Raw genomic sequence first — 57,671 nt, 5'->3', positions numbered from 1 at the left:
CGCTGGATCCACGTGGCAACCGCCTTCGCGGCGCTTCTCCTCAGCACGACCGCCGTCGCCGTACGCACCGCCCCCGACCACTACGAGCCGCCGGTGGCCCCGGGTGCTCCGATCCGGGGAATCCCGCCGGAGGGCGCCATGGGCCCGCTCTCCCAGGACCAGCTGGATCTCCGGGCCAAACTGAGATCGGCCACCACGGGAGGCGGCCCGCAGAGGCTGGCTCCGGAGAGCAGGTGACACCCCGGAGCAGATGGCACCCCGGTTCCCGGCGCCTTGGGTAACGCCGGTGGGCCCGCACCCCCGAGGGGTACGGGCCCACCTGACCGGGCTTCGGACCGAGGCGTCAGCCGGCCAGGATCTCCCGCGCGAGCTTCGCCGTCTCGGTCGGGGTCTTGCCGACCTTGACGCCCGCGGCCTCCAGGGCCTCCTTCTTCGCCTGGGCGGTGCCCGACGAACCGGAGACGATGGCGCCCGCGTGACCCATGGTCTTGCCCTCGGGAGCGGTGAAGCCGGCGACGTAGCCGACGACCGGCTTGGTCACGTTGGCCTTGATGAAGTCGGCCGCGCGCTCCTCGGCGTCGCCGCCGATCTCACCGATCATCACGATCAGGTCGGTGTCGGGGTCGTCCTGGAACGCGGCGAGGGCGTCGATGTGGGTGGTGCCGATGATCGGGTCACCGCCGATGCCGACGCAGGAGCTGAAGCCGATGTCGCGCAGCTCGTACATCATCTGGTACGTCAGCGTGCCGGACTTCGAGACCAGGCCGATGCGGCCCGGCTTGGTGATGTCGGCCGGGATGATGCCGGCGTTCGACTGACCCGGGGTGATCAGGCCGGGGCAGTTCGGGCCGATGATGCGGGTCTTGTTGCCCTTGGCCTGGGCGTGCGCCCAGAAGCTCGCCGTGTCGTGGACCGCGATGCCCTCGGTGATGACGACCGCGAGCGGGATCTCGGCGTCGATGGCCTCGACGACGGCGTCCTTGGTGAACTTCTCCGGGACGAAGATGACCGTGACGTCGGCGCCGGTCTTCTCGATCGCGTCGGCGACCGAGCCGAATACCGGGATCTCCGTGCCGTCGAAGTCGACGACCTGACCCGCCTTGCGCGGGTTCACGCCACCGACGATGTTCGTGCCGGAGGCCAGCATGCGCTTGGTGTGCTTCTGGCCCTCGGAGCCGGTCATGCCCTGGACGATGACCTTGGATTCCTTGGTGAGGAAGATAGCCATGGTGTTCTGTGACCTCGTCCCTTACTTCGCGGCAGCAGCCAGCTCGGCGGCCTTGTCGGCCGCGCCGTCCATGGTGTCCACCTGCTGCACGAGCGGGTGGTTGGCGTCGTTGAGGATCTTGCGACCCAACTCGGCGTTGTTGCCGTCGAGGCGCACGACCAGCGGCTTGGTGACCTCTTCGCCCTTGCTCGCGAGGAGCTCCAGGGCCTGCACGATGCCGTTGGCGACGGCGTCGCAGGCGGTGATGCCACCGAAGACGTTCACGAAGACGGACCTGACGTCCGGGTCGCCCAGGATGATCTCCAGGCCGTTCGCCATGACCTCGGCGGAGGCGCCACCGCCGATGTCGAGGAAGTTGGCGGGCTTGACGTTCTTGTGGGCCTCACCGGCGTACGCGACCACGTCGAGGGTGGACATGACCAGACCGGCACCGTTGCCGATGATGCCGACCTCGCCGTCGAGCTTCACGTAGTTCAGGCCCTTGGCCTTGGCCGCGGCCTCCAGCGGGTTGGCCGCCGCCTTGTCCTCGAACTCCTCGAACTCCGGGTGACGGAACTCGGCGTTCGCGTCCAGGGAGACCTTGCCGTCGAGGGCGAGGACGTCACCGGAGGCGACCTTGGCGAGCGGGTTGACCTCGACCAGGAGGGCGTCCTCCTTGACGAAGACGTCCCACAGGGTGACCAGGACATCGGCGACCTTGTCGGCGACCTCGGCCGGGAACTGGCCCGCGGCCACGATCTCCTGGGCCTTCTCCTTGGAGACGCCGGCGTTGGAGTCGACCGGGATCTTGGCGAGCTTCTCGGGGGTCGTCGCGGCGACCTCCTCGATGTCCATGCCGCCGGCGACGGAGGCCATGGCCAGGAAGGTACGGTTCGTGCGGTCGAGGAGGTAGGAGACGTAGTACTCCTCGACGATCTCCGGAGCCGTCTCGGCGATCATGACCTTGTGGACCGTGTGGCCCTTGATGTCCATGCCGAGGATGTCCGTCGCGCGCGCGACGGCCTCGTCCGGGGTGGCGGCCAGCTTGACGCCGCCGGCCTTGCCACGACCACCGACCTTCACCTGCGCCTTGACGACCGACTTGCCGCCCAGCCGCTCGGTGATCTCGCGCGCCCCTTCAGGCGTGTCGATGACTTCACCGGCCAGCACCGGTACACCGTGCTTGGCGAAGAGGTCCCTCGCCTGGTACTCGAACAGGTCCACGCGCTTCCGTCCCTATCAGTGATCTAGCGGTTCGTTGGATGCGTGGGCGTGCCGCGAAGGGCAACGTGACGTCCGCATGAGTCACAGGGGAAGCGCACACGGTGTCCGAGCGCGCGGCATGTCCGTCTCGCAGGTTATCGCTGCTTCCGGGGGGCCTCTAAATTCCGGGTCACACATGAGCGGTGATACCTGTCACATGATGCCTCCCTCACTGGCACGGCGTGCCGCATGTGCGGGGCCTCACCGGGCTGGGGTTGACCCGGTGAGGCCCCTGGACGGCCCTCCAGTGGCTGTGAAGGACCCAGGGCGGGTGGCCCCCACCCCAATGGGGACCGCTCACCGCCCTCCGCCGGAATTCGCTCGGACACGGCCGACGGCTTCGACCGCCCGCGACACGACCGATGGCTTCGGCCGCCCGGATGCCTCCCGGCGGAGCTGGTTCTGATTCATGGGCTAGCCCTCCGCGCCCCCGCACTCAGGTCCGTACTGCTTTCGTCTGTATGTACGGACCTGGTCTCGGTCAGGGCGGGGGGTCGGTACAGCTCTGTCGGGCGCTGTACTCCGCGTTCGGCACGTAGCACCGCATGTGCGGGATTGGCCGAAGGGTCCGGGAAGCGGGGACCAACGGCTGTGTGTCCGAGTGCGGGTCAGGGCTCCGGTGCGGGTCGGGGCTCCGGTGCGGGTTCGCGGGTTCCGGCTACTGCACCGTCGCGGTGCGGTGCCGGCGCTGAACGACGCGTTCCGGCTCCGGTGGCGTCCGTCCGGGGATCGGAGGGATGCCCGAACGGCGGGCAGACCTGCTCCGCTCCCCGCGCTACAGGCCTCGCGGGGAAGGGCCGCGCTAGCCGGGGAACTCGGCTATGTCCCGGTGTCTGTCCCGGGTGCCGTCCGCGGCGACGACCGCGGTGATGCCGAGCACGCGGCTCAGCGGCGCCCGGTGATCGAGGGTGACGGCGTGCGGCTCACAGTGCCGCGACCCGCCGTTGTCGACGGCCGAGTGCCGGCCGAGCGCACCGGCCTCGTCGCCCGGCGCCTGGTGCACGGGCGTCCGTACGGTGTCCATGCCCTGGGGGACGAGGGCCCCGGACACGTCGGCCTCGGCGCCGTGGGCGAACCGCGGTCCGTACCCGGCCTCCGCCCGTGCGGCCGGCCGCGCCTCGGAACCGTCACCGCGCTCGGCGGCGCCGGGCTGCTCGGACGCCGCCCCGCCGGGCTTCTGGGGTGCCGCACCGATCGGCAGAATGTTCGCCGGGATGCCGGGCAGCCCTGGCAGGCCCGGCAGTCCGGGCAGCTCGGGCAGTGACGGCACCTCGGGGAGACCGGGCAGCGACGTGCCCGGCAGCGGCGGGAACTGCGAGGGTTCGCCCGCCAGCCCCCCGGTCACCGTCTCAACGAGATCACCGACGGGTCGCACGACCTGTTCGGTGACCGGCCGCACGACACGCTCCCCGACGGGCTGCACAACCTGCTCCCCGACCGGTCGCACGACACGACCAACGGTGCCGGTGACGGCCGCGCCCGTGTCGGTGGCGGTGGTGGTGGTTGTTGTGGGGGCGGTCCGAGGGTTGGTGGCGGCGCCGGTCGCCTGAGCTGTCGGGTGGGTGGGAGCGGAGATTCCCACCGTTGGTTCGGCGCTGTCCTCCACGCCCTGTGCCGTGCTCTTCGCGGTGCTCTCCCCGGGAACAGCATGCGCATGAATCACGGACCGAAGGGACTCGGTCGACGTGGTCACCGCGACCGTCACCGCCTCCGGCGATGTCTCCGGCGATGTCCCGTCCGCCGCGTGTGCCTGCTCGCCGCAGAGGAACCCCAGCACGAACAACCCGCCCACCAGCAGCAGAACCTGCAGCACACGCCGCCCGGCCGCCCCGCGCGTCACGCGCAGAACGGCACCGGCACCGGGCAGTGCGGCTGACGGAGTCACAACGGGGAGAGCCCTCCCAGGGAGCGGAACGACGGCGTACGACGCGGTGGACGCGGGGGACTTGAGGCCCAGCGGTACGAGGCGGTGCGCGCGCCGGACATCCGGCGAACTGTTCGAAGCGTGCGAAGAGGTGCTGCCGATCCTCGCACGGGACTCCCGAGGTTGCGCAAGCCCCTCGTTACCGATGGCCAGTCATGTCCCCTTTCTCGGTTCTCTCAGTCACCCTTGCTTCACCTCCCGCCTCCTCCGCTCTCATCTCTCATCACACTCCACCGCCTGTCCCGTCACGTCACGTCACGTCACGCGGTGTCAGGGACCGGCAGGGGCCGCTTCTCGATGGCCGCCGCCATGACCTCGGGGAAGAGGTCCGGCGTGCAGGCGAACGCCGGTGCCCCGAGGGCCGCGAGCGCCGCCGCGTGCTCACGGTCGTACGCGGGCGCCCCTTCGTCGGAGAGCGCGAGCAGCGTCACGAACTGCACGCCCGACGCCTTCATCGCCGACACCCGCTTCAGCATCTCGTTCCGTATCCCGCCCTCGTACAAGTCGCTGATCAGCACGACCACCGTCTCCGCGGGCCGGGAGATCTGCGACTGGCAGTACGCCAGCGCCCTGTTGATGTCCGTGCCGCCGCCGAGCTGCGTGCCGAACAGGACGTCGACCGGGTCGTCCAACTGGTCCGTGAGGTCGACGACGGCCGTGTCGAAGACGACGAGCCGGGTGCTGATGGACCGCATGGACGCCAGCACGGCCCCGAACACCGACGCGTAGACGACGGATGCCGCCATCGAGCCCGACTGGTCGATGCAGAGGATGACCTCCTTCTTCACCGACTGCGAGGCCCTCCCGTACCCGATGAGCCGCTCGGGCACCACCGTCCGGTAATCCGGCAGGTAGTTCTTCAGGTTGGCCGCGATCGTGCGGTTCCAGTCGATGTCGTGGTGGCGGGGGCGGCTGACGCGGGCGCTGCGGTCGAGGGCACCGGTGAGGGTGGCCCGCGTGCGGGTGGCGAGCCGCTTCTCCAGGTCCTCGACGACCTTGCGCACCACGGCCCGCGCGGTCTCCTTGGTCGTCTCGGGCATCGCCTTGTTGAGCGAGAGCAACGTGCCGACGAGGTGCACGTCGGCCTCCACCGCCTGAAGCATCTCCGGCTCCAGCAGCAGCGTGGACAGCCCGAGCCGGTCGATGGCGTCCCGCTGCATGACCTGCACGACGGACGAGGGGAAGTACGTCCGGATGTCCCCGAGCCAGCGCGCCACGGACGGCGCCGACGCCCCGAGCCCGGCGGAACGCTCGCGTCCCGACTGCGGTTTGTCGCCCTTCCCGTAGAGAGCGGTGAGCGCACCGTCCATGGCCGCGTCCCGCCCGGAGAGCGCGCACCCGGTCCCGTCCGCCGCGTCACCGCCCAGCACGAGCCGCCACCGCCGCAGCCGCTCCTGACCGTCGGCCGACTGGTCCGTCACCGCTGGCCCGCTCGTCGTATCGGTACTCATCGGCTCACCCCCGCGAGGTCGTTGATGCCTGTCGTGATGCCGGTGCCGTCGGTCGTGTCCGCCTCGTCCAGCCCCAGCAGCAGACGCAGCACCGGCAGCACGGCGTCCGCCCGGTCGGTGTCGAGCTCGGTGGCGAAGCCCGGTATCCCGGAACCGGCGGCCGCGGCACCCGTCCGTGCTCCCGGCCCGCGTCGGACCAGCTCGCCGAGGGTTCGCCGCACCCCGGGCTCGTACGCCGAGAACGTCCGCCGCAGCAAGGGCAGTACGTCGGTGAACGCCTCCTGTGGCACCCCGGTCAGCCATGCGTCCACCAGCCCGAGGAGCCGCTCGTCGTGCACCAGCAGCATGCCGCCGCCGGCCCCGCCCCCGACGAACCCCTCGATCCAGGCGGCAGCGTCCCCCGGCGCCGTCCCCGGCGACAGCACCAGCGCCATGAGCCGTGCGGCGTCGTCCTGCGCCAGCTCCCCGTCGTCCAGGAGGAGCCGTACGGCCCGGCCCCGGATGACACCGGGAACGGTGTCGCGTCCGCAGAGGACGTGCAGCACGGAGTGCCAACGGGCCCGTAGGTCGCCGTGCGCCTCCGAAGCGGTCTCGCCCAGCAGCGCCACCGCGCCGTGCACCGCGTCCACATGGCGGCGAATCTCCTCCGCCGCCTCCGCGTCGAGCGCGGCACAGGCGGGCGGGAGGCCCACGAACACACGCTCGGCGAGGCCGGCCGCGACCTCGGCGAGAGCGTGCGTGTCCGTGGCGCGGACGTCGCCGTAGCGAAGGGAACGGACCAGGGCGGGGAGCGCCTGGGCGAGGTGGCCGACGTCCGCGTCGAGCGCGGCGCGGTCGGCGAGGGCCCGCATCACCACGGGGAGGGCGTCCGGGAGTTCGGCGAGGAGGCAGCGCTCGGCGAGCCCTGTGACGTCGGCGAGCGACTGCGCGGCCACGGCGTCCGCTTCGGCCTTGGCGGTCGCGGCCGAGAGCACCGTCGTGCCCCACACCCCGGCCTCGGCCACCCGCACCCACAACTCCGGCTCCCAGCACAGCCGCCAGGTCTCCCGGAACGTGCCCGTGCTGCCGCGCGAGGCCGTGGGCTCGCCCCACTCGATGCGGAGCAGCCTCAGCCGGTGGAGGAGGAGGCTGCGCCCGGCGTCGTTCTCCTTGCGCAGGTCGAGCTCCAACTCCCGCTCCAGCGCCTCCGGCTTGAGCCGCAGCTTCCGCTGGATCCGCACGAGGTCCCGCTGCAACGGCACCGCCGGCGCCGCCTCGGGCACCTCCCCCAGTACGTCCCCGACGACGAGCCGGTCGTGCACGAGGCCCAGCGGCACGTCCGAGCCCTCGCACATCACCGCCCGCACGGCGTCGGTGGTCTCGGTGAGGCCCGGCAGCGGGCGCCCTCGCATGGCCGCCAGCGTCTCGGAGAGCCGTACCGCCTCGATGACGTGCGCCGACGAGACGATCCGGTCCTCCTCGCGCAGCAGCCCGGCCACCTTGGTCATCCACCGCTCGACGGGGCGGTCGGGTGCGCCGAACAGATGCCCGTACCAGCCCGGCGAGTCGATGCCCGCGCCGTACCCGCTGACCCGGGACAGCCTCCGGTGCGTCCACGGCACCCACGTCATGTCGGCCCTGACCTTGGGCAGCCCCTTCAACAGCGCCCGGTCGGCGGCGACGGTGTGCTTCTCCCGCAGCGCGGGCACGTGCCACGCACCGCACACCACGGCGACCCCGTCCCCGGCCTCCTTCTGCGCGGCTCTCATCTGGAGCCGCATGTACGCCTCCCGCACCAGGTCCCGGTCATGACCACCGGTCCCGTACGCCTCCCGCAGCGCCCCCATGGCTTCCCCGAGCACCGCGAACGGTGCGAACACGTCCCCACCCGTGCCCCTGTGCTCGACGACGTCCTCCCACCACCGCTCGGGGTCGTCGTACCCGGCGGCCTCGGCGAGGGCCGCGAGGGGATCCACGCGGAGGGCTTCCGCAGGCGTGACGGTCTCGGTGGCCTCGGTGGCCTCGGTGGGCTCGGTCGGCTCCGACGGCTCGTCCTTGCCCCACGCCAGCGTGTGGGTCGCCGGGAGGTCGATGAAGCGGGCCGGGACCAGGTGCTCCAGGGCCCAGCGGATGGCCACCCACTCCGGGGAGAACTCGGCCAGCGGCCAGAAGGCCGAGCGGCCGGGCTCGTCCACCGCGTGGGCGAGGAGGGCGACCGGAGGTCGCATGTCCTCGTCGGCGGCGAGAGGGATCAGGGCGTCCGCCTCCGGTGGCCCCTCGATGAGGACGACCTGCGGGCGCGCCGCGTCCAGCGCGGCCCGCACCGCCCGTGCCGACCCCGGACCGTGGTGCCGGACACCGAGCAGCAGCGGCCCGTCGCCGTACTCCCGCTCTCGCGGCGGTACCCCCTCGACGCCGGTCACTTGGTCCTCCAGAATCCCCAGCCGGAACCATCCGGACACAATCCCCGGCCGGCGTCGCCCGAACCGGTCCCATCGGCTCCGGAGCCGGACCCGCGGCGCGCGCTCACCTTCTGGAACCTGCTCACGCGCTCACCTCCCGGCAGGCCCGGTAGAAGTCCGCCCAGCCGTCGCGCTCGCGCACGACTGCCTCCAGGTACTCCTGCCAGATGACGCGGTCGGCCGCCGGGTCGCGGACGACGGCGCCGAGGATGCCGGCGGCGACGTCCGAGGCGCGCAGGACGCCGTCGCCGAAGTGGGCCGCCAGGGCGAGTCCGCTGGTGACGACGGAGATGGCCTCCGCTGTCGACAGCGTGCCGCTGGGCGACTTCAGCTTCGTGCGGCCGTCGGTCGTCGTGCCGTCGCGCAGTTCACGGAAGACCGTGACGACCCTGCGGATCTCGTCGATGCCGTCGGGGGCGGCCGGCAGGTCGAGGGAGCGGCCGATCTGGTCGACACGGCGCGAGACGATGTCCACCTCGGCGTCGGCGCTCTCCGGCAGCGGCAGCACCACCGTGTTGAAGCGGCGGCGCAGGGCGCTGGACAGCTCGTTGACCCCGCGGTCGCGGTCGTTGGCCGTGGCGATCAGGTTGAAGCCGCGGACGGCCTGCACCTCCTGCCCCAACTCCGGTATGGGCAGCGTCTTCTCGGACAGGATGGTGATCAATGAGTCCTGGACGTCGGCGGGAATGCGGGTCAGCTCCTCGACGCGGGCGGTCATGCCCTCGGCCATGGCGCGCATGACCGGGCTCGGCACGAGCGCGTCGCGGCTGGGGCCGTGGGCGAGCAGCCGCGCGTAGTTCCAGCCGTAGCGGATCGCCTCCTCCGGCGTGCCCGCGGTGCCCTGCACCAGCAGCGTCGAGTCGCCGCTGACGGCTGCGGCGAGGTGCTCGGACACCCACGTCTTCGCCGTGCCGGGCACGCCGAGGAGGAGCAGGGCGCGGTCGGTGGCGAGCGTGGTGACGGCGACCTCGACGATGCGGCGCGGGCCCACGTACTTCGGTGTGATCACCGTGCCGTCCGGCAGCGTGCCGCCGAGCAGGTACGTCGACACTGCCCACGGCGACAGCTTCCAGCGGGTCGGGCGCGGCCGGTCGTCCTGCGCGGCCAGCGCGGCGAGCTCCGCGGCGAAGGCGTGCTCGGCGTGCGGGCGCAGCGCCTCGGCATCGGTCTGTTCCGTGGGCGTGTGCCCGCTCGTGCGGGCGCCCGAGTCCACGTGCGTGTTCGCGGGCGCGGACGGGTTCTGGTGCTCGTCGACGGACGTCGGGTCAACGGAAACAGGCATGACTGAGTCCCCCTCCAGCTCGGCCGCCTCCGGCCGCTTCGGATCTGGTGTCCACCGTGCACCACGCCACTGACAATGCGTTCTGACCTGCGGAAACGTGCCGCAGAGGTCGATTGTCAGTGGTGGGTCCTACCTTCGATGACATGACTCAGCAGGGGGTGCGCTGGACGGCTGAGCAGGTGCTGGCATTGGCGCCTGACGCCGCGTCGCGCAAAGCGGGAAGCAAACTCGGCGCGGCCGGGCCGTGGTCGGAGGCGGGCAGTTCTGACGAGGGGACGGTGTGGGGACTGTGCAAGGGCAGTGGCAGCAAGCCGTATCAGACGGTCATCGACGTCGCGGACTCCAGTGGGCCCGCGTACAAGTGCAGTTGTCCGAGCCGCAAGTTCCCGTGCAAGCACGCGCTGGGGCTGCTGTTGCTCTGGGCGGGCGACGACGGATCGGTGGCGCGTGCCCAGCCGCCGGACTGGGCGGAGCAGTGGATCACCGGGCGCCGACGGCGCGCGGAGGAGAAGAGGACGACGACGGGCGCGGAATCTGGGGGCACGTCAGGTGATCCGGAGGCGGCGCGCCGCAGGGCGGAGCGGCGCGCCGAGCGGATCACCGCAGGGGCGACGGAGCTGGAGCAGCGGTTGTCGGACCTGCTGCGGGGCGGTCTGGCGGCGGCCGAGCAGGCGGGGTACGGGCTGTGGGAGGAGACCGCGGCCCGCATGGTCGACGCCCAGGCGCCCGGACTGGCCGCGCGGGTACGGGAGTTGGGGGCGATACCGGGCTCGGGGCCGGGCTGGCCTGTGCGGTTGCTGGAGGAGTGCGCGCTGCTCCACCTCCTCGACCAGGGCTGGTTGCGGCGTGAGCGCCTGCCGGACGGCCTCGCGGCGACGGTCCGTTCCCGGGTCGGCCTGCCCGGCTCGGCGGACAGCCCCCCGGTGCGCGACCACTGGCTGGTCCTCGCCCAGTACGACACGGTGGACGCCCGCCTGACCACGCGCCGGATCTGGCTGTACGGCGCCGAGTCCGGGCGTACGCCGCTGCTCCTCTCCTACGGGGCGGCCGGCCGCGCGCCGGAGTTGACGCTGCCCATGGGGCTCGCCTTCGAAGCGGAGGTGTCGTCGTATCCGGGTGCGGGGCAGTTGCGGGCCTCTCTCGGCCACCGGTTCACGGCGCCGGAGCCCGCGGCGATACGACCGCCGGGGGTGACCCCGGCTCAGGCCGCTGCCCGCTACGGCGAGGCGCTGCGCGACGACCCGTGGCTGGACTCGGTCCCGGTCACCCTGTCCAGGGTCGTCCCGGCCCCGGACGGCGACTCCTGGCAACTGTCCGACGCGGACGGCGACATGGCCCTCCCCTTGTCTCCCTCCGCCCGCTCCCGGCCGGGCCTGTGGCGCCTCGTCGCCCTCTCGGGCGGCGCACCCGTCACGGTCTTCGGCGAGTGCGGTCACCACGGCTTCACACCACTGACGGCTTGGCCGGAGGGGGCGGGAGACGCGGTGGGGCTGCGCTGAGGGAGATGAGTGGCCGCGTGAGGGGACCCGGCGCGTGAGGTGAGCCGGCGCGTGACGAGCCGGGTGTGACCCGCACCCGGCTCGTCCGCTCCAGCGTCTCCAGGACCTGGCCGGCCTCCTGCCGAACCAGCGGAACCAGCCGAACGGGCGGAACCAGCGGAACCAGCCACACAAAGAAACATGGACGGAAGGAACCCTCATGAACAGCACCTCGGCTCCTCCGCGGAACGCATGGGAAGAGCTCGTGACCGTCGCCCTGCTCGGGACCGATCGGCGCCCGGCTCCCGGCCCGGCCGCCGGGCGGGAGGCGCCGGTGGCGTTGTTGGACGCGGCGGCGATGGAGACCGTACGGCGGAGGGCGGGGGTACGGCCCGCGCGGGCGGCGGTGCGGCCGGAGCCCACCGCACCGGATCCACGTCCACCGCTGCCGCCGGCCGCGGCGCGCAGGCTCACGCAGTTGCTGGCCGATCGGCCCGGCGCGGGAGGCGGGGGACGCAGGGGGACGGCGCCCGACCTCATGGAGTTGCTGCCGCAGTGGCTGGCGCTGGCGAACGCGCGCGGGTTGGCGGCACCCCCCGAGGCGCTGCCCGCCCTTCTGGACACGGCACGGGGCCGTACCGACCTGCGCCCGGCGGCCCTGGCCTTCGCGGGCCCGCGCGCGCTGTGGCTGGCCCGGCTGAACCCGGACTGGCGTTTCGCTCTGCGGGCCGCACCGGGTGGCGGCGCCGATCTGCCGGGCCCCCAGGACGCCGACCGCATCCGACGGCTGTGGCAGGAGGGGCTGTTCGCGGAGCGGGTGGCGCTCCTGACGGGGATACGGGCACAGGAGTCCGCGGCCGCCCGCGAGTTGCTGGAGACGACGTGGGCGACGGAGCGGGCCGAGGACAGGCTCATGTTCCTCGATTCCCTGCGGACGGGGCTGGGCGCGGACGACGAGCCGTTCCTGGAGCGGGCGTTGACGGACCGCAGCCGGAACGTGCGGGCGACGGCTGCGGAGCTGCTGTCCGCGCTGCCGGGTTCGGCGCTCGCCGCGCGGATGGCGGACCGTGCGGCGGCGTGCGTGGCCGTCGACCGTACGCGGGACATACCCACGATCGTGGTGGAGGCGCCGCACGAGTGCGACGCGGGCATGGAGCGCGACGGGGTGGTGCCCAAGGCTCCGGCGGGACGGGGTGAACGGTCCTGGTGGCTGGGCCAGTTGGTGGAGGCGACACCACTGGCGGCGTGGTCGGCGCGGCTCGGGGGGCGTTCACCGGAGGAGATCGTGGCCTTGCCGGTGGCGGACGACTGGCAGGGCGAGCTGAATGCCGCGTGGTGCCGGGCGGCGGTGCGGCAGCGGGACGCCGGCTGGTCCAGGGCGCTCCTGGGTTCGCCGTCCGCTACCGAGGCCGCCGGCCCCGGGGCGGTGTCGCTGGCCGAGCGGGCCAAGCTCCTGGGGACGCTGGATGCCGGCGAGCGGGCGGAGTGGGTGGCGGGGTTCATCGCGACGCACGGACTGTCGGAGGCGTTCCAGTTGCTCGGGGTCTGTGCGGTGCCGTGGGCGCCGGCTCTGGGCGGCGCGGTGGTGGACGCGCTGAACATCGCGCGGGACGCCGGTAGTTATCCCTGGAGCTTCAGCGGCGTGATGGGACTCGCCGAGCGCTGTCTGTCCCCTGCGGAGGCGGCACGTCTGGATGCCCTGACGGCCACCCCCGAGGAGCAGGAGGACGCGTCTCCGGGTGCCGGCGGGTACTGGTCCGAGGCCTTCCAGCGCCTCGTCACGACGTTGCGTCTGCGCGCTGCGATGGAGGAGGAGTTGAGGAGCTGACCCCGCCGTGGCGCCGGACTTCTCCGCCGCCGCGGCGGGGGCGGCCATGCCGACACGGCGGGCGGCCACCCTCTGCGGGGGCCGCTCGCCGGGAGGCCGGGGACCTAAGCCTCCGCCGGCTGCCGTACGTTCGCGCGGACCCAGTCCACGATCGAGGCGGTGGTGGCGCCGGGGGTGAAGATCTCGGCGACGCCCATCTCCTTCAGGGGCGGGATGTCGGCCTCGGGGATGATGCCTCCGCCGAAGACCTTGATGTCCTCCGCGTCCCGCTCCTTGAGGAGCCGGATGACGGCTGCGAAAAGCGTGTTGTGGGCGCCGGAGAGGATGGAGAGGCCGATCGCGTCGGCGTCCTCCTGGATCGCGGTGTCGACGATCTGCTCCGGTGTCTGGTGGAGGCCGGTGTAGATGACCTCCATACCGGCGTCGCGCAGCGCCCGCGCAATCACCTTGGCCCCTCGATCGTGGCCGTCGAGCCCCGGCTTGGCCACCACCACACGGATTGGACCGGCTGCCACACCCATCACTGCCTCCATCAAACGACTGCACCGAACCCGTACCGAACGTCACGACACACACGGCAGACGAACCATCACAGTACGTACTGTCACAAACCGTACCGACCACCCGTACAGCATGCACACCGTACATATCGCTACATACCGCCACCTACCGCGACTGACGCCGCTGCGGGCACAGGCCCCGCACCGCACCGGCCGGGAAAGTGAACGAACGTTATCGCCAGCATCCCGCAACCGGCAGTTTCGCGGTGCGGACCGAGGGGGAAATCACACAGTGGGACACGTTCACAGCGCAAGGTTCCGGGTTCCGCGGCACACGCGTCACCGAGACGGGCGGCCACCAGGCCGCACGGCCCCGGGAAACGGGCGTCACGGGCGGATCGTGCGCAAGGAGAGCCGCCACGAGGTGGCCGCACCACCGCCGTACCGGCGGGAGACGGCAGCGGTGGTGAGGCGCTTCGGCGATGGCACGAGCACGAAAGCGAGGAATCGAGGTCGTACGGAGTCCGGGACAGCCTGTGCCGTGAGCACGGCAGGGCGTCGCGTCGCCGACACGGCAAAAGCCCTCGTCGCGACACCGGCGCCTCAGCGTCGCCCACGCCGCACTCGCACCGTCACCCACCTCCACGGCGGCTCACCATGAGGGCACATGGGGGACAGGGACGTCCTCCCGAGTGCCGACGGGAGGTCGGCCATGAAGGTCACCTGGGGAGCACTGCCCTTTCTACCGTTCTGCCAGCGCCTGTGGCCCGTCAAACTGGCAGGGCTGTCAGTGGCCCTCCTGAAGGCGACCGCCCTGGAGTTCGCGGTCCTCGCGGGGCATCTGCTCCTCTACCCGTCCGGGATCGCACAGGAGCGCCGTTCCGTTCCCGCCCCTTCGCCCCCCGGCGACACCACCACCGCTCCCCTGCCGACCGAGGTCAAACCCCCGGTCGTCCTGTTGCACGGGTTCATCGACAACCGGTCCGTGTTCGTCCTGTTGCGCCGCTCCCTCACCCAGCACGGTCGGCGGCAGATCGAGTCGCTCAACTACTCGCCCCTCACCTGCGACATCCGCACCGCCGCCGCGGCGCTCGGCCGCCGCGTGGAGGAGATCTGCGAGCGCACGGACTGTGAGCGGGTGGACATCGTCGGGCACAGCCTCGGCGGACTCATAGCGCGGTACTACGTACAGCGACTCGGCGGCGATGCGCGCGTGCGCACGGTCGTCACACTCGGCACCCCGCACGGGGGCACGCGTGTAGCGCCGCTGGCCGACGCACACCCCGTCGTGCGCCAGATGCGCCCCGGCTCACCGGTGCTGGAGGAGTTGCGCGAGCCGGCGCCGGGCTGCCGTACGCGGTTCGTGGCCTTCTGGAGCGATCTCGACCACCTGATGGACCCGCTGGACACCGCCTGCGTCGACCATCCGGACCTGCTCGCTCAGAACGTGCGGGTGAGCGGCATCGGGCACCTCGCCATGCTGGTACACCCCGCCGTCGCCGCAGGGATTCGGCAGGCACTCGACCTCGACGAGACGACACCCGAGACGGTCCACGGGCCCACCGGAGAGCCGGGAGCCCCCACAGAAGGCCTGACCGTGGCGTAATCGCTCAAAGTCAGCTGAAAATCCGGCAGAACCAGTCGAGTCGAGCGGCGACCAGCCACCCGAACGACCACCGGCGCAGTCATTCGACAGCCTCGATCCCGTCCCGCACTTTCGAACACTCATCGAACACAAAGCCAAGGCTCAGTCCACGGTCCACCGAAAGGCGCTCGAATGCCCGTTTCCTGCGAGCGCGAAACCCGTTGAAGATTGTCGCGCCCGCGCACCGCCGGGTACAGTCGCCGCACTGCTCTGCCAGCCCCTGTTGTCGAGGCGAAAGAGAAGTTGGTGAACGATCGTCACCCGTCGGGGACTGTGACTCCCCCGGCTCCGGCTTCCGATGCCGCCTCGGCGCATTACGCGTCGTACGGCCACCAGGAAGCCTCGTACGGCGACTTCACCACGTATGACAGTTACGGTGCCACCGGTTTTGACGCCGGTCACCACACCACCGTCACCGCCGACCCGGGCTTCGCGACCGCGACCTTCGAGACCGACCCTCTCTTCGGCAATTTGCCGGGCGACGGCGCGACGGGCTCGTACGACTCCTCGCAGTGGTCCACGGGCAGTCGGCAGACGCTGAACCACGACCCGTACGCGGCCCAGCACCAGGAGCACCAGACCGCCTACGACACGGGCGGCTACGACGCCACCGGCTGGACGGCGGGTTACCAGAACCTCGGCGAGATCCCCGCGCAGCCCCAGAGCCCCGAAGCATCCGGGCAGTGGGACGCGAACGGGTGGATGCAGGCCGAACAGCTCGGCCAGGCAAGCGAGTTGGGACAGCCCGACCAGACCCAGCAGTGGACGGACGGGCAGTACTTCGACACGGGCGCCTACGACGCCACGCAGTGGAACAGCGGCGGAACCCCCGGCGATCACGACGCGAACGGCCATGAGTCGTACGAGGGGTACGAGCAGCAGACACCGGCCGACGGGTACGAGCACCCCTCCCCCGACACCTTCGGCCAGCAGGCGACCGCGACCTTCGAGCAGGTCAACCCCTACGACGACGGGCAACCCGCCGCCATGGAGGGTGAGTTCGAGGGGGCCGACGACATCGATGCGCACGGAACAGGCCGTTCCACGCTGCTGGAGGACGAGGAAGAGGCCGCGTCCGGGACTGCTGTCGCCTCAGCGGCGGCCGGCGCCTCCGTCGGCTCCGGCCGGGCGGCGGCCCGCGCGGCCGCACGCTCGCGGCGTCGCGCTCCGGCGAAGCGTTCCGCCGTGCTGACCATCGCCGTTCCGTCCGCGTGCGTCATGGGCGTCGCGGGGATCGCCGCCGCCTCCGTGGGCGGTGCGGACGACGACGTCAACAAGACGACGGCCAGTACGTCGGAAGCGGTCGCGGTCAAGCCGTCCACCGCCAACAACAAGCTCGACACACAGCTCGAAAGCCTCTCCGCCGGGGCTGACGACTTCGCCGACCGGGCGAGCCGGACCCAGGAGCGCATCGACCTCAAGGCCCAGCAGGAGGCCGAACAGAGGCGGGCGGCGGCGGAAGCGGCGCGCAAGGAGCGCCTGCGGCCGAAGTTCGCGCTCCCGGTCGCGCAGAGCGGGCTCAGCGCGTACTACGGGCAGTCCGGCATCAACTGGATGTCCACGCACACCGGCATCGACTTCCCGGTGTCGTACGGCACGCCGGTGATGGCGGCGGCCGATGGCGTCATGCAGACCAAGTGGAACAGCGCCTACGGCAACATGGTCATCCTGACCGCCAAGGACGGTACGGAGGTGTGGTACTGCCACCTCTCCACGTACAAGATCCCCTCGGGTACGGCGGTGAAGGCGGGTGACGTGATCGCGTTCTCCGGCAATTCGGGCAACTCGACGGGCCCGCACCTGCACCTGGAGGTACGGCCCGGGGGCGGCTCGGCGATAGACCCGCTGGCGTGGTTTCGCAGCCACGGGCTCGACCCGACGTAGTTCGACGCGCCGCGAGCCCCGACCCTCCGCAAGCGCACAATCGGGCCCCTGCTCTGCAGGGGCCCGATTCGTGTCCGCGACCTCGTCCTCCGCCTAAAGCTTCTCCACCGGTGCGTACCGCAGGAGCAGCCGCTTCGGCTTGGTGTCGCCGAAGTCGATCGTCGCCTCGGTGTTGGCACCCGTGCCCTTCACGGCGACGACCGTGCCCAGGCCGAACTGGTCGTGGGTGACGCGGTCTCCGACGGCCAGGGAGACGACCGGCTTCTCGGTGGCACGTCGCGTCGCGAAGCCGGAGGCGCCCGCGGCGGACGAACGGGAACGGGAGGACGACAGGGAGGCAGCGATCCCCGAGGTCGGGCCGGTGGAACCCGGGGCCGCTGAGGCGCCCGTGCGCTTCCAGTCCAGGTGCGCCGCCGGGATCTCCTCCAGGAAGCGGGACGGCGGGTTGTACGAGGGCTGGCCCCAGGCACTGCGCAGGGTCGAGCGGGTCAGATAGAGCCGTTCCCGCGCGCGCGTGATGCCCACGTACGCCAGGCGCCGCTCCTCCTCCAGTTCCTTGGTCTGGCCGAGGGCGCGCATGTGCGGGAAGACACCGTCCTCCATGCCGGTGAGGAAGACGACCGGGAACTCCAGGCCCTTGGCGGTGTGGAGGGTCATCAGCGTGATGACGCCGGAGCCGTCCTCCTCCTCGTCCGGGATCTGGTCCGAGTCGGCGACCAGGGCGACCTGTTCCAGGAAGTCGGACAGGGCCACCGACTCGCCCTCGGCGCGCTCCTGCTCGAACTCCAGGGCCACGGCGGCGAGTTCCTGGAGGTTCTCGATGCGGGTCTCGTCCTGGGGGTCGGTCGAGGCCTGCAACTCGGCCAGGTAGCCGGTGCGTTCGAGGATCGCTTCCAGGACCGTCGCCGGGCCCGCACCCGAGTCCACGATCGTGCGCAGGTCCTCCATGAGCGTGTTGAAGCGTTTGACGGCGTTCGTGGAGCGCGCGGCCATGCCGTACGCCTCGTCCACACGCCGCAGCGCCTGCGGGAAGCTGATCTTCTCGCGCTGGGCGAGGGCGTCGATCATCGCTTCGGCGCGCTCGCCGATGCCGCGCTTGGGCACGTTCAGGATGCGGCGCAGCGGGACCGAGTCCTCCGGGTTGGCCAGCACCCTGAGGTAGGCGAGGACGTCCCGGACCTCCTTGCGCTCGTAGAAGCGGACGCCGCCGACGACCTTGTAGGGCAGGCCGACGCGGATGAAGACCTCTTCGAAGACACGGGACTGGGCGTTCGTGCGGTAGAAGACCGCGACATCCCCGGCCTTGGCCTCGCCCACGTCCGTCAGGCGGTCTATCTCGTCGGCGATGAACTGCGCCTCGTCGTGCTCCGTGTCCGCGACATAGCCGGTGATCTGGGCACCGGCTCCGGCATGCGTCCACAGGTTCTTGGGGCGGCGGGACTCGTTGCGCTCGATGACCGCGTTGGCGGCGGAGAGGATCGTCTGCGTGGAGCGGTAGTTCTGCTCCAGCAGGATCGTCGTCGCGTCCGGGTAGTCCTCCTCGAACTGGAGGATGTTGCGGATGGTCGCGCCGCGGAAGGCGTAGATGGACTGGTCGGCGTCACCCACGACGCACAGCTCGGCGGGCGGGACGTCGTACTCACCGGGCGGTACGTCGACGGGGTGCTCGGAGGTCCCGACGAGTTCCCGTACGAGTGCGTACTGGGCGTGGTTGGTGTCCTGGTACTCGTCGACGAGGACGTGCCGGAAGCGGCGGCGGTAGTGCTCGGCGACGTCCGGGAAGGCGCGGAGCAGATTGACCGTCGTCATGATCAGGTCGTCGAAGTCGAGTGCGTTGGCCTCGCGCAGCCGCGACTGGTACAGCGCGTACGCCTGGGCGAGGGTCTTCTCGAAGCCGTCGGCGGCCTGGGCGGCGAAGTCCTCCTCGTCGATCAGCTCGTTCTTCAGGTTCGAGATCTTGGCGCTGAACGACTTGGGCGGGAAACGCTTCGGGTCGAGGTCCAGGTCACGGCAGACGAGCGCCATCAGCCGCTTGCTGTCGGCAGCGTCGTAGATCGAGAAGGACGACGTGAAGCCGAGCTTCTTGCTCTCCCGCCGCAGAATCCGTACGCACGCGCTGTGGAAGGTCATCACCCACATCGCGTTCGCGCGCGGGCCGACGAGCTGCTCGACGCGCTCCTTCATCTCGCCCGCGGCCTTGTTGGTGAAGGTGATCGCGAGGATCTGGCCGGGGTGGACGTTCCGCTCGCCGAGCAGGTGCGCGATGCGGTGGGTGAGCACGCGGGTCTTGCCGGAGCCGGCGCCGGCCACGATGAGCAGGGGGGAGCCGGAGTGGACGACCGCCGCGCGCTGGTTCTCGTTCAGCCCCTCCAGGAGCGCGGCCGGGTCCACCGCGGGGCGTGGCTCGCCGTCGCGGTAGTAGGCGTCCCGGTCCGGCGGCGCGTCGAACCTGCCGCCGAACAGATCGTCCGGAATCGGCTCCGGTACGTGCTCGTCCTCGGGCGGCGGCGGAGGCTCTTCCTCATGGGCCCGCGGGGCCTTGAGGTCCGCCAGGAAGCTGTCATCGAAAAGGCTGCTCATCGCTCTCCGAGTCTAGGCCGCCCCACCGACACCGAGGGGCCACCCCGCAAACTCGGTCCGAGCGCGCGCTGCCGACGATCTTCAAGGGCTGGCCTCTCCCGGAATTATGACCGTCCGGGTTCACGCCGTATGACCGTCCGGGTCCACGCTGTCACCATCCGGGTTCACGCTGCCACCGTCCGCGGTCGCCAGGTGAAGACCCGACCCCTCCACCGCAACGGATCACCGCGGCCCCACCCCGGAACCGGCAGCACGGAATCACGACCGACCGCACCTTAAACCCCATAACAGGCGTATCGCATATGAGAGATCATGCATCCACAGATCACTCCGAATTCGTCACACGCGGCAGCCATGTTGACTAAGGTCACGAAAACGTATCGGGCATATCGCGCATCAACCTTCACAGGCGCCACACGAATTGGCTAGCGTTCTTGGTAGGCCGCTCGACCCAACCGGCGAACCTCGCCGGGCCGGGCGGCCTCCGCCGAGTCCGGCGCCCCTCGCGGAGCCGGAGCCGGGGACCCACCGACCTTGGGGTGAATCGGCCCACCTGCCGCACACGGCAAGGGCCGTAGGGCACACCTTCCAATGCACGCGCCCGAACCCGACAGCTAACTCGGTAGGCGGACAACGGAAGGAGCCGCCTTTCATGGCGCCGCACCGAAAGTCGCGTCCCGCCCGGACGCGCACAGGCATACGGACACCCGCCCTCGCGACGGCGGCGCTGACCTCGATGGCCCTGTTCTCCCAGACAGCGACCGCCGCACCCTCGACCGACGACAAGCCGAGCCTCGAAGAAGTCGAGAAGAAGGTCGGCGACCTCTACCGCCAGGCCGAGTCGGCGACCGACAAGTACAACGCGGCCGAGGAGAAGACGGCCAAGCAGAAGAAGCGCGTCGCCACGCTCCTCGACGATGTCGCCAAGCGCACGGAGAAGCTCAACGAGGCCCGGCAGCAGCTGGGCTCGTTCGCCGCCGCCCAGTACAGGACAGGCGCCGCGGCCCCGGGCACAGCAACGATGCTGCTGGCGGACAACCCGCAGGACTACTTCGACCAGACCCAGCTGATGGACCGCTTGACGGAACGTCAGAAGGAAGTGGTCGACGACTACGTCACCCAGCGGACCGAGACGGCTCAGAAGCGCCAGGAGGCCACCGAGGGCCTGGAGTCGCTCACCCAGTCGCAGTCCACGCTGAAGGCGAGCAAGGCGCAGGTCCAGGCGAAGCTCACCGAGGCCCGTCAACTGCTGGACAAGCTGACCGCCGAGGAGAAGGCCCGCCTCGCGGCGATCGAGAAGAAGAAGCAGGAGGAGGCCGAGCGCCGGGCTGAGGAGCTGGCGCGGCAGCAGGCGGCCGAGGCGGAGAAGAAGCGGCTGGCGGCCGAGGCGGAGAAACGGAAGCAGGAGGCGGCCCAGGAGCAGAGCGCCGGCAGCAGCTCCACCGTCGAGGCCCCGGCAGAGGACTCCACCTACGCCACGAAGGCCGCCAAGGTCATCGCGTTCGCCCGCGCGCAGATCGGCAAACCGTACGTCTGGGGCGCGACCGGCCCCGACTCGTACGACTGCTCCGGGCTCACCCAGGACGCCTGGAAGGCCGCCGGCGTCGACCTGCCGCGCACCACGTACGACCAGGTCAACGCAGGCAAGACCGTCTCAGTCGCCGACGCCAGGCCCGGCGACCTCGTCTTCTTCTACGACGACATCACCCACGTCGGGATCTACATCGGCAACGGCATGATGATCCACGCGCCCAAGCCGGGGACGTACGTCCGCGAGGAGTCGATCTTCTACGACGGCGAGTCGTCGATCCACAGCGTGGTGCGGCCGGCGTAACGGTCGCACCCTCCCGGCCCTGGCCGGCGCCCGACTCCTCGGTCGCCGGTCGGGGCCGGCGCGGTTCCCGGTCAGGTCCAGAGCACCGCGATGAAGATGTTCGCCGTGGTCAGGGCGCCCACCAGGCCGAACAGCCCCTTCTCCACCTGTTCCTCGTCGCGCTTCACGTAGACGAGCCCGAGGATCACGACCAGCAGGGCCAGCTTCACGCCGATCTTGACGTTGTTGACCGTCTGGTCGTCGGCCTGGTTGAGGCCGACCAGAACGGCACCGGTGATGAGCATCGTCAGCGCACCGTGCAGCATGGCGGGCACGAAACGGGCCGTCCCCTGCCCCATCGCCTTCATCTGGGTGAGAAAGCCGCCCAGAAGGGAGGCGATACCGATGATGTGCAGGGCGACGAAGAGATGGATGAGTATGTCCATGGAGCCGGAGCCTAGCCAGGGCCTCTTTCGCGGCTTGGCACCGGCCCCGGAAAGCCGCCGGTACTGGCTGCGGAAAGTCTCCGGTACTTGGTACGCCGCGCCGCCACCCCTGAAAACCCGGACCTTCACCGCATAGCAGGCCCTGCCACACACCAGACAACCCGCCGCATATATGCGCCCCATAGCACCGCCTCGCCGCCGGTTGCCCCCAAACCACCGCATTGATCATCGCTCTGCGTGAAGGCGGTGCCGCCAGGCAGGGATCACGGTCACATATGGTCACCATTGGTCCACTGGGGCCAGTTCCGTACATGGCGTCACCGAGCGGACACAGCCACATTTAGCGTCCTCCAGCAGGTGCCCGCTCCCCACCGCCGCCCGGGCCAGGGGCGGCAGTCGGGCACCTCCGCCGAGAGGTCCGGCGGCGGCCCGCTGCCCCTGTGCGGGCCGCCGCCGGACGCGCGACCGCCGACCCCCCACGGCGGCCGCGGCCGAAGAGGCCGTCTCGGTCGTAACGCGTCGTACGAAAGGACGTGACGTCCACTTGCCAGTGCACCGCAGGCCCAGACAGCGCCCCCTCAGCGGCACCACGGCCCGTACCGCCGTCACGATCGCCCTGGCGGGCGCGGCGAGCGCGACCGGCTTCGACGGCACCGGGCACGCCGAACCGCAGCCCACAGCGGCGCAGGCCAGGGCGAAGGTGAACAAGCTGTACGAGCAGGCGGAGGTCGCCACCGAGCAGTACAACGGCGCGAAGGAGGAGGCCGACAAGGCGCGGGAGCGGCTGGAGGACCTGCGGGACGAGGCGGCCCGCCGCGCTGAGGGGCTGAACTCCGCACGCGAGAAGCTGGGTTCGGTGGCGGCGGCGCAGTACCGCGGTGACGGCATCGACCCCGCGGTGCAACTCGCGCTGAGCGACGACCCGGACGCGTACCTGGACGGTGCGGCCTTCGCCGAACGGATCGGCAGCCGGCAGGCGTCGGACGTGGCGAACGTACGGAAGCAGTTGCGGGAGATCGAGCGACTGCGGGGTGCCGCGCGCATCGAACTGTCGCGGCTCTCGTCCCGGCAGGCAGACCTGAAGCGGCACAGGGGGACGATCACGGGAAGGCTGGGCGAGGCGAGACGTCTGCTGGCGCGGTTGCCGGAAGGCGCCCGGGCCGAGCTGGACGCGGCGGCGGGCGCGGGGCGCGCATCGCGGTCCGGTGCCTCGGCGCACGGCCTCGGACCGGTCCTGGCAGCCTCCTCCAGCGCCCAGGCACCCAGTTCACGGGCGGCCGCGGCCCTGTCGTACGCCTACGGCAAGCTCGGCAGCCCGTACGTGTGGGGCGCGACCGGTCCCGACGCCTTCGACTGCTCCGGGCTCACCCAGGCGGCCTACCGCGCGGCGGGGGTCTCACTGCCCCGGACGACGTACGCGCAGATCGGCGCCGGACAGCGCATCGCGCGCTCCCAGCTCCTGCCCGGTGACCTGGTGTTCTTCTACTCCGGGATCAGCCACGTGGGCATCTACGTGGGGAACGGGCAGATGATCCACGCACCCCGTCCGGGGACCCAGGTCCGGGTGGCGCCACTCGACGAGATGCCGTTCGCGGGCGCTACGCGGGTGGCGTGAGCCTCAGGGCGCTGCGGCGGAGGCCGCGTAGCCGAGGAAGAGGACCCGGCCGCCGCCTTGAGCTCGAACCCCGACCCGGACTCGAAGCCGGGCTCGGACTCACCCCTGGCTCCGCCATCGGCCCCGGGCTCGGGCTCGGGCTGGGGCTGGGGACTGGTGGCCGAGGGCTGGGGCTGGGGCTGGGGCTGGGGATCTCAGAACTGCCTCACACCAATCGTCGTGCCGTCGCCCACCTTGTCAGTTCGTGCCGGTTGGAGAGCTGCAACTTCCGCAGCACCGCCGAGACATGGGACTCCACCGTCTTGACGGAGATGTACAGCTGCTTGGCGATCTCCTTGTACGCATAGCCACGGGCGATGAGGCGGAGGACCTCACGCTCGCGCTGGGTGAGACGGTCCAGGTCCTCGTCGACGGGCGGGGCGTCCGTGGAGGCGAAGGCGTCGAGGACGAAGCCGGCCAGCCTCGGGGAGAACACCGCGTCGCCCTCCTGGACGCGGAAGATGGAGTCGACCAGATCCGTGCCGGTGATCGTCTTGGTGACGTACCCCCGGGCGCCACCCCGGATGACACCGATGACGTCCTCCGCCGCGTCCGAGACGGAGAGGGCCAGGAAGCGGACGGGCTGCTCGGCGTCCGACATCAACGCGGCGCACCGGCGCAGCACTTCGACCCCGCCCCCGCCCGGGAGGTGCACATCCAGGAGCACCACCTCGGGCCGTGTGGCCGAGATGACACTCACCGCCTGGTCGACGTCCGCCGCCTCCCCGACGACCTCGACACCGGTGCGCTCCGTCTCCCCGATCTCCGCCTGCACGCCCGTACGGAACATGCGGTGATCGTCGACCAGCACGACCCGGACCCGGCGTCCGGACGCCGAACCGCTCGCCACCGCCGAGGCGCTCGCCGCGTCCGAGTCCGTTGGGGCACCCGCCGTACCAGTAGGACCGGTGGGACCGGTGGGACCGGTGGGACCGGGACCGTTGGGACCGTTGGGACCGATGGGACCGATGGGACTGGTGGGACTGGTGAGACCCATGGGGCCGGTGACACCCGTGGGGCCGGTGGGGCCAGTGCCGGGAGCCGAACCGTCCTGCCCAATCGGACCGCTGGCCCCGTTCGCATCGCTCATGACGTCGTCTCCGCCCTCTCCATCTCCAGCTCGACCTCCGTGCCGCCGTCCGGTACGGCGCGTAGCCGCGCCGTACCGCCGTTGCGCTCCATGCGACCGATGATCGATTCTCTAACGCCCATGCGGTCGGCGGGTATCGAGTCGAGGTCGAAGCCTGGGCCCCGGTCACGCACGGACACGAAGACCGTCCCGCCCTCGACTTCGGCGAAGACCTGTACGGCGCCGCCCTCGCCACCGTACTTGGCGGCGTTCACCATCGCCTCGCGCGCAGCCTGCATCTGCGCGCCCAGGCGTTCGTCGAGCGGGCAGTCGCCGACGACCACGACCTCGATGGGGACGCCGTGCTTGTCCTCCACCTCGGCGGCGCTGCGCTTCACGGCCTCCGCGAGTGTGTCGGGCTCGTCGTCCTCGTCCTTGCCGGTGCCTTCCGGCTTGTAGAGCCAGTTGCGCAGGTCGCGCTCCTGGGCACGGGCGAGGCGGCGTACCTCGTTCGCGTTCTCCGCGTTGCGTTGTATCAGGGTCAGGGTGTGCAGCACCGAGTCATGGACGTGGGCCGCGACCTCCGCCCGCTCCTGGGCGCGGATGCGCATCAGCCGCTCCTCGGAGAGGTCCTGGGTCATGCGGACGAGGTACGGGCCGGCCAGCAGCGCTATCCCCACGAGGACCGCTAGCGCGGCCTGCAGGACCGACCCGAGGTGGGCGGCGGAGCCCTGCAGAACGAATATCCCGGAGACGCCCGCGGTGACGAGCAGCACACCGCCCACGGAACGGAGCAGCGTGAGCGTGCGCCGACGGCGGCCGACCTCGACCCAGCGGGCCCGCCGCGCGTTGTCCGCCTGGCGCCAGACCAGGGCGACACCGGCGGCAACCAGCACGGTCGGCCACAGATACGCCTTGGCCCCGTCGCCGAGGTTCACATTGCCGACGAAGACCATGGCCACGACGACCATGAGGAGCAAGGCGACGATCTGGCCCTTGTCCGGTCTGCGCGCCACGAGTTTTCGCCGGCCGTCCGGCGACGTCTCCGTGGAAACGGCGGGGGGCCGCTGGTTGTCGACACCGCCCACGCCGAGCGGGACGAAGAACCAGAACGCCGCGTACAGCAGCGCGCCGAGACCGTCGGCGAGGAACAGGCCGACGAACACGAGCCTCAGCCATGTCACGGGCAGCCCAAGATGCCCTGCGAGCCCCCGCGCCACGCCTCCGAGCCAGCGACCGTCGCTGCTGCGGTAGAGCTTGCGCGGGGGCCGCGGGACGTCGACTGGCACTGTTGCGGCTTCCGGCATGCCATTGATGTTCACACGCATGGCGGACCATGGCATCAGGGTCTACCCCGGAGACGCCCCTGATCTCCGACCGGCTCATGATCGAACAGTTCCCGGGGCCAATATCAGGGTTGGGCCAGGGTCATCCCGACTGCCGCGGGGCGGTCTCGGCAGCCACGATGGACACATGACAGATCAGCAGCACGCGGCACCGGAGCCGGGCCCCGGCTCGGACGCCCGGCGGACGGCCACCGAGCCGCAGGACGCCGTGCCCGCCCAGGACAAGGGCGGCACCGCGCCCGGACCGGGCCAGGGCAAGGAGCCGCGCGCGCACGGGGGCGCTCACACGCATGCGGGCGCAGTCGCGGGTGCGCACGCGGACGCAGGCACGCCCACGGATCAAGCAGGCCCATCTTGCGAACCACGTAACGAGCCAACGAGCGAACCGGCGGACGGGCCCCCCGACCGGAACGCGGTCGGGCCTGCGGGGCAGGCGAGGAACACGGATCAGTCATCCGGGGGCACCCCACCCACCCGGCCCACGGCTCAGGTCACCGCCGACGGCTCCATCACGCCCCCGGCTCCCACCGGGTTCCGCCGTGACCGACGGCACAAGATGCTGGCCGGGGTGTGCGCGGGGCTGGGGCGGCAGTGCGACATGGATCCGGTGATCTTCCGGATCGTGCTCACCGTCCTGTCGGTGAGCGGCGGCGCAGGCCTCATCTTCTACGGCTTCGTCTGGCTGTTCGTCCCGTACGACGACGAGGAGGAGAACGAGGTACGCAAGCTGCTGACCGGCCGTGTCGACGGCCAGGCCCTCGCGGCCGTGCTCTTCGCCCTGGTCGGCTGTGGCGTCTTCCTCACCATGCTGGGCAATGGCGGGGTGCTGACCTTCGCGGTGGTCCTCGCCCTGCTCCTCGCGGGCGCGGGCTACTGGTCGCAGCAGCGCAGCGCCCCGGACCCCGACCCGCTTGCCGCGCAGGCCGTCGCCGACGCCCCACCGGAGGCGCAGGCCCCGCCCGTCCCCATTTCCTACCCGTCCTGGTGGCGTGACCCGATCGTCAAGGACGGCAGGCACGTGGGCAGGACGGGCTATCTGTGGGGACCCTGGGATGCCCGGGACCGCGACGTCGCGGCGGCCATCAACATCGCCCGGGGGACGCCGTCCCGCCAGGACATACGTGCCGCCCAGACGCCCAAGCCGCGGGGGCCGCGCTGGATAGGCGCCTGGGTGTTCCTGCTCGCGCTGCTCGCCGGCGGTCTCGCTACCAGCCTGACGTGGGACGACCGCGCACTGGGGACGAGCCTGCAGGCAGGCCTGGCCTGCGCCCTCGCCGTGTACGGCCTGGGCATCGGGGTCAGCGCGTTCCTGGGACGTACGGGTGCGGGGTCGATCTTCCTCGCGGTGGTGACGGCAGGTCTGATGGTGTGCTCGGCGGCACTTCCGGCGGACATCAGCACCCATTGGATACGCACGACCTGGGCGCCGACCGCCGTGGCGGGCGTGCAGCCGACGTACACGCTGGGCAGCGGTGTGGGCACCTTGGACCTGACGCGCATGGACGTGCCGAAGGGCAGGACCGTGACGACCCGTGCGGAAGTGGGCGTGGGCAAGCTGGAGGTGGTGGTCCCCTCGGACGTCACGGCGCGTCTGACGATCGAAGTGGGCGTGGGAGACATCCAGTTGCCCGGGGAAAAGAAGGAGGACGTGGACGTGGCACCGGGCAAGGCGAAGCAGCTGACCCTCTCCGCCGAGAAGGGGGACACCGATGACGGGAAGTCCGGCGGCACGATCCGTGTCCACCTCCAGGTCGGCATGGGCCAGGCGGAGGTGACCCGTGCTGCGGCATGACGTTCAGCCCGGCAAGCTCGTCGCGGGCTTCTTCCTCACCCTCACCGCCGTCATCTACGCCGGAGACGCGGGCGGCGCCTGGGAAGCCCCTTGGTTCGTGGCCCTACCCCTGGTCACCGCAGGCCTCTGCCTGGCGGGCGCCACGGCGCTCCTGACGCACGCGATACGACGACGCCGATCGTCCCCGCGTACGGGGCACGCTCCCGGGAACAGGCAGCCGTCAGACGCCGGGGCGTCGGGCAGGACCGAGTAACGGCCCTTTCAGGCCCTGCCTCGCGGAGCAGCAGGGGCGCGCGGTGTCCACGCGGTCGAGGGCGAGATGCTCCCGGAGCGGAGCGGGAGAACCGCCCGGGCACACGTGCCGACCCGGCACAGGGTCGTCCCGGATCACGGGGCGCCCGGAGCACCCAGGCACCGCGCGCCGGCCGTGGGCGGTCAGTGACATGCGGCAGTGCGGCACGCAGCGGCACGGCTGTGCGCCAGTTCAGCAGCACGGCTGTGCGGCAGCTCAGCGATAGGCGCCCATACGTTGCCGTCGGCGGTTGCGGATGGCTGCGTCGATGGAGAGGACCGAGGCGCCGGCGAGAACGAGGGGGAGCCAGGCCATGAGGTAGGCGAGGTCGTTGCCGTAGTAGTAGGGGTCGGATGCCCAGCTGACGGTCAGCCACAGGCTGAGGGAGATCAGGGCGCCGCCGAAGGCCGCGAGGCGGGCGAGGAGGCCGACGAGGGTGCCGATACCGACGGCGAGTTCACCGAAGGCGATGGCGTAGCCGAAGCCCACGGGGTTCTTGAGGGCGAGATCGATGAGGGCGGGGATCGCCGAGGTGTCGCGGACCGCGCGCATCATGTCCCCGACCGAGCCGGAGCCGGCATCGGACAGGAAGGCACTGTCGGTGAGTTTGTCCAGGCCGGCGTAGATGAAGGTGACGCCGAGAAAAACCCTGAGGGGGAGCAGGGCGTAACGGGTGGCGGTGTCACGCCAGTCCCGGCCGCCATCGAAGTAGGGGGTCCGCGTGTCCGTACGAATACTGTGAGTCATGACTCTCCGCCGCCTCTCGCCGCCGTGCCGTTGACCCCTCAACAGACCATACGTACGAAAGGGGGGAGCCGCTCAATGAGCGCGCATCAGATTTCTGTGAAGATTCCCTTTGGGCTCGTTGCCTTTGGGCTCGTTGCCTTTGGGCTCGTTGCCCGGTTTCTCTCAGCGGGTTTCCGCACGGCTCGGTCGGCTCTGGCCCCGTACCGGCCAAACGACCCGAACCAGGCCCACGTGGCCCACGCCCAACACCTTGTCTGTCGACGGTCGGTCAACGGACCAGTCGGCCACTCGGGCAGTCGGTCACTCCATCGGTCGGCCAGTCAGCCGGCCAGCCAGTCGGTCAGCCAGTCAGTCGGTCACCTCGATCACGCACCGGTTCGTCTCCACCCCGGCGGCGGTCACCACCTGGACCTCCACTCGGCCGGGCTCCACGTCGGCGGGGACCGGCACGGTGAGGACGGCGTCCGTGGGGTTGCTGAAGCCCCCGACGACGGGTACGAGCGGGACGTGGACGTGGACGGCACCGATACGGACGACCATCCGGGAGAGGCGGTCGGCGGCCTGGGCGCCCGGCGGTACGAAGCCGGCACCGCGGATCTCGATGTCGTCGCCGGTGCGGATGGGCGCGTCGAGGTCCCCTGCCTCACGGGCTCGGACCACGGAGAGGATCACGGGGCGGCCGCCCTCCGCGTACTTGCCGGCGACGTACGTGGCCGCGGAGACCAGCACCAGCAGCGCCAGCCCCCAGGGGAGGTCGGGGAGTTGGTCGGGGCGGCGGGCCAGACGTACGAGCGCGAAGGCGAGGGCGACGGCGTTCACGACGACGTACTGGATGTCGGTGAAGCTGCCGCGGCCGGAGTCGTCGGTGAGAAGGTCGGAGGCGCGTGGGCGGTCGGCGCGGACCTTCTGCAGGCGCTGGCCGAGGACGCGCAGGCCCACCACCCGCCGGACCAGCACGGCGATACCGCACACCACGGCAAGAACAGTCACTACGCCCGCGCCCCGGGCGAGATCGAGCCCGGTGATCAGCGCGTCCCGCTTGCCGTGGTCCGAGGCGGCGGCGAGTTGTCCGACGAGCACCAGGACGGCGTACCCGGCGAGGAGCACCCAGCTCGCGGCCACGGCGCGGGAGGTGGACAGCCGGTTGTCCTCACCGATCACGGGGGCCAGAGCGCCGCCCTTCGTACGGTGCAGGTATCCGGCGCCCGTCACCGCCAAGCCCACCACCAGTGCGGCCAGCAGACCGGCCGTGCGCGCCGCCGTCCAGCCCGCTCCGATCGCGGTGAGTGCCTGGACCAGGAGCAGGAACAGGAAGGCGCCCCACACGACGTAGGCCGTGCGCAGCCACAGGCGGCTCAGCCATGCCTCGCCCTCCACTCGACCGCGTTCGGCGACGAGGGCGGCGGACTGGGTGAGTTCGTCGGAGACCCACTGACGGGACGCCGACGCGGAGTACGCGACCGCCGCGGGCAGTCCCTGGCCGGACGCGAACTCCTCGCGCATGAGCAGGAATTCAGCGACCGCGCGCCGGTGTCCCTCGCGTGCGCCGTGGGGGCAGTCCCCGCACGCGCAGCCGCCCTCATGGGCGCCCGCGCCCTGCCTCGCCTCCTGCACCGCCACGCCCGTGCCCGCCTTCCCCGCGCCGTTTCTCCTCCGCACGCCTGCGCCATGCGACAGCCGTACATCCGCCCTGTGATGACAGGGAATTCTGCCGTACGGAACAGGGCCTTCATCCGGCAGGTCTGGTCAGCGCGGGGTGAAGAGAGGAGAAGCGTGTTGACCAGGACGGCGACGCTCACATCAGCGCCCGTTCAGGAGTGTGGGGCTGTGAGATCCTGCGGCACCACCGGGCGGGCGCGAGCAACCACACCCACCCCGCACCACCCCACCGTCCTTTCTCGCCGGCCCTCCTCCCACGGAGCGCCCCGCTGCGAGAATCTCCCTATGGCCGAGATCATCCAGCGCGACGGGACCTGGGCCTTCGACGGCAGCACGGTCCGGATCACGCCGGGACTCCACCGCACCGTGCCGCTGTTCCGACAGACGTACGGGGAGATAGCGGTGCCCCTCGAAGCGGTGTCGGGCATCGTCTACGAACCCGAGCGCAAGCGCGGCCGGCTGCGGCTCAGGCTCCGCGAGGGCTGTGATCCGCTGCTCCAGGCGACTGGTGGGCGGCTCCCCGACGCGGCCGATCCCTACCGGCTGACGGTCGACATCGACCGCGCGGGCGTCGCCGAGTACGTGGCGGAGGAGGTACGCCAAGCCCTGCTGCTGGAGCAGACACCCAAGGAGCCCGCCAGGACCTATCTGCTGCCCGGCCCTCCGGTGCCGGTGTCCGTGCGGTCCAGTGACGGCACGGTGTCGTTCGACGGTACGCAGGTGCGGATCGACTGGAGCGACACCTCCGACCGGGTCAAGCGTGCGACGGGGCCGCGCATCCTCGCGATCGGTGACCTGGTACAGGTGGAGTGGCTGCCCAACACCGGGTACGAGGACGGGTTCATGCGGTTCGTGACGCGCGAGACGGTGTTCTCCAAGCTGCCGCCCGAGAAGGACCCGTACGCGCTCGATCTGTGGGGCAGTTCTCGTCGCGACCTGCTCACGGCCCTCGTCGCCACCGCGGTCACCGCCCGGCTCCCGCACCCGTCGACCCGCGCGATCGACGACGTGGAGCGCCCCCGGTTCGCCGCCGCGACCGCGTCCGCGGCTGACCATCACGACATCCTGCTGCGCAGGTTGCGGGAGTTGGGGGAACTGCACCGGGACGGGGTACTTACGGACGAGGAGTTCGCGATGACGAAGGCGGCCGTGCTACGGGGTTTCTAGGTGCCGCGCCAAGGGGTTGTGTCCAGGTGTAGTGCTACGGGGTTCCAAGGTGCCGGGCCCGTGCCGCGCCGTGTCGTGTCATGTCGTGCTGCGCCGTTTCCGCGGTTTCGTTCCGCTGGAACGAGGTGTCTGGACCAGGGAACATGCGGCATGGATGGTGCGCTAGCTCAGCAGGTCGGGCTCGCTTCTGCTGATGTCCTGCCACAGGGGCTGGTAATTGATCCACGCCACCAGGTCGCCGCCGAGTTGCTCCCGTGTGGCCACCGCCTGCCGGTGGCCGATGAGCACGGGCCGTCCCGCAGCCTTCGCGGTCAGCTGGACCTGGGCCGACCGCTCCATCGACAGGAACCACCAGGCCGCCGCGTCCACCGAGTTGCCGACCGTCAGTAACCCGTGGTTGCGCAGGACCAGGGCCTTGCGGCTGCCGAGCGCGGACGCGATCCGGCGGCCCTCGTCGGCGTCGACGGCGACACCGGTGTACGCGTCGTAGAGCGCGTGGTCCTCGTAGAACGCGCAGCTCTCCTGGGTGATCGGGTCCAGCAGTTCGGCTAGCGCCGAGAGGGCGCGGCCGTGCACCGAGTGACAGTGGGCGACCGCGACGACGTCCGGGCGGGCGGCGTGCACCTGGGCGTGCACGGTGAACGCCGCCTGGTTCACGTGGTAGCGACCGTGGATCACCTGCCCCTCGGCGTTCGCCATGACCAGATCACTCACCGTGACGTGCTTGAACGGCATCCCGAACGGATTGACCCAGAAGCAGTCGCTGAACTCCGGGTCGCGGGCGGTGATGTGTCCGGAGACCCCGTCCTCGAACCCGAGCCGCCCGAAGACCCGCAGTGCCCCGGCCAGCCGTTCCTTGCGGTGCCGGCGCTCGTCGTCCAGCGAGTCGTGCATCGGCGGCATGGCGAACTGCAGCTGGTCGGTGGGTAGGGGCAGGGGCGGTGTGGGCCCGTGCATATGTCCTCCAGCACTGGGTTCCTGTACGGAGCGGAAGTTACCCTCAGTCCCCGTAAGAGGACAGGGCCGTCGAGTGAAGAGTGTGCGCAACCGTTACGGAAGTCACGGAAGCGCACCGCGCCTCACGACGCCGCCCCTCACGACGCCGCCGCCACGCCGTCGCCCCACGACCTGGCCCCCGTGCCCTCGCCCCGCGCCCTCACCGCCACGACAAGAGATCCGGAATACGCGACAGAAGGTGTCGGGTATGAGGGCCAGACTCGCCGTATGAACCACATCGATGTGAACACGGGTACGAACTGGGCCGCCTTCGCCGGCGCCGAACCCGACCTCGCCGGAACCATCGAGGAGCGCTTCGGCGCCTTCACACACCACGTCCTCGCGACGCTCCGCAAGGACGGTTCGCCGCGCACGACCGGGCTCGAGGTCCGTTTCCTGGGCGGTGAGCTGTGGCTCGGCATGATGCCGGACTCGCTCAAGGCGCTCGACCTGAGGCGCGATCCGCGGTTCGCGATCCAGGCGAATCCGGGCTCGGGTACGGAGATGAGTGGCGGCGACGTACGGATCAGCGGGCGGGCGATCGAGGTCGAGGACCAGGAGACGAAGGCCCGCTACACGCGAGAGGTGGAACCGCCGGAGCCGTTCCACCTCTTCCGCACCGAACTGACGGAGGTCGTACGGACCTACATCGAGGACGACAAGTACCTGGTCGTCCAGGTCTGGAAGCCCGGAGAGCCGGTGCGCACGCTCAAACGGACCTGATCTTCAAACGGTCCTGAGCCTCAAACGGACCTGAGTCCCAGAAAACCCGAAGGGGCTCACTCCCACTCGATGGTCCCCGGCGGCTTGCTCGTCACGTCGAGGACGACCCGGTTGACGTCCTTGACCTCGTTCGTGATGCGGGTGGAGATGCGGGCGAGGACGTCGTACGGCAGGCGCGACCAGTCGGCCGTCATCGCGTCCTCGCTCGACACGGGGCGGAGCACGATCGGGTGGCCGTACGTGCGGCCGTCGCCCTGGACGCCGACGCTGCGTACGTCCGCGAGCAGCACCACGGGGCACTGCCAGATGTCGCGGTCGAGGCCGGCGGCCGTCAGTTCCTCGCGGGCGATGGCGTCGGCCTCGCGAAGCAGGTCGAGGCGGTCCTTCGTGACCTCGCCGACGATACGGATACCGAGGCCCGGGCCCGGGAACGGCTGACGCTGGACGATCTCGTCCGGCAGGCCGAGCTCCTGGCCGACCATGCGGACCTCGTCCTTGAAGAGCTTGCGGAGCGGCTCGATGAGCTCGAACTCCAGATCCTCGGGGAGGCCGCCCACGTTGTGGTGGGACTTGATGTTGGCGGTGCCGGTGCCACCGCCGGACTCGACCACGTCCGGGTAGAGGGTGCCCTGGACGAGGAACGCCACCTCGGGGCCCTCGTCCGCGATGATCTCCGCCTGGGCCTGCTCGAAGACCCGGATGAACTCGCGGCCGATGATCTTCCGCTTCTCCTCGGGGTCGGTGACCCCGGCGAGCGCCTTGAGGAAGCGCTCCTCGGCGTCGACGACCTTCAGCTGGACGCCGGTGGCCGCGACGAAGTCCTTCTCGACCTGCTCGGTCTCGTCCTTGCGCATCAGGCCGTGGTCGACGTACACGCAGGTCAGCTGGGAGCCGATGGCCCTCTGCACGAGGGCTGCGGCGACCGCCGAGTCCACGCCGCCGGAGAGGCCGCAGATCGCGCGCCTGGTGCCGACCTGCTCGCGGATGGCCGCGACCTGCTCCTCGATCACGTTGCCGGTGGTCCAAGACGGGGTGAGACCCGCGCCCCGGTACAGGAAGTGCTCCAGGACCTGCTGGCCGTGCGTGGAGTGCATGACCTCGGGGTGGTACTGGACGCCGTACAGCTTCTTCTCGTCGTTCTCGAAGGCAGCGACCGGGACGACGTCCGTGGAGGCCGTGACGGTGAAGCCCTCGGGGGCGGCGCTGCACGCGTCGCCGTGGGACATCCACACCGACTGCTCGCCCGGGGTGCCCTCGAAGAGGGTGGAGCCCGGCTTGGAGACGTGGAGGGGCGTACGGCCGTACTCGCGCGCGCCGGTGTTGTCGACCGTGCCGCCGAGGGCCTGGGCCATCAGCTGGAAGCCGTAGCACATGCCGAAGAGTGGGACCCCGGACTCGAAGATCTCGCGGTCCAGACGGGGGGCGCTCTCGGCGTAGACCGACGAGGGGCCGCCGGAGAGGATGATCGCCGCCGGGTTCTTGGCGAGCATCTCCGCGACCGGCATGGTGCTCGGCACGATCTCGCTGTAGACCCGGGCCTCACGGACTCGGCGGGCGATGAGCTGGGCGTACTGCGCGCCGAAGTCGACGACCAGGACGGTGTCGGGGGTGGCGGCAGCGGGGGTCGCTGATGACACGGGGTGCCTTCCGGCGGTTGGGCGGGGGTCTGTGCTGCCGAGTCTAACCGGGGGTGTTGATCGGGGGTGCCTGCGCCGGTTTTTGGACCCCGCCGCCCCTGCCCCTCCCATCCACGTCCCAGCCCCCAGGGGCTCCACCCCTTCGACCCCGACCCAGGGGCTCCGCCCCCTGCCCCCGTTTCCTCAAACGCCGGAGCGGCTGGAGCGTGCGGGGAGGCGCTGGCCTGGGTTTTCACCCCCATCCCACCTGCACCATCTGACCTGCACTATCTGGCCTCCACCATCTGACCTGCACCATCTCACCATCCGAACCCACTTGGTCCCCGCCCCCATCCAGGGCCATACTGCTCGCATGCTCAAGCACCAGACGTTCGTCTTTACCTATGGCAACCGGCCCACCGGCTGCCATGGTCGTGCTGCTTGAGCAACTGACAAGCGACTTCCCAGGCGCCCCGGGCCGACAAGGCCCGGGGCGCCTCGTCGTTTCCGGGTCCTGCCGCTCCGGGGCATCCATGACGAACACGGAACAAGGAGCCCCAGCGATGACCGCCACCACGCCCACCATGCCCACCTCCACCGAGAAGACCGGCGCCCGCACCGAGGAAGCGGCCGATGTGATCACGGGCGCACGCGAACGCATCGATGCTCTGGACGACCGGATCATCGGGCTCGTCCAGGAACGGATGGCCATCTCAGCGGTCATCCAGGACGCCCGCATCGCCTCCGGCGGCCGCCGCGTGAACCTCTCCCGCGAGATGGAGATCCTCACCCACTACAGCGAGGCCCTCGGCAAGCCCGGCACCTCCCTCGCCATGACCTTGCTGGAACTGTGCCGGGGCCGCATCTGAACCACCCCCTGCACCGGCGCACCACCCGGCACGCGAGCCGGCGCACGCCCGTCCGCACCCCCCTCTCACCCGGACGGCGCGTGACCGCCGTACGGCACGTCTCGTTGGTCCCGGTGTCCGCGCCAGCCAGGCGCGGGTCCGAAAGAACCACGCGTGGCTCCGCTGGGGCGATGAGGCGTACGGATCGTGCTGTGCGCCGTGGGACCTCGCTCCAGGGTCGTGACCGGACGGCAGGGGACAGCAGCCCGGTCACCCAAGAGAACGGTCGGCTTCGGGGACGCCCGGAGCCGATCGGCGGAATCTGTTCAAGGGTGGTCGAAACGGTTGCGGAGGCCGTGCCCCATCCAGCACGATGCAGGGACAGCCCGCACCGCACAACCGCACTGCACAGTCCGACTGCCAAAGGTCGAGACCACGCACGCTCCCCCAGTGCGCCAAGGCGCCGACCGGCGGTCGGCACACCGAGAACCAATCAAACACCGAGAACCAATCAAGCGGCGCAACCCCCCGGCGCCGCTTCCCAAGCACCGGCGCTGCCCTGACGCCGGTGCTGACTCCGAAGAGCCCCGCGGGACGCACCCCGCGGGGCTCTTCGCCGTCCGGCCCGCGGAACACCGAGCCGATCGACCGAGCGTTTTCCGCTTCGGCTCAGCCCGACACCTTCTCCGGCTTCGTCAGTTTCGTCAGTTTCGTCAGTTTTGTTAGCTTTGTCAGCTGCGCCTCGATCACCTCAGCCGGCACCTGCACCTTGTCCGCGTCGAGGTTCATCGCGTAGAACGCCGCAAGCGTCGACCCGCTGCGGACAATCGTGAAAGTCATCGGCACGTCGGTGCCCTCGATGGAGCTCGTCAGCTTGAACGAGGCCGCCTCGTCGCCCTGCTTGGGAGCGGGCAGGGCCTTGACGCCGCTGTGCTTGTAGTCGGCGTGCTCGTAGACGGTGCACGACTTCGACTTGGCGCGCAGGTCGGCGATCACCTTCTCGGCGTCGCTCTGCTCGTACGCGAGCAGAGCGAGCGAGACGACCGTCGCGTCGAGCTCGTTCCTGGCGGTGAGGGTGCGGGCCGCGCGGGCCTCGGCCCTCGGGGTGGAGGTGAAGAAGAACATGTCCGCGATCGACTGACAGGCGGCCGGCTCAGCGGGCACGGACTCGGCGGGGATGTCCCCCTCGGGCGTCTTCGCGATCTTGTAGCTCCTGGCGTCACCGCTCGCGAGAGCGGCCTTCTCCAACTGGGCCTCGGTCAACGGGCCCTGGCCGGCGCTGCCCGCACCACTGCCGCCGGCTCCGCCCTCGCCGCCCTTCTCCTCGTCTGCGGCCTTGGTGGCTGCCTCGGCGGTGCCAGACCCCGTCGGCTGCTCCACGGCGTCACCCTTGTCGCCGCCCCCACCGCACGCCGCGGTGAATCCCAGTGCGGCCACGACCGAGACGGCCACAGCTGCCCGCGACATCCTTGACTTCACGTTCCCCCACCTTCGGCTCCGGCGCACGCCTGCACACCTCGCATGCGGCCTCGCATGCGCCCCACAAGACTCGGACAGTTTCATGCGAGTCGGCGCACATCACATCATGTACGCGACATCGCAGTATGAGGGCATGAGGCATGGGGGCATGAGGCATGGGGGCATGGGGGCATGGGGGCATGACAGCGTCGCCATATCGCGCCATGCCCCTGACCTCCATCCGCATGTGACCCAACACACATAAGGATTCTGTGAAGTCGGACGCAACCCTTCTCAGATCTCGGGGGTCACATGTGTGCAGAAACCAACAGCCATGCCCGCGGTCCGCGGTGTGGCCGCCACCCCCCGCCCCGCACTCGTATGAGGTCTCGATGAAGCTTCGCCGCACTCTGGCCACGGCGGCCACGACGGCAGTCCTTGCGCCGCTGGCCCTGCTGTCGGCCCCGGCCGCGTTCGCCGAGGAGCCGTCGACCTCGAGCGAGACCCCGAGCGCGAGCGCGCCCGAGGCCCCGCCCGAGTCCACCCCCGAGACGACGCCGGAGAGCACTCCGCCCACCACGACCTCGGAGCCGGAGGCCACCCCCTCCACGTCCGCGCCGGCGACCGAGGAAGAGGAGGAAGAGGGCGAGACGGACCCGACCGAGTCCCAGACCCCGACGACCACCCCGTCCCAGTCGAGCGAGCCGGAGGACCCCTCCGACCCCGAGATCCCGTTCTGCGAGGAACTGGACGAGGACTACGGCGACGCCAAGGTGTCCGCGCAGGTCAAGGGCCTGCCCGGCAAGATCGTCGCGGGCAGCGGCGCCCACTCGTTCCAGCTGGTCGTCACGAACGACAGCAGCGTGGACATCAACGGCGTCGCCTTCTACGCCGAGATCGAGAACTACGAACTGGACGAGGACAAGTTCCTCAGCCCCTACATCGACCTAGAGTTCAAGAACCCCGAGGACGGCAAGTGGACCCGGATCGGGAACGACGAGTGGGCCGGTGACTACTTCGCCTACGTCGACGAACTGAAGGCGAAGGCGAGCCAGAAGTTCGACCTGCGCGTCAGCATCGACGCGAAGGCGCCCGCGGGCGACGCCTGGTCCTTCGGTTCCGGCGCCTACCTCGACAAGGTCAACGACCAGGACTGCATCGCCGAGGGCTGGGCTCAGTACGACTTCGAGGTGCTGAAGGCCGGCTCCGAGAACCCGAACCCGGGTGAGGCCGGCCCGAGTGACCCGGGTGACAAGGGCAAGGGCGAGAAGGACTCCGTGAAGAAGCCGCAGGGCGATGTCTCCGAGCTGCCGAACGGCAACCTCGCCGAGACCGGGTCGAGCTCCGCGCTGCCGGTGATCGGCCTCGTGGGCGGCATCGCCGTCGTCGCGGGTGCGGGCGCCGTGTTCCTGGTCCGCCGCCGCAAGGGTGCGGACGCCGTCGCCTAGGACCACCGCGAGCCGCGTAAGCATCACGCCTCGCACAAACAAGAAGGACCCGCGCTCGGAGGGGAGCGCGGGTCCTTCTCGTCCTGCATCTCTTCTTCCGCGGATTCCAGTACTCCGCTGCTGACTCTGCTTTCTCTTCTTTCTCTGCTGCGCTGCTTCCGCTGCTGACTCTGCTTCCTCTACTTCTTCGGCGGTACCGTCGGCACCCCCAGGAAGGGCAGCCGCAGTGCCCCGAACGCGTTCTCCGGGACCGCCGGGTGCCGTGGCTCCACCGGCTTCAGCCGCTCGTACGCGGCACCCGGGGCCGGACGCGGGTCGGCCTCGCCCTTGTTGGGCCAGTACGACATCGCGCGCTCGGCCTGGGCGGTGATGGTGAGCGACGGGTTCACGCCGAGGTTCGCCGAGACCGCGGCGCCGTCGACGACCGAGATGCCCGGGTGTCCGTACAGCCGGTGGTACGGGTCGATCACGCCCTCCTCGGGGGACGCACCGATCGGGCAGCCGCCCAGGAAGTGCGCGGTGAGCGGGGTGCCCATCAACTCGCCCACGTTGCTGCCGGCGAAGCCGTTGATCTCGGTGGCGAGGGCGGAAGCGGCCTCCGTGGCGGCCCTGATCTGCTTGGGATTGGGGGCACCGTGACCCTGGCGTGCCGTCAGCAGGCCCTTCCCCAGGCCCTTGTCCTTCAGGTACGTGGTCAGGGAGTTGTCCAGCGACTGCATCACCAGGCCGATGATGGTCCGCTCCGACCAGCTTCGGTTGGACAGCGAGCGGACCACGAGCCAGGGGTGCCGTGCGGCGTGCGCGAGCCAGCCCAGAGCCCTCGACGAGCCCTCCGCGTACGGCACCTGGAGGATGGACAGGCCGCCCATCGCGTTGGAGCCCTTGCCGTAGCGGACGGGTTCGATGTGGGTGTTCTCGTCGGGGTGGATCGAGGACGTGATGGCCACGCCCCGCGTGAAGTCGGCCCGGGGAGCGCCGTGCGCCTTGCGGTAGCGCCGGTTGTCGGTCTGCGCGCCCACCAGCGCCTCGGAGTTGGTACGGGTGAGCATGCCCAGCCTCGGCGAGAGGTACGGCAGTTGGCCGCCCGCCTTCATGCGGTGCAGCAGCGTCTGGGTGCCGTACGTGCCGGCTGCGAGTACGATGCGCCGCGCCTTGAAGACCCGCCCGACCTGGCCGTCTCGTCCCACCCGGCCGTTCCCGTTCACTTCCTCCTCCCCCTCCTCCCCTTCCTCCCTCTTCCTCTTCCCCTTCGCGTCCGTGGGGAGCGTCGTGACGGCGTATCCGCCCTGTGAGTCGTCGGTGACCGACACGACCGTCGTCATCGGATGGACGACGGCGCCCGCCTTCTCGGCCAGGTACAGGTAGTTCTCGTTGAGGGTGTTTTTCGCGCCGTGGCGGCAGCCCGTCATGCACTCGCCGCACTCGGTGCAGGCCCTGCGGGCCGGCCCGGCGCCGCCGAAGTACGGGTCGGCGACCTCCTCGCCGGGCCCGGCCTTCACCGTGCCCTCCGCGTCCTCGCCGTCCCCGAAGAACACGCCCACGGGCGCCAGGTGGAAGGTGTCGCCGACGCCCATCCGCTCGGCCGCTGCCTTGAGGTGCACGTCCGAGGGGGTCATCGTCGGGTTGAGCCGTACGCCGAGCATGCGCCGGGCCTGGTCGTAGTAGGGCTGCAGCTCCTTCTGCCAGTCGGTGATGTCCTTCCACTGCGGGTCCTCGAAGAACTGCTTCGGCGGCACGTAGAGGGTGTTGGCGTAGTTGAGGGAGCCGCCGCCGACTCCGGCGCCCGCGAGCACCATCACGTTGCCCAGCAGGTGGATGCGCTGGATTCCGTACATGCCCAGCCTGGGCGCCCAGAGGTAGTTCTTCAGGTCCCAGGAGTTCTTCGGCAGTGTCTCGCGGGTGAAGCGGCGGCCCGCTTCCAGCACGCCGACCCGGTAGCCCTTCTCGGTCAGGCGCAGGGCGGTGACGCTGCCGCCGAAGCCGGAGCCGACCACGATGACGTCGTAGTCGTATGCGGAGTACTCCTGGGGCACGTGCTCTCTCCTCGTCGGGTGTGCGGTGCGGGGCCGTCCGTGGTTGCTCGCGCCCACACGGCAGAGCCGCATGGTTCCGGGTTTCCAACGCCCCGCGCCCTTGTCGGGGCGCGCCTAGCGCAGCCTCAGCGCCTTCATCACCCTCAGGCTCCGGCTCATGAACGCCGCGTACTTCTCGTCGTCCATCCCCAGCGCCGGCGCCATCGGCAGCACCCGCTGCTGGGCGATCGTCTGGGCCTCGGTGTACTTGAGGATGCCCTCGGAGCCGTGGCGGCGGCCGAGGCCGGAGTCCTTCATGCCGCCCATGGGCGACTGGACGCTGCCGTACGCGGAGGCGTAGCCCTCGTTGACGTTGACCGTGCCGGTGCGCAGCCGGGAGGCGACCTCGCGGCCGCGCCTGCCGTCCTGTGTCCAGACGGACGAGTTCAGGCCGTACGCCGTGGAGTTGGCGAGCTCGACGGCCTCGTCCTCGTCCTTGAAGCGGTAGACGGAGACGACCGGGCCGAAGGTCTCCTCGGCGCACACGGCCATGGGGGCCTCGACGCCCTCCAGGATGGTCGGCTCGTAGAAGTACGGGCCGATGTCCGGGCGGGCCACGCCACCGGCGAGGACCTTCGCGCCTTTGGCGACGGCCTCCTCCACGTGCCGCGTGACGGTCTCCAGCTGCCGCTCCCCCACCAGCGAGCCCATGTCGGCGCCGTACGCGAGGGACGTGCCGAGCCGCATGGCCCTGGTGCGGGCGGCAAACCGCTCCACGAAGGCGTCGGCGATCGACTCGTGGACGTACAACCGCTCGATCGAGATGCAGAGTTGACCGGCTGAGGAGAAGCAGGCCCGGACGGCACCGGCCGCGGCCTTCTCGATGTCGGCGTCCTCCAGCACCAGCATGGCGTTCTTGCCGCCGAGTTCGAGGGACACCCCGACGAGCCGGGCGGCGGCGCCCTGGGCGACCTCGCGGCCGGTGCGGGTGGAACCGGTGAACGAGACGTAGTCAGCGTGCCTGACGACCTCCGGGCCGACCACCGGGCCGTCGCCGATGACGACCTGGAAGACCTCGGCGGGCAGTCCGGCCTCGATGAGCAGGTCTCGGGCCCAGAGCGCGGTGAGGGCGGTCTCCGTGTCCGGCTTCATCACGACCGCGTTGCCCGCGACGAAGGCGGGGATCGCGTCGCCGACCGACAGCTCCAGGGGGTAGTTCCAGGGGGCGATCTGGCCGATCACGCCGCGCGGGTGGCGGAGTTCGGTGACGCGCGTGAGGGTGGGCATGGCGCCCGCGTGCCGCTTGGGCTTCAGGTACGACGCCGCCTTGCGCCCGTAGTGGCGGGCGGCCACGGCGACGGCCTGGATCTCCTCGTGCGCGTGCAGGCGGGCCTTGCCGGTCTCCAGCTGGATGAGGTCCAGCACCTCGGCCTGACGCTCCAGCACCAGGTCGTGGAAGCGGAGCAGGACGGCGGCGCGCTCCCGTATCGGCCTCTGGGCCCAGACGGCCTGCGCGCTGCGCGCCTGCTCGTAGGCGTGTCCCACGTCCTCGGGGGTGGACTCGGGCAGGTCGGCCAGCTTCTCACCGGTGAACGGCGTGTGGTTGGCGGTACGGCCGGAACCGGCCACCCCCTTGGTGAGCTGGGCGACCAGCTCCGGCGTGACCACGTCGGCGACGGTGCGGGTGCCCTGGGGGGCGGGCGCGAGCGGGTTGGTACCGGGGGTTGCGTCCATGCCGGTCTTCTCCGGGGCCTGCGAGTCCATCATGACGCGCAGAGTATGCCTGGGCGGAGCCTTTGGGTACCCGGCGGTAACAGGCTTTCACCAGGCGCGCACACCGCGCGGGCGAGCAGCGGCGGCGAATGCACTGCTCAGGACGCAGGTACGGTAATTGAAACACGTACGATGACGAACGATGACGACTTGATCACGTTGTGAGAATCTTCAGCCGGTCCCGGGCCCCTTTGAAGACCGCGGTTCCCCGCCGTGTCCGCCCCTCCAGTCGCCCCCGCCCTGGCGGCTCTTGGGCAGGGCGGTGCGGCCCACCGCGGCCGCGAGCTTGCGCAGTCGTCGCCAGTCCAGGGGCGGCTTGGTCTCCGGGACGCCGGGACGGCCCGCGGGGACCCGTACCCGCAGGGCCCCGGGCTCGATCCGGCACCGTACGGGCGTGGTCAGGACCAGCGCCTCGCCGTCGATGCCCACCTCGATCTCTGCCCGGTCGGCCTGGACGACGACCTCGTGGGCGGTGAGGACCGTGAGTCCGGGGGCGTTCGGCCCGAGCAGCAGGGCGGCGGCCTCGGCGGCGCTCTCGACCTTGACGCCGATCACGCCGAGCGCTCCGGAATCGAGCCGTTCCCGGCGCCCCAGGCCGGCGAGGTCGTCGCTCCGGTAGGGGTTGTTGCTCACGAGCACGGCCTGGGGCGCCTCGATGACGGTGTCCCTGGCGCTGGCGACGAGCCGCGACCCCCGCTGGTGGGTGAGCAGGTCGGGCAGCAGCTCCAGCGTCGTACCGATCTTGTCGTCCCGGTATTCCGGGCTCTGCACGACGGCGGCGTAGGCCCCGAACGAGGCGTTGTTGACGAAGGGGTGCGCCGCACCGCCCGTCGGTGTGTCGGCGAAGCCGAGGTCGACGCGGAGTTCGACGCCCGCGTCGGTGAGCGCGTCGAGGCAGGCGGCCGGATTGTCCCGGTCGAGGCCGAGGTCCATGGCGAAGTGGTTGCGGGTGCCTGCGGAGATGACGAGGAAGGGAATGTCGTGCTCCGCGGCGACGGCGGCGACGAGGGCCTGTGTGCCGTCCCCGCCGGCGACCCCGAGCAGATCGGCCCCGCGGTCGACGGCGTCCCGGGCGAGCGCGACGACGTCCTCGTGCCGTGCCGGGTCGAGCAGGTGGACGTGCGCCCCCAACTGCTCGGCCTTCTCCTTCAGCCCGAACCGCTCGACCTTCCCGCCCCCGGACCGCGGGTTCATGATGAGGAACGGCTGGGCGGGAGCGGGCGTCCGGTACGCGCGCACCCCCACGGCATGCGACCGGGTGGTGCTCAGAGCGAACTTCCCGGCCCAGACGGCGAGTCCCCACAGGGCAAGGGACACCACGACGACCCACAACAGATTGGCGGCGGCGAAGGCCCAGATGACGGCGGTCGGCGCGGCGACGGCGAGCAGCCCGGCACCGATCCGGGCGGCGCCCCGCCGGGTCAGGACCCACCAGAGCGCGGCAAGAGTGACCGCCACCCCGATCAGCACGCCCAGGAGGAGCAGCACACTCGTGGGCCCAGCTACCCCTAGAGGCAACAGCACGGAGAGGCCCGCGGCCCCGAGTGCGACACGGGCGGCCCAGCGTTGCCTGGCATGAGCCCGCCCGTCCAGATCAATGCCCACGTCCGTCTGCCTCTCCTGCGATCATGCCCTCGGCAGGGGGAATAGTAGAAGGAACGCACGCGCGCCGGAGGGCGATCACGAGCGTGCGGGACGGAACTCGTGTAGGTCCTCCGGCACTTGGTAGGTCTTCCGGTATTTGGATGTCCCCCGGAAAGCGTGCGAGGAGCGCGACGGTCATGCCGCCCAGGCCCCCAGCAGATCGCCCGGCTGCCAGCACACCGCGAGGTCCTCACGCACGCCCTTCGTCGGCGCAGTACGGGTGACGGCGACCGGCACAGCCCTCTCCGCCCCCGGGACCTGACGCGCGTGTTCGGCGAGTTCCGTGAGGTCGCGTGCGTCGAAGGGGGCGTCGTCCCGCCACTTCACCGAGCCGACGAAGCGCACGGCTCCGGCCACCGGCTCGCTGTCGGCGCCGATCAGGTCCACTTCCGGGTTGTTCTGGCGATTCCACCAGCCGCCCACCTCGGACACGTCGGGAAAGGTGTCGTCGGGCAGCAGCCGCACCAGTGCTTCCCGGACGACCGGTTCGATGGCCCGCCCGCGCCAGGACGGCCAGGACTTCTCGATGCGGGTCAGCGACTGGGCGCCTCGCCCCCGCTCGGCCTGGGCGACCGCGTTCTCCAGGTGGGCGAGCCAGAAACGGAGGTAGGTGTCGGCGATGCGGTACCGCTTCAGTTTGGGCGCCGGCCGAGTCGAGAGCGGCATGTCGACGGCCACGATCTTCTTGGCCTCGATGAGCTCGGTCAGTATCGGAGCGAGGGTCCCGTGGGCGAGCGGCTGCCCTCCGCTGCCACCGGTACGGGCCGCGATCCCCGAGAAGGTCCGCTCCCCGGAGCCGATGGCCCGCAGCACCCTGCCCGCCTGCAGTCGGGCGGGGAACTCGGCCGCGAGCGAGCGCTCTCCGGTGGTCAGCAGAACCGAGGACGGATCCTCCAACTGCCGTTCCAGATAGGCGGACAACGACTCTCCGGCCCGCCAGCCCGTGACGACCTCCGGGAAACCACCCGTGACGAGGTAGGCGTCGAAGGCGGACGCGGCATCCAGTTCCGTGGCGTCACGGACGTCCGCGGGGTTGAGCGGACCGACCGTGTACTGCCCGGCCCGCCCGTAGAACGGATGGTCGTAGGAGGTGAGCCGGTCCATCATCGCCAGGTCGGAGCCCAGCAGCAGGAGCAGCACGGGCCGGTCGGACAGGTGCATGTCCCAGGCCGTCTTGAGCGCGGCATCGAACCCCGGGTCAGCCTCTACGAGCCAGGGCACCTCGTCCAGTACGAGGATCGACGGTTCCCGCGCGGGCAACGCGGCCGCTACGGCTGCAAGGGAGCGCACCCAGTCCCCGGGAGGTGCGGCGTGGGCGAGCGCCTGGGCATGTTCCCGCAGCCCCTCCCCCTCGGCCACGGCGTCGAACAGTGCCTGCCGGGCAAGCGGCGCGGGTTGGCTTCTGGTCGCCTGGAAGAAGGCGTAGGGCACTCCGGACCGCGCACAGAACTCCTGCACCAACCGGGTCTTCCCGATCCTGCGCCGCCCTGTGAGGACCAGCGCCTGCCCCGCACTCCCACCGGAGGACGAGCGCACCTTGTCGAGCCAGGAATCCAGGATGCGCAGTTCACGACGGCGGCCGGTGAATGCCATGGGCGGCTCCGAAGTAGGACTCGGGCAAAGTTTGCGGTATTCCTACTTTACTGGCGCCCAGGGCGCCCCGCACGGGAAGCGCAGCGCGGGCCCCGGCACCTTCACTGCCGACCACGACAGCAGGAGCCCCTTGCGCCCCCTACACCAGCCTGAAGACGTTCACGCGGCAGCCACGGCCGCATTGACGCACCGCGCCCCCAGCTCACACCACAGCAGCTTCCCGCCCCGCCCGAAGAGATCGTCACCGAGGGGATAACCGCCCCAGGCATCCGCGTAGTGGCATACGAGGAACAGACCGCGCCCGCCGACCGCCTCAGCCGGAACGAGACTGAGCGAACCGGGCTGCCGCTGGTCAAAGGGAGGCGGGATGTGAGGGTTGGCGTCCCAGACGCTGACCCGCAGGCGATCGCCGCCGAAAGCACGGAGTCGGAGCAGCGCGGGCTCAGTGGAGTACTGATACGCGTTGGTCACCAGCTCGGACGTCAAAAGCTGGGCGATGTCCGCCAGTTGAGACATGCCGTGTCCTGCAAGTACAGCACGGAGGGTGACGCGGGCGATGCGAGGGGCGAGCGGATCGTGGGGTAGTTGGAGGGCGTAAGCCCAAGATGGGGATTCTTCGGACTCCGACGGCGATACGGTGACCACGAACGTCTCCTGCGATGGGGGAACTTGACTTGCTCGACGGCCCGGCCGGGCGGTGGCGTCGCCGAGCTTGGCGGAGTGCAGCGCGGTGCGCTTCCGGCTTGCATACGGGACCGGTTGAGCGGTTCGGCTTCACCGCACCGACACTCGTAGAATGGTTTCTACGGAATCTGCGGATGCATCCGACGTTCCACTCGTGTGGGTGACCACGCACCGGGCAACGCAAGGAGCGGAAAAACATGCCGCCACGGCAGACACCGACGGCACGCCAGATCCGCCTGGGAGCCGAACTACGCAAGCTGCGCGAGCGCGCGGGCCTCACCGCCCGCGCGGCCGGCGAGATGATCGGCGCCAACCAGGCGCGCATCAGCAACATCGAGACAGGACGCTTCGGCCTCAGCGAACAGCGCATCCGCACCCTCGCTCACAACTACGACTGCACCGACGGGGTCCTGATCGACGCGCTCGTAGCCATGGCGGCGCATCGCGAACGCGGCTGGTGGGAGGAGTACCGGGACACACTTCCACCCCGCTTCCTGGACGTCGCAGAGATGGAGCACCACGCGGTCGCCCTGCGCGTGGCCCAAGTCATCAACATCCCCGGCCTGCTCCAGATGCCGGAGCATGCACGTACCCTCTTCCGCCAGGTAGTCCCGGCGCTGCGCCCCCACGAGATCGAGTACCGCATCTCCCACCGCATCAAGCGTCAGGCGGTGTTGCACCGGGAGCAACCACCGCCATACACGGCGATCATCCACGAGGCAGCCCTACGCATGCGCTTCGGCGGTCGCGAGGTGGCCCGAGCCCAACTGGACCATCTCGTCAAGATGAGCCAGCAACCGCAGATCACCCTCCGGGTGATCCCCTTCGACGGAACCGCGTTCCCCACCGTCGGCCACGGGCTGGACTACGCTCACGGGCCCGTTCCCGAACTCGACACTGGTCAGCTCGATGCCGCCCATGGGAGTGAACTCATCGACGCTGTAGCACAGTTGACGAAGTACCGACTCATCCTGGACGGCATGGAGCGGGTCACACTCGAACCCGACGCTTCTCGCGACCTCATCCATCGCATCGCCCGAGACACCTGAAAGCCGAGCCGTGCCCGAACTCAACTGGCAGAAGTCCACCTACAGCGAGGAAGCCTCCTCCTGCGTCTACCTCGCCGCCACCCCCGCCGGAACGATCCTCCTCCGCGAAAGCGACGCCGCGGAAACCGTCCTCAGGACCGACACCCGTCAGCTTGGCGCTCTGATAGCCACCCTGCGACCGCCGAGCCTCATCGCACTCCGTTGAAAGGCTTGGACCGCCACGGCCCCGCACCAGGGGAAAGGGTCCCGCAGAACCAGCTGGAAGCCCTGCAACAACCGCCGTGCAGCACCCGTGACGTTGCCGTAACTCTACTACCGCCGTGATGGCACAGGAAGCCCCACCGGATTCTTACCCGGTGGGGCTTCCTGGTTACTCAGCCAGGGGATTAATGGAAGAAATCCCCCTCCCGCTTGTTCAAGTGCGACCCCGATTCCTGCAAGGTAGATGAACTCGCATTCAAGGGCCTGATGGAAAATCAGATGGAACTCTCCGGGAAGCCGAAATGATCCTCGCCGGGGACGACCATGCGCCACATTTCCAAATTGCCAGAACACGCAGGGAAAACCTCAAGCCTAAACTGCGGATCCCAACTCGCAGCGATTGCTCCAGCCTCTCCCAGGCGAGCGCCGAAAATCGTCGGATTCAACTCGCGGAGAATGGAGTTGATAGCGGCAGATCGAGAGTCGAAGATTGTCCCATATTCGTCGAGTTCCTCGACGCTTTCTCCGCCTCGCGCGTACGCCATGTCGGAAGATCCGAGTATAATCTGACCTTCTTGAACGATTCGAAACGGGCACTGAAGGTGAAGTCTGACCTGGCTCGCAGATTGACTCTCAAACTCCAGTATCCCCATGTTCGTCGCTCTGCCGACAGACCTAAGAGTCATGCCATTCAGACGGTCAACTGCCGCTTCAAGCTCTCTCATTCAGCATGCACCAAACATTCCCTTACCTTCCTCCACGATGCGATGGTAATCGTAGCCCTGGCCCGTGATTCGGTCATGGAGGGCGCGCCTTTCTGCGGAGTTGAGCGGCCTGCCGACGCCGCGCTCAATCTCACGCATCGCATCCCTGAATTCCTTGTTCTCTGCTTGGTTTCCGCGAGGCGCGTGATAGCCGTCATCGTCCAGGTCGCCCGAATCCCAGTTCTGTCTGAGGTCTTCGAGGCCTTTTTCCCAGTCAAAACCGCCGTCGTTGTGTACCAGCACCGGCGTAGCGCCCGCCAGCACATAGTACGTATGCAGGTTGGCGACCGTGAGGTTGTGGACTGTGGCCGACTGGGCCGTCCAGCGCTTGATCGCGGTCACCTGGACGTACGTCCCGGCGCTGGTCCGGAGCCAGGTGCCGCGGGTCAGTTCGGTGGCGTCGATCCACTTGCCGATTTCCGGGACCCAGAAGGGGTGACCGTCGGTGGCGGTGACGGAGGCGGTCTTGTCGCCCTTGTCGCCGTCCACGTCGATGGTGATCCTGACGAGGTTCTTCAGGCCCTTGCCCTTGATCTCGGCGGTGACGGTTTGGGTGGTCGTCCTGCCGGTTTCGGGGTCTGTCGCCTTGACCTTGTCGCCGATCTTCACGTCTTCGATGGCTTTGGTTGTGCCGTCGGCCATGAGGACGCGTGTGCCTGGCTTGAAGCTGTTGCAGCCTCCTCGGCTCAGGCGGCTGGCGAGTCTGCTGCTCTTCCACCAGTCCTTGATGCCGGCGATCAGCTTCGAGCCGAGCGCCCACAGCCTCTTGCCCAGGGCCAGCGCCTTCGACCACTTCCACGGCGCCGCGTACTTCGCCGCGAGCTTGCCGACGACTCCGCCGATGAAGCTGGTGATGACGTTGACTGCCGTGGCCCCGCAGGATCCCAGGGATCCTGTGGTGAAGCAGTCCAGTGCATCCGTTATGCCCAGTTCGTCGGCGGCGATCCGGGCTATTTCCTTCGCTGCCCCGATCGCGCGCTGTTTGCCGGCGTCCGCCTTGGCCCGCTGCTCGCGGGCTTTGATTTCGGCGACAGTCTCCCGCCCCAGCGCCTGCTCCAGCGTTATCCCGGCCGCCTTCGCCGAGGGGACCAGACGTATCGGTCCGGGCTTCTGTCCAGGAGTGTTGTTCTCACAGACGGGGCACGGGCGCGTCGGGCAGTCGATCTCGGCGCACGTGCCTGACGGGTCGGAGTAGGTGACCGGGTTGTTGTTGGCGTATGTGTAGCCGTTGATCTGCTGCGGGTTGGCCAGATTCATCACCGGGTCGGCCGATATGAACCGCCCTGTTGTCGCGTCGTACTCACGCGCCCCGAGATGCACCAGCCCGGTGGACTCGTCGTTGGTGCCGCCGACGAAGCCCTTGTCCGTCACCCACGACGACACGTCGCCAGACGCCTGGTCCCGTGCCTCGCCGAACGGGTCAAGGCGCCGCCGCTGGGTCTGGCCCGTCGCCGCGTCGATCGCGATCTGCGCGGTGCCCTGGTGGTTGGACGACAGGAAAGTGACCCCGTCCGCATCCCGGACCGCCACCACCTGGCCGCCGACCGAGTAGAACCGCTGACCCGTGACGGTCCCACTGGCCTTGGTGAGCTTGAGCTCCATGCCCGGCAGGTAGAAGGTCTTGTCCGTCGGCGTCTCTCGGATGATGCGGCTGCCGGAGGCGTCGTAGACGTAGGAGGTCTCGGCCCCGCCTGCCTCGGTGACCTTGGTCAGGTCGTTCTGTTTGTCCCAGGTCAGGGTCTGTTTGTCGCCGTCCAGAACACGCTCGGTGGTGTTGCCGGACGCGTCATACGCATAGGTGTTCTGGGCGATGACCTCGGGCGTGGTGTCGGTCGCGGCGGTCTCGGTGACTGTCTTGGTCAGCTGGTGCGGACCCGCGTCCGCCTCTCCATAGGTGTATTTCGTGGTCGCGGTCGGCTCTCCGCCGATGCCGTGCCTGGTCTGGGACGTACGGTTGCCCGTCGCGTCGTACGCGTACGAGGTCCAGTACGCCGATGTGCCGCCCACGTTCGACGTGCTCGGAGCCGCGGCACACGCCGCGTCCGCGGTCCCCGTGCCCACCGCGCCGTTGGGGACGACGTTCGAGGTCCACGCCTGCGTCATCCTGCGCAGCCCGTCATAGGCGAAGCACTGCGCGTCGTTGGTGCCGCCGGTCGGGGTGTCGACGAGGGAGGTGACGTTGCCGGCCTGGTCGTAGGTGTACGTGGCGTCGTAGGCCACCGCCGAGGCGCCCTCGACATCCACCCGCGAGCTGGTCAGCCGGTTGGTGCCCTGCTCGTACTGATAGGTCAGCCAGGACTTCTTCTCGCTCGCCCCGCCGGTGTGCAGCTGAAGCTGCTCCAGCTGGTTGGTCGGCGAGTACACGGCCTGGGAGACGTAACTCTTGCCGCCCAGTGACGTGTTCAGCGCCGTGAGTCGCTGGATGTCGTCGTACTGGTAGGAGATCGCCTCCCCCGGGAGCCCACCCGCCGCCGGGAAGTTCTGGCCCTGGACCGTGCCGTCCGCGTTGTACTCCGTGTTGAACTCGTACGTACCGCCCAGCTTCGGCTCAGCCGTCGTGGACAGCGAGTACTTCACCGACGTCGGCTGGTACATCTCGTCCAGCACCGCGTACAGGACCGAGGAGTACACCGCACCGCTCTTGTAGGTGTACTGCCCGTACAGCTGTCCCTTGGCGAGGGTGTCCCAGCGGGTCAGCGACAGCCGCGTACCGGTGGTCGCGGCACCGTCCCAGGTGCCCGTGGTGCGGCCGAGCACGTCGTACGTGGTCGTGGTCGTGTTGCCGCGCGCATCGGTGACGGAGGTCTGCCGGTCCAGGTCGTCGTAGGTGTGCGTCGACGTGCCCGTGTCCGGGTCGACCGCCTTGACCTTCCGGCCACGCTGGTCGTAGTCGTACGACCAGGTGTTGCCCTCCTCGTCCTTCACCTGCGCCAGCTGCCCGGCCCCGGTGTAGGTGTAGGCGGTCGACACGTAGTCCGCCGTGGTCCCGGACGGCAGTGGCACGGAGGACTTGTCGTACTCGCGCAGCTCGACCGTGCGGTCCTGGGCGTCGGTGACGGTGGTCGTCGGTGCCTGCCCGGCGGGCGGGTCGATGTGGACGCGGTCGCCGCCGTACGTGTAGGTCGTCCGGTACTTCTCCACCGCGGCGACCTTGAAGACCTGCGCGGTGGTGCGGCTCGCGCCGTCGTACTCCGTCACCGTCTGTGCGTCGATGTCCGCGCCGACCGGGTCGAAGAGGGTCGACGACGGTGCCCCGGACGCGTGGTAGGTGTCGTTCGTCCTGACCGTGCGGCCCGATCCGTCGTAGTACGTGTCGGCGATCAGCCGGCCGCCGTCCGCGCCTTCGGTCTGGATCTGCCGGGGTCGCAGCAGGCCGTCGTACAGGGTGTACTCGCTGCCGTACGACGTCCCGCCCTTCTCGATTTTCTGGGTGTGGACGTAGTTGGGGTCGTCCTGCCGGATGCCGTACGCGTACTTGACCGACGGTGTGAGGTCGGACGCCTTCGGCCGGTCCGGCAGCCACACCGAGGTCAGGCGGCCCAGACCGTCGTAGGCGAGATCGGTGCGTTTGCCGTTCGGGTCCACCTGCGCGACCGGCTGCCCCCACTCGGGCGCGTACTCGGTCCTGGTCTCCCAGCCCAGCGCGTTCTTCTCCGCCTTGGCGGTGGCCAGACCGTAGGTGTCGGTGTAGGTGGTGGTCGTGGTGGTGTCGGCGGCGTCCTTGACCGTGAGCGGGCGGCCCTGGCCGTCGTACGTGGCCGTCGAGACCGTCTGGTACGTCGCGGTGGTGCCGTTGTGCGCGGCGAGGCGCTTGACCGTGGTCGGCAGGCCCTTGGCCGGCGCGGCACCCACCGTGGTGGTGCCGTCGTACAGGGTCACATCGTCGGAGATGACGTCCTTCGACCGGTCCGGCGTGGTCGCGCAGTCGACGCCGAGGACCTCGGCCCGGGCGATGAACGCGTACATGTGCTTGCCCGCGTTGTCGGCGTACTGGGTCGTGGTGCACTTGTTGTCCGCGACGTCCAGCTCGCCGTAGTCGGCGACCTTCACCTCGCGGCCGGTGGTGTCGTCGTACGTCGTCGTCGACGCCGTCTGCCGCCATCCCCCACCGGACAGCGCCGTGTACGTGTCGGTACGCCACGGCCTCACGAACCGCGCGGACGTCGTGCCCCAGCTCTCGGCGCGCTTGGCGGTGACCTTGTCCCAGGCTGTGGTGGTCGACTTGGAGACGACCTCGTCCCCGTCGTAGGTGATCGTCTCGGCCTCGAATCCGGCGCGCCAGTCCTCGTCGGCGGTTGTCACACCGGTGGAGGTGGTCACTGACGACGACCTGGTACCGCCGTCCGGGTCCGCGTCACCGTCCAGGCCCTGGAAGAACAGGTGCTCGGTCTTGGTGTTGGAGGCGCTGTTGGTGCCGTCCGAGGTCTCGACCCGGACCTTCTGGTAGCCGCGCCAGTCGCTCCAGGTCAGGTACTCGGACTTGGTGAGGCCGTCCGGCTTGGTCTTGCGCCAGCCGGCGTTACCCAGGTACGTGTAGGAGGTGACCTGATCCGGGCTGCCGCCGACCAGATCGGTCTCGATCACCTGGGACACCACGTACTTGTGGAACCAGTCGGTGATCGGGTCTTCCTCACCTGGCGGGTTCCACTTCACCGGGTAGCAGCGCACCGTCGACTTGCCGACGGTGGGCAGGGCCGTCCCACTGCACTGTGTGCCCGCGTAGTTGACCGACAGGACGCTGCCGGACTCGCTCTCCACGGCGGCCAACCGGAAGCGGTTGAACGGCTGGATGTTGTCGCCCGCCTTGTCGACGCGATTGGCCAACTGCTCGCCGTACAGCTTGACTCCCGGCAGGGAGACGTCCGTGCCGACCTGACCGGTGTGGTTGATCGTGTTCAGCCACAGCGCTTTGGAGCCGTCTCCGTTGTCGGTGAAGACGTGGCCCAGAGTCCAGGAATCCACGTTCTTGAACGTGGTGTCGCCGCTGCGGATCTGCGTCGTGACCTTCGTGAGCTTCTTCCGGGTCCAGAACGTCGGGGAGCTCTGCCCCTCGCACTTGGTGTCCGCCTTGCAGTTGCGGTCCCAGGGCACGTCCGGCCAGTCCGCGGCCGTGGAATCCGTCAGCGCGCCTGCCGAGCAGTCGGTCAGGTCACCGATGCAGCGCTCGGCGGTGGTGAAGGCCACACGGGCGGAGGGCTGGGTGTCGTAGACCGAGCCGTCCTTCTGGCCGTAGTCGATCCGCTTGAGGTAGCCGCCGCGGATGTAGGACTTGCCGTTCTCGCCGGTCTTCAGGCCCTGGGTGTAGTAGTTGGTCTCCTTGCCCCAGTAGAACGACATCGCGTTACCGACGGGGTCGACCACGTAGTCCAGGTTCCAGCGCCAGGCCTGGGTGCAGTAGGCGTCGGCGAAGCTGGCGTTGTAGCAGGGCTCGCCCGAGTCGTCGCCGTAGACCGGGAGAGTCCAGGTGGATTCGGTCTCGGTGTCGCCCGAGGCGTAGCCGGGAAGCCGGTTGAGGCCGAAGTAGTACTGGGTTCCGTTGGTCGCGGTGACCTTCCAGTACTCGCCGTTGTTGTCGCCGTTCGTGGTGCCGGTGAGTTTCTCGACCTTGGAGAAGTCGTCTGAGGAGATGCGCCACTCGCCGGTGGTGTCGTCCTTGATCAGCTGACCGGAGGTGCCGCCCGCGAGGGAGATGGTGGCGTTGTCGTACGCCCAGCACTGGTCGCCGTAGGTCTTGTCATGGCCGTCGTCCGCACACGGCTTGTAGCGGCGCTCGATGTAGCCCGGCTCGTAGGTGAAGCCCTGGCCGATCCACGAGCCCTGGTTGTTGGTGGCGGCGGTCTGGCCGTCGACGGACTGAGAGTTGTAGCCGAGCGTGGGGCTCGGGGTGAGGCCGCCCGGCACCGGGGGCACAGTGATCGGGTACGACCAGTTGAAGGCGCCCGAGGAGTTGGACACCGTCCACTGCGAGGACGGCTGCAGCGAGGTCGCGGTGTAGTCGCCCTGAGCGCCTCCCTCGCCCGCCGCGGCCGCGAGGACCGTGACGGAGGAGGTGGCGGCCGTGTCGGCCGCATCAGCCGCTGCGAGCGACTGCGTGCCGAGGCCTGCGCTGTCCGGGGCTGCCGCGACCTCGGCCGTGAGGGTCTGCTTCTCGGTGTCGTTCTGCGTGGTCAGGGGCTTCGCAGTGGCGCACGCCTTCTTCTGAGGCGTTGTCAGCACACACTCCGGGTACTGGAGCAGGCGCAGCCGAGAGCCGTAGCTGCCGCCGTAGGCGGCGGCGAACGACGCGTAGTCGACGGTGACTTCGACCTTGCCGGCCTTGGTCGCTCCGTCGGAGCGGGCAACAGTCAGCAGGGTGCCGTCGATCCCGGCGGCCCTTGCCTTCTTCCGGTCGACCACGGAGACGTTCACCGAATCCGGGGCGGTGGCACTTGCCTTCGCCGCGCGGGAAACCCTGACCGGCAGGCCCTCGGCCTTGGCCGGCTTGTCGCCGAGCGTGACCTCGTCCCTGCCTGGCTTGGGCCACGCCGTCTCGTCGGCCTTGGTGACCCTGGCCTTCTCCGCCGGGTCGGCCTTGCCCCAGGAGCGGGCCTTGGCGTTCTTGCCGTCGACGGGGTCGTCGAGGTTCTTCTGTGTGGCCGGGCGGGACAGACCGTCGTCCTTGGCCTCAGCTTGTGGTGAGAACTGCGGCAGCAAGCCGACAGTCAGGGCCACGCCAATCGTCACCACCGTGCTTCTGAGCACGGGTATGCGGCGGCGCGCCCTCCAGGGAGTGCGCATCACTGCTCCAGATGTAGGGGGATGGGGATGGGGGGTGGCGCGTGGGTGGGGGTGGGGGTGGGGAGTGGAGGTGTGGGACATACACGTGGGGCGGGCCCCGGATCCCTGATGGGATCCGAGTCCCGCCCCACTCAGGCGGATCAGGTCACCGTCTCTTCGATGCTCTCCCCGCTCGGCAGCACGGCCACCGTGGGCACCATGCTCGTGTCCAGAGCGCCGCGGAAGATCCGCAACTCATCGACGGCGCCCGCGAAGTAGCCGGACGCGGTCGATCCCTTGAGGCTCCGGCCGACCTGGACACTGGCCGTGGTGAAGTCCCAGCTGTTGTCCCAGGCTGCCTTGGCCGCCAGCTCGCCGTTGACGTACAGCAGCACGTCACCGAAGACGGCCGAGTAGACCAGAGCGAGGTGGTCGCCGTTGCCCTCCGCGCTCGGCGCACTGCCGTTGCTCTGCACCTCGGTCACTGCAGCCGAACTGCCGTCCTTTTCGGTGGCCTTGAGCTGCCAGCGGTCCGCGGAGGCGAGGTACCTGACCTCGACCGCACTGGCCGCGGCACCCGCCAGCGACAGAACCGTGAGGTCCCTGCCCGGGGCGACGGTGGCCAGCCGTGCCCTCGCGGTCAGCGTGAAGCTGTCCTCCTTCGCCAGCAGACCGGACGTACGGGTCGCGTATCCGCTGGTGCCGTCCAGTTCCAGGTGGCCGTCCCCCCACAGCGGCTCGGCGGGCGGCAGGCAATCGGGGTCGAGCGCCGGGTCGCACGAGTCGTCCGGCAGGTAGATCGACGCGCCACCGCCCAGAGACAGCCCGGTACCGCCCGCCTCCTCCGGTGTCACTCCACCCGACGCGCTGTCCACGGCCCAGTACGCGAGCTGGGCTGCGGAGATCCCGCCCAGGTTCTCGCCCTCGGCCTCGGGGACGACGCGGTCGTAGATCTTGACGTCCGCGATGTTGCCCTTGAAGTGGTTGGTGTAGCCGTCGAGGGAGATCTTCCGGCCGATCTGGACCCCGCCCGTGGCGTTCCACACCGTGCGGCGCGGCTGGACGTCCTCCTCCAGGAGGTCGCCGTTGACGAACAGGCTCAGCGTGCCCGTCACCTCGTCGTACACGCCGATCAGGTGCATCCAGCTGCCGGGGACGGCGGTCGCGCCGGACACCTTCCACGTGCCCATCGTCTCCATGTCCGTCACCGGCGTACGGAAGACCCAGGACTCGGTGTCCACGTCGTAACCCAGCTCGAAGCCGGGCTCGGAGGTGCCGTCCTGGCTGACCACCGTGACGTCCTCGGTGGGCCGTTCGGCCAGGTTCACCCAGGCACTCACCGAGAAGGTGCGACTGGTGTCCACGGCCGGAGCACCCGCATCCAGGTAGGCGTTTGCCGTCCCGTCGAGGGACGCCGCCGTGTCCGTCGGGCCGAGCGGTCCCTCGTTACCGAAGGAGACACCTGATCCGGGACGGGCGTCCGGGGAGCCGCTGGTGCCGACGGCCACGGTCGATCCCCTGGCGTCGCCCAGCGTCCAGCCGGCGGCAGGGGCGCGGCCGTCGCTGACGAGGAAGGTGTGCGCGGCCGGGGTCTTTTGCGCGTTACCGGCACCGTCCACCGCCTTGGCCTCGACGTACATCGGGCCCTCGTCCGGTGGCATCCACTTCACCGTGGCGGGCCCGCCCGTGGACGAGGCGTCGACGGTCTTCCAGGAACCGTCCCCCTTGAACCGGTACTTGTACGAGACCACGTCCGTGGACGGCGAGTCGAAGGTGAAGCTTCCGTAGTCACCCACACCCGCGTGCCAGGCGTCGTCGGCCGGGTACTCGGTGGAGGTGATCACCGGTGCCTTGGGCACCGTGGCGTCATAGATGAACTCACATCGCGTCGCGTCCCCGGCCAGGCTCCACGGACCCCAGTCCTGACCGTCGAAGCCGCGCACCGCCCAGCCGATGGTCACGTTCTGCGGCACGGTGAAGCCGGCCTCGCCGTCGCCCGCGACATCGGAACCCGCCCTGTACTTGAACAGCGCGCCCCCCGTCTGACCGCTGTTGGACGCGTCCGTCGTACTCTTGGCCGGCATCGTGGCGGTCTTGGTGTAGGAAGTGCCGTCCTTGGTCCAGAAGACCTGGAACTGCGCCTGGAGTTTCTCCGTGTTCCCTCCGAGGTCACCGTGGTCGTAGTCCTTGATGTACGCGGACAGGACCGGGACCTCGGCAACGTAGTGCTCGGTGGCGTTCCCGTACTCGCACACGCCGCCGGGCGACATCTGCAGGTCGTCCATCTCGGGCTGTAGTGGCGGCCGGTTGTAGGTGACCTCAAGGTGCGCGTTTCCGCAGAACCGCTTCCAGTACGAGTAGTCGCTCTCGTTCTCCGCCCCGCGGCCCGCCTTGAGCCGGAACGTCGTGGTGTCCCAGCCGCTGTCCGCAGCCTTCTGCACCGTGCCCGTCACGGTGAAGCGGACGTTCTGGTTGGTGGACGTGCATGATCCTGCCGGGTTGGTCGGCGACTGTGAGGTGATGGTCTCCTTCAGTGACGGCTGGTTGCTCCAGTTCGTCCCCGAGTTGATCGCGCTCGCGCCCGAGGAGTTCACCCGGCCGAGCTCCACCTCGCGGCTCGAGGAGCTGTAGGTATGCA

40 protein-coding genes and 1 riboswitch (2 of these 41 cut by a window edge) are annotated in these 57,671 nt (G+C 69.8%); of the genes, 15 read left to right on the top strand and 25 right to left on the bottom strand.

Annotation, left to right across the window (positions count from 1 at the left end):
- Positions 1 to 237: the end of an RNA polymerase subunit sigma-70 gene (locus E0500_RS13835; RefSeq protein ID WP_309505053.1), read on the top strand. It extends 765 nt beyond the left edge of the window; the window shows 237 of its 1,002 coding nt (coding positions 766-1,002); its start codon lies off the left edge, out of view; the stop codon is at positions 235 to 237.
- 106 nt (positions 238 to 343) lie between these two features.
- Here E0500_RS13835 and sucD read toward each other — a convergent pair whose 3' ends face one another.
- From sucD to E0500_RS13805, 6 genes are all read right to left on the bottom strand, one after another.
- On the bottom strand, positions 344 to 1,228 hold the full coding sequence (sucD, locus tag E0500_RS13830) for a succinate--CoA ligase subunit alpha (protein ID WP_131564465.1): 885 nt from the start codon (positions 1,226 to 1,228) through the stop codon (positions 344 to 346).
- A gap of 21 nt (positions 1,229 to 1,249) precedes the next feature.
- Complete coding sequence (sucC, locus tag E0500_RS13825; RefSeq protein ID WP_131564467.1) at positions 1,250 to 2,431, bottom strand: ADP-forming succinate--CoA ligase subunit beta; 1,182 nt, start codon at positions 2,429 to 2,431, stop codon at positions 1,250 to 1,252.
- 841 nt (positions 2,432 to 3,272) lie between these two features.
- Positions 3,273 to 4,310: a hypothetical protein gene (locus E0500_RS13820; RefSeq protein WP_165935036.1), complete on the bottom strand. Its 1,038-nt coding sequence runs from the start codon at positions 4,308 to 4,310 to the stop codon at positions 3,273 to 3,275.
- 344 nt (positions 4,311 to 4,654) lie between these two features.
- The gene (locus tag E0500_RS13815; RefSeq protein WP_131564469.1) at positions 4,655 to 5,845 is read right to left on the bottom strand and encodes a VWA domain-containing protein; all 1,191 of its coding nucleotides are present in this window, start codon (positions 5,843 to 5,845) and stop codon (positions 4,655 to 4,657) included.
- A complete protein-coding gene (locus E0500_RS13810; RefSeq protein WP_165935037.1) occupies positions 5,842 to 8,247 on the bottom strand; it encodes a DUF5682 family protein in 2,406 nt (801 codons plus the stop codon). The genes E0500_RS13815 and E0500_RS13810 overlap by 4 nt, the downstream gene beginning before the upstream one ends.
- Before the next feature lie 121 nt (positions 8,248 to 8,368).
- Positions 8,369 to 9,568 carry an AAA family ATPase gene (locus E0500_RS13805; RefSeq protein ID WP_131564471.1) on the bottom strand — a complete coding sequence of 400 codons (1,200 nt, stop codon included), beginning with the start codon at positions 9,566 to 9,568 and terminating at the stop codon, positions 8,369 to 8,371.
- A gap of 143 nt (positions 9,569 to 9,711) precedes the next feature.
- Between E0500_RS13805 and E0500_RS13800 the strand changes: the two genes are divergently transcribed.
- Both E0500_RS13800 and E0500_RS13795 read left to right on the top strand, forming a co-directional pair.
- The gene (locus tag E0500_RS13800) at positions 9,712 to 11,067 is read left to right on the top strand and encodes an SWIM zinc finger family protein (RefSeq protein WP_131564473.1); all 1,356 of its coding nucleotides are present in this window, start codon (positions 9,712 to 9,714) and stop codon (positions 11,065 to 11,067) included.
- Between the two features lie 199 nt (positions 11,068 to 11,266).
- Entirely contained in the window at positions 11,267 to 12,874 is a 1,608-nt protein-coding gene (locus E0500_RS13795) for a DUF5691 domain-containing protein (protein WP_131564475.1), read from the top strand.
- Between the two features lie 104 nt (positions 12,875 to 12,978).
- On the opposite strand, the gene E0500_RS13790 is transcribed toward E0500_RS13795, so the two are convergent.
- Entirely contained in the window at positions 12,979 to 13,395 is a 417-nt protein-coding gene (locus tag E0500_RS13790; protein WP_131564477.1) for a cobalamin B12-binding domain-containing protein, read from the bottom strand.
- A gap of 691 nt (positions 13,396 to 14,086) precedes the next feature.
- Between E0500_RS13790 and E0500_RS13785 the strand changes: the two genes are divergently transcribed.
- Positions 14,087 to 14,980 carry a triacylglycerol lipase gene (locus E0500_RS13785; RefSeq protein ID WP_131564491.1) on the top strand — a complete coding sequence of 298 codons (894 nt, stop codon included), beginning with the start codon at positions 14,087 to 14,089 and terminating at the stop codon, positions 14,978 to 14,980.
- 285 nt (positions 14,981 to 15,265) lie between these two features.
- Complete coding sequence (locus E0500_RS13780) at positions 15,266 to 16,903, top strand: M23 family metallopeptidase (protein ID WP_131564479.1); 1,638 nt, start codon at positions 15,266 to 15,268, stop codon at positions 16,901 to 16,903.
- A 93-nt stretch (positions 16,904 to 16,996) separates the two neighbouring features.
- Here the strand turns inward: E0500_RS13780 and pcrA are convergent, their stop codons facing one another.
- Positions 16,997 to 19,483, bottom strand: a complete 2,487-nt coding sequence (gene pcrA / locus E0500_RS13775) for a DNA helicase PcrA (RefSeq protein ID WP_131564481.1) — start codon at positions 19,481 to 19,483, stop codon at positions 16,997 to 16,999.
- A gap of 475 nt (positions 19,484 to 19,958) precedes the next feature.
- A riboswitch (cyclic di-AMP (ydaO/yuaA leader) is annotated at positions 19,959 to 20,128 on the top strand.
- Positions 20,129 to 20,135: 7 nt separating this feature from the next.
- On the opposite strand from pcrA, the gene E0500_RS13770 reads away from it, so the two are divergent.
- Complete coding sequence (locus tag E0500_RS13770; protein WP_131564483.1) at positions 20,136 to 21,317, top strand: C40 family peptidase; 1,182 nt, start codon at positions 20,136 to 20,138, stop codon at positions 21,315 to 21,317.
- A gap of 71 nt (positions 21,318 to 21,388) precedes the next feature.
- Here E0500_RS13770 and E0500_RS13765 read toward each other — a convergent pair whose 3' ends face one another.
- Positions 21,389 to 21,742, bottom strand: a complete 354-nt coding sequence (locus E0500_RS13765) for a hypothetical protein (protein ID WP_131564485.1) — start codon at positions 21,740 to 21,742, stop codon at positions 21,389 to 21,391.
- A gap of 544 nt (positions 21,743 to 22,286) precedes the next feature.
- On the opposite strand from E0500_RS13765, the gene E0500_RS13760 reads away from it, so the two are divergent.
- Positions 22,287 to 23,357 carry an NlpC/P60 family protein gene (locus E0500_RS13760; RefSeq protein WP_131564487.1) on the top strand — a complete coding sequence of 357 codons (1,071 nt, stop codon included), beginning with the start codon at positions 22,287 to 22,289 and terminating at the stop codon, positions 23,355 to 23,357.
- A gap of 205 nt (positions 23,358 to 23,562) precedes the next feature.
- Here the strand turns inward: E0500_RS13760 and E0500_RS13755 are convergent, their stop codons facing one another.
- The 3 genes from E0500_RS13755 to E0500_RS44965 form a co-directional block, all read right to left on the bottom strand.
- The gene (locus tag E0500_RS13755; protein WP_309505052.1) at positions 23,563 to 24,393 is read right to left on the bottom strand and encodes a response regulator transcription factor; all 831 of its coding nucleotides are present in this window, start codon (positions 24,391 to 24,393) and stop codon (positions 23,563 to 23,565) included.
- Positions 24,394 to 24,482: 89 nt separating this feature from the next.
- Positions 24,483 to 25,772: an ATP-binding protein gene (locus tag E0500_RS13750; RefSeq protein ID WP_131570478.1), complete on the bottom strand. Its 1,290-nt coding sequence runs from the start codon at positions 25,770 to 25,772 to the stop codon at positions 24,483 to 24,485.
- A gap of 121 nt (positions 25,773 to 25,893) precedes the next feature.
- A complete protein-coding gene (locus E0500_RS44965) occupies positions 25,894 to 26,103 on the bottom strand; it encodes a hypothetical protein (RefSeq protein ID WP_309505253.1) in 210 nt (69 codons plus the stop codon).
- On the opposite strand from E0500_RS44965, the gene E0500_RS13745 reads away from it, so the two are divergent.
- Both E0500_RS13745 and E0500_RS13740 read left to right on the top strand, forming a co-directional pair.
- On the top strand, positions 26,020 to 27,603 hold the full coding sequence (locus E0500_RS13745; protein ID WP_399120197.1) for a PspC domain-containing protein: 1,584 nt from the start codon (positions 26,020 to 26,022) through the stop codon (positions 27,601 to 27,603). The two genes, E0500_RS44965 and E0500_RS13745, sit on opposite strands and share 84 nt — an antisense overlap.
- Positions 27,590 to 27,856 carry a hypothetical protein gene (locus E0500_RS13740; RefSeq protein WP_131570474.1) on the top strand — a complete coding sequence of 89 codons (267 nt, stop codon included), beginning with the start codon at positions 27,590 to 27,592 and terminating at the stop codon, positions 27,854 to 27,856. The genes E0500_RS13745 and E0500_RS13740 overlap by 14 nt, the downstream gene beginning before the upstream one ends.
- A 255-nt stretch (positions 27,857 to 28,111) precedes the next feature.
- Here the strand turns inward: E0500_RS13740 and E0500_RS13735 are convergent, their stop codons facing one another.
- Complete coding sequence (locus E0500_RS13735) at positions 28,112 to 28,642, bottom strand: DoxX family protein (protein WP_131570472.1); 531 nt, start codon at positions 28,640 to 28,642, stop codon at positions 28,112 to 28,114.
- A gap of 348 nt (positions 28,643 to 28,990) precedes the next feature.
- Positions 28,991 to 30,262 carry a hypothetical protein gene (locus E0500_RS13730; protein WP_131570480.1) on the bottom strand — a complete coding sequence of 424 codons (1,272 nt, stop codon included), beginning with the start codon at positions 30,260 to 30,262 and terminating at the stop codon, positions 28,991 to 28,993.
- Positions 30,263 to 30,586: 324 nt separating this feature from the next.
- Here E0500_RS13730 and E0500_RS13725 point away from each other — a divergent pair, with 324 nt between their 5' ends.
- A complete protein-coding gene (locus E0500_RS13725) occupies positions 30,587 to 31,468 on the top strand; it encodes a DUF4429 domain-containing protein (RefSeq protein ID WP_131570470.1) in 882 nt (293 codons plus the stop codon).
- A 162-nt stretch (positions 31,469 to 31,630) separates the two neighbouring features.
- Here E0500_RS13725 and E0500_RS13720 read toward each other — a convergent pair whose 3' ends face one another.
- Entirely contained in the window at positions 31,631 to 32,425 is a 795-nt protein-coding gene (locus E0500_RS13720; RefSeq protein ID WP_131570469.1) for a class II aldolase/adducin family protein, read from the bottom strand.
- Between the two features lie 267 nt (positions 32,426 to 32,692).
- On the opposite strand from E0500_RS13720, the gene E0500_RS13715 reads away from it, so the two are divergent.
- Positions 32,693 to 33,187, top strand: coding sequence for a pyridoxamine 5'-phosphate oxidase family protein (locus tag E0500_RS13715; RefSeq protein WP_131570467.1), 495 nt, complete (start codon positions 32,693 to 32,695; stop codon positions 33,185 to 33,187).
- A gap of 56 nt (positions 33,188 to 33,243) precedes the next feature.
- Here the strand turns inward: E0500_RS13715 and guaA are convergent, their stop codons facing one another.
- Positions 33,244 to 34,824: a glutamine-hydrolyzing GMP synthase gene (gene guaA, locus E0500_RS13710; protein ID WP_131570465.1), complete on the bottom strand. Its 1,581-nt coding sequence runs from the start codon at positions 34,822 to 34,824 to the stop codon at positions 33,244 to 33,246.
- A gap of 542 nt (positions 34,825 to 35,366) precedes the next feature.
- On the opposite strand from guaA, the gene E0500_RS13705 reads away from it, so the two are divergent.
- Complete coding sequence (locus tag E0500_RS13705) at positions 35,367 to 35,672, top strand: chorismate mutase (RefSeq protein WP_131567984.1); 306 nt, start codon at positions 35,367 to 35,369, stop codon at positions 35,670 to 35,672.
- A gap of 648 nt (positions 35,673 to 36,320) precedes the next feature.
- Here E0500_RS13705 and E0500_RS13700 read toward each other — a convergent pair.
- Positions 36,321 to 37,130, bottom strand: coding sequence for a hypothetical protein (locus E0500_RS13700; RefSeq protein WP_309505051.1), 810 nt, complete (start codon positions 37,128 to 37,130; stop codon positions 36,321 to 36,323).
- 371 nt (positions 37,131 to 37,501) lie between these two features.
- On the opposite strand from E0500_RS13700, the gene E0500_RS13695 reads away from it, so the two are divergent.
- Entirely contained in the window at positions 37,502 to 38,557 is a 1,056-nt protein-coding gene (locus E0500_RS13695) for an LAETG motif-containing sortase-dependent surface protein (RefSeq protein WP_131567982.1), read from the top strand.
- Positions 38,558 to 38,736: 179 nt separating this feature from the next.
- Here the strand turns inward: E0500_RS13695 and E0500_RS13690 are convergent, their stop codons facing one another.
- The 5 genes from E0500_RS13690 to E0500_RS13670 form a co-directional block, all read right to left on the bottom strand.
- Positions 38,737 to 40,590, bottom strand: a complete 1,854-nt coding sequence (locus tag E0500_RS13690) for a GMC family oxidoreductase (RefSeq protein ID WP_131567980.1) — start codon at positions 40,588 to 40,590, stop codon at positions 38,737 to 38,739.
- 114 nt (positions 40,591 to 40,704) lie between these two features.
- On the bottom strand, positions 40,705 to 42,336 hold the full coding sequence (locus tag E0500_RS13685; RefSeq protein ID WP_131567978.1) for a succinic semialdehyde dehydrogenase: 1,632 nt from the start codon (positions 42,334 to 42,336) through the stop codon (positions 40,705 to 40,707).
- Between the two features lie 177 nt (positions 42,337 to 42,513).
- Positions 42,514 to 43,947 carry a diacylglycerol kinase family protein gene (locus E0500_RS13680; protein ID WP_131567976.1) on the bottom strand — a complete coding sequence of 478 codons (1,434 nt, stop codon included), beginning with the start codon at positions 43,945 to 43,947 and terminating at the stop codon, positions 42,514 to 42,516.
- Between the two features lie 174 nt (positions 43,948 to 44,121).
- Positions 44,122 to 45,579 carry an ATP-binding protein gene (locus E0500_RS13675; protein ID WP_131567974.1) on the bottom strand — a complete coding sequence of 486 codons (1,458 nt, stop codon included), beginning with the start codon at positions 45,577 to 45,579 and terminating at the stop codon, positions 44,122 to 44,124.
- A 159-nt stretch (positions 45,580 to 45,738) separates the two neighbouring features.
- The gene (locus E0500_RS13670) at positions 45,739 to 46,224 is read right to left on the bottom strand and encodes an ATP-binding protein (RefSeq protein ID WP_131567972.1); all 486 of its coding nucleotides are present in this window, start codon (positions 46,222 to 46,224) and stop codon (positions 45,739 to 45,741) included.
- Between the two features lie 236 nt (positions 46,225 to 46,460).
- On the opposite strand from E0500_RS13670, the gene E0500_RS13665 reads away from it, so the two are divergent.
- Positions 46,461 to 47,312, top strand: a complete 852-nt coding sequence (locus E0500_RS13665; protein WP_131567970.1) for a helix-turn-helix transcriptional regulator — start codon at positions 46,461 to 46,463, stop codon at positions 47,310 to 47,312.
- A 10-nt stretch (positions 47,313 to 47,322) separates the two neighbouring features.
- On the top strand, positions 47,323 to 47,517 hold the full coding sequence (locus tag E0500_RS13660) for a DUF397 domain-containing protein (protein WP_131567968.1): 195 nt from the start codon (positions 47,323 to 47,325) through the stop codon (positions 47,515 to 47,517).
- Between the two features lie 271 nt (positions 47,518 to 47,788).
- Here the strand turns inward: E0500_RS13660 and E0500_RS13655 are convergent, their stop codons facing one another.
- The 3 genes from E0500_RS13655 to E0500_RS13645 all read right to left on the bottom strand — a co-directional run.
- Complete coding sequence (locus tag E0500_RS13655) at positions 47,789 to 48,238, bottom strand: hypothetical protein (protein ID WP_131567966.1); 450 nt, start codon at positions 48,236 to 48,238, stop codon at positions 47,789 to 47,791.
- Positions 48,239 to 54,988: a polymorphic toxin-type HINT domain-containing protein gene (locus E0500_RS13650; RefSeq protein ID WP_309505050.1), complete on the bottom strand. Its 6,750-nt coding sequence runs from the start codon at positions 54,986 to 54,988 to the stop codon at positions 48,239 to 48,241.
- Between the two features lie 206 nt (positions 54,989 to 55,194).
- A protein-coding gene (locus E0500_RS13645) for a LamG-like jellyroll fold domain-containing protein (RefSeq protein WP_131568035.1) crosses the window boundary here: on the bottom strand, positions 55,195 to 57,671 show its 3' portion. 1,195 nt of this gene lie beyond the right edge of the window; the window shows 2,477 of its 3,672 coding nt (coding positions 1,196-3,672); the start codon falls outside the window, past its right edge; the stop codon is at positions 55,195 to 55,197.

Origin of the sequence: Streptomyces sp. KM273126, assembly GCF_004337435.2 — a bacterium.
Lineage (GTDB): Bacteria > Actinomycetota > Actinomycetes > Streptomycetales > Streptomycetaceae > Streptomyces > Streptomyces acidicola.
Note: the sequence above shows the minus strand (reverse complement) of the source record. Positions and strands in the feature narration are given on the sequence as shown.

Coding starts and splice junctions, on each gene's coding strand:
- sucD (WP_131564465.1), bottom strand. CDS start 1,228: ATGGCTATCTTCCTCACCAAGGAATCCAAGGTCATCGTCCAGGGCATG.
- E0500_RS13815 (WP_131564469.1), bottom strand. CDS start 5,845: ATGAGTACCGATACGACGAGCGGGCCAGCGGTGACGGACCAGTCGGCC.
- E0500_RS13805 (WP_131564471.1), bottom strand. CDS start 9,568: ATGCCTGTTTCCGTTGACCCGACGTCCGTCGACGAGCACCAGAACCCG.
- E0500_RS13800 (WP_131564473.1), top strand. CDS start 9,712: ATGACTCAGCAGGGGGTGCGCTGGACGGCTGAGCAGGTGCTGGCATTG.
- E0500_RS13795 (WP_131564475.1), top strand. CDS start 11,267: ATGAACAGCACCTCGGCTCCTCCGCGGAACGCATGGGAAGAGCTCGTG.
- E0500_RS13790 (WP_131564477.1), bottom strand. CDS start 13,395: ATGGGTGTGGCAGCCGGTCCAATCCGTGTGGTGGTGGCCAAGCCGGGG.
- E0500_RS13785 (WP_131564491.1), top strand. CDS start 14,087: ATGAAGGTCACCTGGGGAGCACTGCCCTTTCTACCGTTCTGCCAGCGC.
- pcrA (WP_131564481.1), bottom strand. CDS start 19,483: ATGAGCAGCCTTTTCGATGACAGCTTCCTGGCGGACCTCAAGGCCCCG.
- E0500_RS13770 (WP_131564483.1), top strand. CDS start 20,136: ATGGCGCCGCACCGAAAGTCGCGTCCCGCCCGGACGCGCACAGGCATA.
- E0500_RS13765 (WP_131564485.1), bottom strand. CDS start 21,742: ATGGACATACTCATCCATCTCTTCGTCGCCCTGCACATCATCGGTATC.
- E0500_RS13755 (WP_309505052.1), bottom strand. CDS start 24,393: ATGGGTCTCACCAGTCCCACCAGTCCCATCGGTCCCATCGGTCCCAAC.
- E0500_RS13750 (WP_131570478.1), bottom strand. CDS start 25,772: ATGCCGGAAGCCGCAACAGTGCCAGTCGACGTCCCGCGGCCCCCGCGC.
- E0500_RS44965 (WP_309505253.1), bottom strand. CDS start 26,103: ATGCGTGTGAGCGCCCCCGTGCGCGCGCGGCTCCTTGCCCTGGCCCGG.
- E0500_RS13735 (WP_131570472.1), bottom strand. CDS start 28,642: ATGACTCACAGTATTCGTACGGACACGCGGACCCCCTACTTCGATGGC.
- E0500_RS13725 (WP_131570470.1), top strand. CDS start 30,587: ATGGCCGAGATCATCCAGCGCGACGGGACCTGGGCCTTCGACGGCAGC.
- E0500_RS13720 (WP_131570469.1), bottom strand. CDS start 32,425: ATGCACGGGCCCACACCGCCCCTGCCCCTACCCACCGACCAGCTGCAG.
- E0500_RS13715 (WP_131570467.1), top strand. CDS start 32,693: ATGAACCACATCGATGTGAACACGGGTACGAACTGGGCCGCCTTCGCC.
- E0500_RS13705 (WP_131567984.1), top strand. CDS start 35,367: ATGACCGCCACCACGCCCACCATGCCCACCTCCACCGAGAAGACCGGC.
- E0500_RS13695 (WP_131567982.1), top strand. CDS start 37,502: ATGAAGCTTCGCCGCACTCTGGCCACGGCGGCCACGACGGCAGTCCTT.
- E0500_RS13685 (WP_131567978.1), bottom strand. CDS start 42,336: ATGATGGACTCGCAGGCCCCGGAGAAGACCGGCATGGACGCAACCCCC.
- E0500_RS13675 (WP_131567974.1), bottom strand. CDS start 45,579: ATGGCATTCACCGGCCGCCGTCGTGAACTGCGCATCCTGGATTCCTGG.
- E0500_RS13665 (WP_131567970.1), top strand. CDS start 46,461: ATGCCGCCACGGCAGACACCGACGGCACGCCAGATCCGCCTGGGAGCC.
- E0500_RS13655 (WP_131567966.1), bottom strand. CDS start 48,238: ATGAGAGAGCTTGAAGCGGCAGTTGACCGTCTGAATGGCATGACTCTT.